Below are 57,671 nucleotides of genomic sequence, written 5' to 3'. Positions count from 1 at the left end.
TCCAACACTAATAGATTTATCGGATTTGCTAAAAGAAGCCTGCTCTCCAGGAACCAACGTAGTTAACTGTGTACGAAATAGACCTGCCGAATCTGAAGCAGTCACTTGCACCTTGCCAGTAAGGACCGTAACAGCTATATCATCTTCATTATCAAATGAATTTATATTAAAGGAAGTACCCAAAACCTGGGTAGTCACCTTGCCTGTATGGACTAGAAATGGTCGCTTTTCATCACGGGCAACCTCAAAAAACGCCTCTCCTTCTAACCAAATCTCCCGCTGATCTTCGGAAAATGGAGCCTGATAACTTAGCTTACTATCTGAATTGAGCCATACCGTTGATCCATCAGGGAGGTGAACTATGCTTTTCTTTCCAGCAGGGTTACTTTTCCTGTTCATTGAAAGGACCCTCTCATAAGTCTGCACTTCCTCTGTTCCATAATCCCCAATAATTGAAAAAAGCATTATAGATGCAGAAAGAAACAACACCAATACAGCTGCCCGTTTGAACCAAACACTGATTCTTTGGGTTTTATAAACCTTCTTTGATAGTTTGTCCCTTTCTATACTCTCCTTTAACCGACCAAATACTAACTCTTTAGTCTCCTCTTCTTGCGCACTTAAATACCTTTCTTCCTGTTTTGGGTTTGAATTGTTAACTAAGGCCTGATAAGCCTCTAGCCCTTTCTTGGTTTGCAAAAGTTCATATACTTTTTCTAATTCTTCTGGGCCACATTTATTGTTGAGAAAATTTTGGAGTAAACGCTCTTCTTTATTCATGCATTTATTTATTGCTTATAAATAGTATTACAGAAAAAAAACACCGAACATATACTCTATGAAGATTATTTTTTTGTTTTATTTATCAACTACCTAATAATGAACTTTTAAAAATATATACAAGGCTTATTTTGAATGAATCGAAAACATTCGATTTGAAGATCCCTAACAAAAAAAAACAAACTAAGTGATTCAACCAAAAAAATAAAACCTTCTAAGGCTTAAAGATAATTTTGAACAAAATATATACTGAGGATCAAAACCCCAACTCCGAGTTTAATGACCTTTTCAAGCCTTCTATTAGCTTTGATAATATGACTGTTTACAGTACCTTTTGAAATACCCAACATATCAGCAACCTCTTCGTAAGACTTGCCCTCAACCCTACAAAGATTAAACACTCGTTGCCGAACTGGAGGTAGCGACTTGATCGCATCTTTTACTGTTTTTTCAAACTCAGCCCCTATAAGTAAATCTTCCGGTCCATGCTCTTTACTACAAAGCCCTGAGCTGGTGACTTCTTTCAAAAGTACAGGGTCTTTAGCTGCTTTTTCTATAGTATTTATTAGATGATTTTTACAAGCCTTAAATAAATAAGGACTTATCGGAAGTTCATCATTTAGTCTCTCTCGGTGGATCCAAACCTTCAAAAAAACATCATGCACCACTTCTTCTGCTAGCTCCCTAGATTTTAAAAACTTCAGCGCATACCTATAAAGTGAAGGAAAGAAATGATCATAGATGGACCTAAATGCCATTTCATTTCCTTTCTTCAAGGATCTAACTAAAGTCTTTTCTTCAAAGGGTGCGTGGTTTAGCGGCATGAAAGTAAATTCTGAAGTCTATTAGAGCTGTAGTTCAACACCTTTGGCATCCTCAAGGCACTATTTTTGGCTTATATTCTCCCAAATACCTAAACTTACAGCTTACCTTTTTGCCTTATCAATTAATTAAATCGACAATTGGTGTCTGGAATATACAAGATTACTTATTAAAAAAGAAACCTTAAGCAAATAAATGATAAGCATTTAAAAATTTTATTTTAATTATTAATAAGATTTATAAAAAACACCAGATGCACCTTACGGCAATAAATCATAAAAGTACATCTAAATAAAAAAACAATATCCCCATAATGATGCTAGGTTTATGACCAAGTGTTAATCGCACCTACACGCTAAAGATATACCCTAAAAATGAAGAAAGACGTTAGATTTAAAATTTCATCTAACGCCTTATACTGTTTATAAATTTCAATTTAAGAAGCCTTACACTCCGAGCTTATAATGCTCTTTAGGCTGGCTCTTAAGAATTTTTACTGCCGATTCAGCTGTAATATCCCTTTGCGGATTGGCCAGCATTTCATAGCCTACCATAAATTTCTTTACGGTTGCTGATCTCAATAGTGGCGGATAGAACACCATATGAAGGTCCCATTCCGGATGCTCCTCACCATCAGTAGGTGCTTGATGGATTCCTGCTGAATAAGGAAAAGAAACCTTAAAAACATTATCATACATAATAGTCAATTGCCTGTAGGCATCTGCCAAGGCTTCTCTTTGGGCAGCGCTCATCTCTGCCAATGAAGCAATATGCGACTTTGGAGCTATCATGGCTTCGAAAGGCCATACCGCCCAGAACGGCACCAACCCCACAAAATATTCATTCTCAAAAAGAATACGTTCATCCTTTTTCAGTTCTTCCTGAATATAGTCCACCACCATACTCTTTTCGTACTTCTTAAAATAATCAGAAAACTTCTGCTGCTTTTTGGAAGGCTCCACCGGAACAGATTCCTGGGCCCAAATCTGCCCATGAGGATGTGGGTTTGAACAGCCCATCACAGATCCCTTGTTTTCAAAGATCTGAACATAATTAATGAAATCCTTTTTACCCAACTCCTCATACTCCTTTGTCCATAACTCCACTACCTTGGTAATGCCATCCACATCCAATTCAGGAATGGTCAAGTCATGACGAGGGGAAAAACAGATTACTTTACAAATTCCTTTTTCACTCTTTGCTTTAAAGAACTCTCCTTCGGACATTTCCCCCTCGGGGATATCAGCCGTCAGTGCTCCAAAGTCATTCTGAAAGACAAAGCTACCTTTGTAGTCAGGATTTTGTTCTCCATTCACCCGGGTATTGGTAGGACAAAGGTAACAGCTCTCATCATAGCTTAGCTTTTGATCTTCTGCTGTTTTCTCCTCCTGTCCCTGCCAAGGCCGCTTTCCACGGTGCGGAGACACCTGCAGCCAATCTCCAGTAAAAGGATTATATCTTCTATGGCTGTGGTCTTCAAAATTAAAATCAGACATAATTTACTTTAGGTATTAATAGGTTTGATAGTTTCACTTTAGATATTAGGTACAAGACAATAATATCGTAATACTTGGTACTCAAGACTAGTTACTGAATACTCATTTCACCTTCGACTACTCGGGTTCCATCTGTGACATCTACTTCGTAGATTTTCAAATCTCTACCAAAAGCCTCTTTATAAGCAGCTGAAATAGCTTTTTCAAAAGTTTCTTTTTGAGATTTCTCCACCAGATTGATGGTACATCCTCCAAAACCGCCGCCCATCATTCGGGCTCCTGCAACGCTTTCGCTCGATCTTGCAAAATCAGCTAGGAAATCAAGTTCTTTACAGCTCACCTCATACATATTGGAAAGCCCATCATGAGACCCATACATTTGCTGACCAAAGCCTTTGATATCTCCTTTTTCCAAAAGCTCGCAGCCCTTAAGCAAACGCTCATTTTCCTCAATTACAAATTTGCTTCTGGTGTAGACCACCTCGGACATATTGGCCTTAGCCTCCTCAAGCATTTCCAAAGTAACATCTCTCAGGCTCTTCACTTCTGAATGATACTTTTGAACTGCTTCCACACCTTCTTGGCATTCTCTTCTTCGGTCATTATAAGCCGTGTCAGCTAATGAATGCTTTACCTGCGTATCGCAAAGAATGATTTGATAATTACCTAAATCGATCGGAAAATAACTGTACTCCAGAGATCTACAATCCAATCTGATGGCATGGTTATCCTTGCCCATCATAGAGGCAAACTGATCCATGATCCCACACTGAACACCTGCAAACTCATGTTCTGCCTTTTGGGCATACTTCAACATATCCAATCTCTCCAAATCCAAATCAAAAAGCTCTGAAAGGGCCAGACAGACACCATTCTCCACTGCCGCAGAAGAGGACAAGCCAGCACCAACTGGCACATCACCACCAAAAACCAAGTCAAATCCATCCAGCTCATATCCTGCCTGCTGCAGTTGGGCGGCAACGCCCATTACATAATTACCCCATCCACTTTCCATTCGCTCAAAATCATCTAAATCGAAACTCAGTGATTCTTGGAAATCGTAAGAAAACAAATGACATTCTCTGGAATCGTTCTTTGCTACTGCAATGACAATCTCTTTATCAATAGCCGCTGGCAAAACAAATCCTTCATTATAATCGGTATGTTCTCCAATAAGGTTGATTCTTCCTGGAGATTTTACGACAATAGCTTCCTTGTCAAAAAGTTCAGTGAACTTTGACGCAATGATTTTAGGGTCCATAAATTAATATCCTTAATTGATTATTTTAATACAGAAAACTTTAGGGAGGTATGACTGGAGAATTTTTCTCCAGGCTGCAGTTTTACACTTGGAAAGTGCGCCTGATTAGGAGAATCAGGGAAATGTTGGGTTTCCAAAGCAATTCCACCATGTTTTGGATAAACAGCACCTTTTCCTTTCACTGTGCCATCAAAGTAATTGGCGGTATAAAGCTGAATGCCTGGCTCTGAGCTTTCCAGCTCCAATTGAATTCCAGTACCCGACTCAGAAAGCACCAAATTCGGTTGTGTTTTATCAAAAACCACCGTCTGATCTAAGCCATTTCCAATAAGCGTTTGCGGATGATCTGAGAATATCCCCTCCTTTACCTTTTTTGATTCGGTAAAATCAAATGGCGTATCCTTTACTGATAAAATTTCCCCAGTTGGGATGCTGCCTTCCTTAACCGATACATAAAAGGGTGCATTTACTTTTAGATCATGCTCCAAGACGGTCTTTGAAAAGTCCCCTGACAAATTGAAATAACTATGGTTTGTGAGGTTAATTACAGTGGTTTTATCTGTCTCAGCAGCATAGCTGATGAAGAGTTCATTATCATCACTCAAAGTAAAAGTCACCTCTACTTTTAAATTGCCCGGATAATTCTCCTCCCCATCGGGGCTTAGGCATGAAAACTTCACTCCTGAAGGAATTTCTTCAACCTCCCAAATCTTCTTATCAAATCCTACTTTTCCACCATGAAGGTGGTGACCTCCTTTTGAATTATCTAATTCGTAGGTTTTTCCTTCCAACTCAAACTTCCCTGCATCAATCCTATTACAAACTCTTCCAACAGTTGAGCCCATATACGAATAAGCCTTCATGTAGGCCTCTCCTTGATATTCCTCCATACTATCAAAACCCAAAACTACATCTGTTCCTTTTCCATCACGGTCTGGAACAATTAGATGCGTAAGCGTCACACCGTAATTGGCAATACTCACTTTCATACCATTACTATTGCTTAGGGTAAATAGCGAGACTTCCTCGCCATTGGAGGTATGACCGAAAAGGGTCTTTTCTATTTTAACTGAATTCATAGGATGAAGGATAGATAGTTATCCTAGGTTGGTTTGACATTAATTCGAATTTTCACACCAAATTAATGGATAAAAAAATGTTATTCAGGCTTTGGAAAGGATATTTTGTAAGAAAACGTTCCCGAAAACGTTCTCAGAACTTTTTACTTTTTGGATGAATTACGAATAACCAATTCAGTGTCCAAAACTAGATTTTGTGGTTCGAATGATTCTGGGTCCAAAAGTTGGTCCAATAAATTATTCGCTGCCAATCTTCCCATTTCATAGGCTGGTTGGTCCACTGTACTAAGAGAGGGCTCCAATGCATCGGAAACTGGCATATTGGTGAATCCCACCAATGCGATGTCTTGAGGAATTTTCATCCCTTTGGATTTCAAAAACTTCATTACATCAATCGCTACAGGATCATTAATAGCAAAAATAGCATCTGGCTTTTCCTCCAAACCCAACAATTGATTGGTCAGCTTTTTATTGGATTCCTCAGTCAGGTCACTATAAACGATCAAATTCTCATCTAAGCTGACACCGTTTTCTTTTAAGGCCTGCACATAACCAGCTATCCGCTTTTTACATATATACATCCCTTCAGGCCCAGAAATAAAGGCGATTCGTTTACAACCCTGATCGAGTAAATGTTTGGTAACTTTATAAGCCCCTAAAGTATCATCCACGGTAACCGTTGATACAGGAAAACCTTCTGTAATCCTATCAAAAAGCACAAAGGGAATTTCCCTGTCGATTAGATTTTGTAGATGCTCGTAACTTTCAGTTTCCCTGGAAAGAGAGATCAACAGACCGTCCACTCTGGTAGAAATCAAGGTCCTTATATCAGACTTCTCCTGTTCAAAGTTTTCATTAGACTGACATATCATCACATTGTACCCCCTTTTATAGGCGGTATCTTGAATGCCGCTGATATTGGAGGCAAAAAAATGGGAAGCCAATTGTGGCACCACAATCCCTAGGGTTTTTGTCCGATTTACTCTAAGGCTTTGCGCTACTACATTAGGAGTATAATTTAGCTTTTCGGCCATTGCCATGACCTTTTGCCTGGTTTCCAATTTTATTTCTGGGGAATTACGAAGTGCCCTAGAAACTGTAGAAATGCTAATTTTAAGCTTTAAGGCAATATCCCTAATGGTAACTTGTCCCTTTTTCATGATTTAATTTCTTAGTCAAAAAATGAATATACATTTTTTGCTAGACAAGACCTATCCTTTTGAATCTTACAGGAATTTTCTATTCCTGATATATGGTAAATAGCACTGTTTCGCCCACTGCTTTCAAAGTTCGCTTATCAATCACATCCATATTGTCAGAATGCTTATGGTGATATCTGCCAAAACCAAAATCAGGTGAATAATCGATAATATCAATCATTGGAATCCTAGCTACCTCATTTACAGGGATATGATCATCAGTAATCGCATGGGATTCGCGCATTTGAAAAAAGTCACTGTGACCTATTTGATGAGCATATGACCAGACTTTATTTAGTATTCCTTTGGCATATTGTAAAGAAACACCCTCTTTATAAAACCTAGCTCCTTTAGCTCCCACCATGTCTACCAATATTCCAAAATAGGCAGAATAACCTCTTTCATGCGGGTTTTTAGCCCAATATTGTGAACCTAGACACCACCACTTGGCATCATTTGTACCACCCTTGGCAGACTCTGGTTTTCCGTCATCCTCTCCATCAAAAAAGATAAAATCGATTCCGACCTCAGGCTTAAGGCTATCTGAAGAAACGATTCTTGCTATCTCCAATAAAACCCCTACTCCACTTGCACCATCATTTGCACCATCTATAGGTTCATTGATTCTCTCTGTGTCCTTATCAGCTATTCTTCTAGTATCCCAATGAGCAGCTAGCAAGATCCTTTTTTTGGCTTCAGGCCTGTAGGAAGCAATAATATTACTAAGCTCCAATTTTTTGCCATCATAGGCCTCGGCAGTGAATTCCTGGGTGCTTACTTCCAATCCAAAAGAAGCCATCTTCTGTTGCAGCCAAGCACCAGCTTTTTTATGCTCCTCAGTATTGGGTACCCTAGGTCCAAAATCCACTTGCCTTTGAATATATTGATATGCCGAATCAGCCATAAATTCAGGGACGGCCTTGGCCTCAACACTAACTGCAGGAGATTCATTGACTTTCTCAACTTTTCCATCTCCACAAGCTGAAAGGGCCAATAATAAAATGAAACCCCAAATCCAATTATTCTTCATATGCCCAGTCTACTTTATCCTTCATATCCTTGACTACTACTCCAATTGCCTTTAAGGAAGACCTGATTTCATCTACCTTTTCATAGTTTTTGGCCAGCTTGGCCTCTTGATAAACTTTCAACAATATTTCCAACAACTCCTGCTGCCTATCCGATTTTTCTTCCACCAAGCCTAGAATATCCTCCACAAAAATTGTGAAAGTTTTGATCAATTCTTCAAAAACCTCCTGACCAAGGTTTCCGGCTTTCAGCTGGCCTGTGTAAAGACTATTTATTTTTTTCAACAAATTAAACAGATGGCCTATGGCTTGGGCGGTATTGAAATCATCATTCATCGCCCTGTAGGCACTTTCTATACTTTTCTTGACCTGATCAACCTGCTTTTCATCCAATTCTACTCCCTCTTCAGCTTGATACTCCAGGCTTCTTGCTATCCTCAATCCATTAATGATCTTTTTATAACCTTTTTGGGCGGCCTGCAATGCATCGTTGGAGAAATCCAAAGTAGACCTATAATGTGCCGTCAAGATAAAATACCTGATGGTCATAGGGCTATATGCCTGTTCTAACAGTTCGTGCTTACCTGAAAAAAGCTCTTGGAGGGTAATAAAATTCCCCAGTGACTTACCCATTTTTTGACCATTGATGGTGATCATATTATTATGCATCCAATACCTAGCTGGATCAGATCCATGACCGGCATTGCCCTGTGCTATCTCACATTCATGATGGGGGAACATCAAATCCATTCCACCTCCGTGAATATCGAATTGATTCCCCAGGTATTTGGAGCTCATAGCTGTACACTCCAAGTGCCAGCCTGGAAAACCCATTCCCCACGGAGACTCCCATTTCATCAAATGTTCAGGGGAGGCATTTTTCCAAAGCGCAAAATCTATTGGGTTTCGTTTTTCATCTTGGCCATCTAACTCTCTGCTTCCGCTCATCAACTCTTCCACCACTCTGCCAGAAAGCTTCCCATACGGCTTTTCAGAATTGTATTTAATCACGTCAAAATAAACGCTACCATTCACCTCATAAGCCAAACCTGCATCCAAAATACCCTGAACCAATTTAATCTGCTCGGGAATATGTCCTGTAGCCCTCGGCTCTATATTCGGTTTGTTGGTATTCAACAGGTCCATATCTCTATGATAGGTATCTGTATAATGTTGGGCTACTTCCATTGGTTCCAACTGTTCCAATTTTGCTTTTTTTGCAATTTTATCTTCCCCGTCATCCGCATCACCTTGCAAATGCCCCACATCAGTGATGTTACGAACATAGCGCACTTTATATCCTAAATGATTCAAGTACCTATATACAGTATCGAAAGTCACTGCTGGTCTGGAGTGTCCAAGGTGAGCATCTCCATATACCGTGGGACCACATACATACATCCCAACAAATGGGGGCTTTAAGGGTTCAAAAAGTTCTTTTTTACGAGAAAGTGTATTGTATATCTTTAATTCTTTAGAAATCATAAAACAAATTTAGTTAAACCGCCAGCAAATTCTACAGTTATCCTGATCACAAAACTATCTTTTAAAATCCAAAATACCCTGTTTAAACGGGAATAAAACAATTTGTGGGACAAAAAATTCATATTTAATTAATCATCGATCAAAATGCCATGGCCATCTTTTTCTCAAAGTATCCCAATAAGCCTAATTTTTCTAAATTACCCACTCTAAGAAGTTCACAAATCTTCGTTAAAACCTTTAGTAAACAGGTTAATAAAATTTTACATGCAAAATCTTCCTTTTTTTCTGAAAAAATTTTTATTACATTTGTAGCGTATTTAGTCGTTATAGAGGGGACACACAGTCCCCTCTTTCATTATAGGTGTTTGAAGTATGAGTATAAAGCAGACCATCGAGGAAATTGTTAGTAAGCATTTGCCCGATGAATCTCACTTTGTGGTGGATGTGTCCATAAGTGAAAACGGCCCCAAAAAGAAGGTCAGCATCTTAATCGATGCCGATCAGGGTTTAAATATAGACACATGTGCCTTGCTCAGCAGAGCTGTAGGAGAAGAATTAGAAGCCAAAGAACTTTTGGAAAGCGCTTATGTATTGGAGGTATCCTCTCCAGGTCTTGACTACCCACTTTCAGGAAAAAGGCAATACCAAAAAAATATTGGCAGAAAATTGCAAGTATCCTTAGAAGGGGGCAGTAAAGTGGAAGGCAAGCTTTTGGCAGTAGATGCATCATCAATTACATTATTGGTGAAACAAAAGGAAAAAGGCAAAAAGGCTACTGAAGTCGAGGAAAACATCGCTTTAGAGCAAATTAGGAAATCAATTGTATTAGTCTCTTTTAAATAAAAAAAATGGATGCTAAAGTTCTTATAGAATCGTTTGCAGAATTTGCAAGATCAAAAAATGTGGATCGCCCGACTATGATCCGCATCTTAGAGGATGTGTTTAGAGCAATGATTCGTAAAAAGTACGAAACAGATGAGAATTTTGATGTGATCATCAATGCAGACAAAGGTGACTTGGAGATCTGGAGGATTCGTGAGATTGTCGACGACAATTCAGAAGACATTTGGGATCATGATAAAATCAGCTTTACCGAGGCACGTAAAATTGAACCTGATTTTGAGATCGGGGAAGAGACATATGAGAGAATTGAGCTAGAAGACTTTGGTAGAAGGGCTGTAATGATGGCCAGACAGACTTTGATCCAAAAGATCAAGGATTTGGAAAAAGACTTACTTTTCCAACAATATGAAGAGTTAGTAGGTGAAATTATTACCGCAGAAGTATACCAGATTTTGGGAAGAGAGATGCTTTTGATGGACAGCGAAGGCAACGAGCTGATCCTTCCAAAAGGTGAACAAATCCCTAAGGACCGCTTCCGAAAAGGAGATGCTGTAAGATCTATCGTCCACAAAGTGGAAATGGTTAACGGTAATCCTAGAATCATCCTTTCAAGAACCTCCCCAATCTTCTTGGAGAGATTGTTCGAAAATGAAGTGCCAGAAGTTTATGATGGTCTGATTACCATCAAAAAAATAGTAAGAGAACCAGGTGAAAGAGCAAAAGTAGCTGTGGAATCTTACGATGACCGAATCGATCCGGTAGGTGCTTGTGTGGGCATGAAAGGTAGCAGGATCCATGCAGTAGTTCGTGAACTACAGAATGAGAATATCGATGTAATCAATTATACCGATAATTTGGAACTTTATGTATCCCGTGCACTTAGCCCGGCCAAAGTAAGTTCCATTCAAGCAAACGAAGAAGAAAAGCGACTTTCTGTATTTTTAAAGCCTGATCAAGTATCTTTGGCAATTGGTAAAGGAGGATACAATATCCGTCTTGCCAGCCGTTTGGTGGGCTATGAAATTGACGTCTTCCGTGAACTTTCTGACTATGAGGAAGAAGAAGATGTCGATCTAACCGAATTTTCTGACGAAATTGAAGGTTGGATTATAGAGGAGTTGAAAAAAACAGGTCTAGATACTGCCAAGAGTGTGTTGGCATTAACTAAAGAAGACCTAACCAGAAGAACTGAACTCGAGGAAGAAACCATTGAGGAGATCTTCAGAATTTTAAAACAGGAATTTGAACAGTAAATAAATGGTGCTGATCAGAAATGTTCAGCCCAAGCATATTTACATCAGTAAAGAAAATTAGCAACAGGTTTTAGCGTATGTCAGAAGAAAAAATGATGCGATTAGGCCAGGTAGCCAGAAAGCTCAACGTGGGAATTTCCACGATAGTTGAGTCTATGGCTAAGAAAGGCTTTGATGTAGAGAGCAACCCTAACTCCAAGATCAGTCAGGATCAATTCAATATGCTGGCTAAGGAGTTTAAGTCCTCTGCACAGGAAAAGGAGGAAGCGTCCCACCTTTCCATAGGTAAACGTCATAATGAGACCTTTACCATCAAAGCTGAATCAGAAACCGTGCCTGAGGAAGTAAAGAAAGAGGAAGCGACCAAAACCACTCCTACTCCACCAAAAGAGGAGAAAAAGGAGCCAGAGGTCAAACCAGAAGCAAAAAAAGAAGAGGACGACAAAGTGTCTCCAGAAGCTCCTAAGCTTCAGGGCATAAAAGTATTGGGTAAAATCGACCTTGGTGCCCAAGGTCAGCCTAAGAAAAACAAGCCTAAAAAAGAAGACAAACCAGTGGCTCAAAAAGAGGAACCTAAAAAGGTAGAAAATAAACCTCAAGAAAGGCCAAAAGAGGAAAAGCCAGAAGCTAAGGCTCCTGAAACTCCTCAAAAACAAGAAGAACCAAAAGTTCAAAAACCACAAGAAACCACTAAGGCTGAGAAGCCTCAGGAGAAAGAAGACGCAAAACCAAAAACTACTTCTGAACCTGGGAAGGAACAGAAATCTGACAAAAACATAGCATCAAAGCCGCAAGCTGAGAAGCCCGCTGCTCCTACTTCTGAAAAACCAGCAGAGCAAACCAAGAAGCCTGAAGAAGCTCAACCAGAGAAAGAAAAAGGTGATTCTGTAATCTCTGCAAAAGCTGACGCACTAAAAGGACTAACTGTACTTGGAAAAATTGAACTTCCAAAAGATAAGCCTAAGAAGAAAGCTAAACCTGTGGCATCCTCAGATGAAAGAGGAAAAGATAAAAAGAAAAGACCGCGTAAGCGTATCGATAAGCCGGGAACTCCTGGTCAAGGAGGAGGTCCTGGAGGACAGGGCGGAAACCGTCCAGGAGGCGGTCCAGGTGGCAACAGAAACCAACAAGGCGGAAACCGTAACCAAGGCAATCGCAAAAGACCTGGAGGAGGCAACCAACAGAAAGGAAACAGATTCCAGAAAGTTGAGCCTACCCAAAAGGAAATCCAAGATCAAATCAAGCAGACGCTTGCCCGTCTACAAGGCGGAGGTAAGTCAGGTGGAAGTAAAAGCAAGAGCCGTAGGGACAAACGCTCTGAGAGAACCAAGGACCATAATGTCGAAGGACAGGAGGAAACTAAGATCCTAAGAGTAACAGAATTTATTTCTGCAAATGACCTTGCATCTCTATTGGATGTTTCGGTAAACGAAATCATCTCTGTATGTATGTCCTTGGGCATGTTTGTTTCGATCAACCAAAGACTAGATGCAGAAGCCATTACCATCATTGCTGATGAGTTTGGATATGAGGTAGAATTTACCAAGACTGACGAGGAAGAAGATGAGGTGGAAGAAGTGGATAAGCCTGAAGATTTGAAGCCTAGAGCTCCAATCGTCACGATCATGGGACACGTTGACCACGGTAAAACATCCTTACTGGATTATATAAGAAGTGCAAAAGTAACCAGCGGTGAAGCAGGTGGAATCACCCAGCACATAGGTGCTTATGACGTGAAGACTGACAATGGTGAAAAAATAGCCTTTTTGGATACTCCAGGTCACGAAGCCTTTACAGCGATGAGGGCCCGTGGTGCTAAGATCACTGATGTGGCTATTATTGTAATCGCTGCTGACGATAGCATCATGCCTCAGACCAAGGAAGCCATCAACCACGCTCAAGTAGCTGGTGTTCCAATGATCTTTGCCATCAACAAGGTGGATAAGCCAAATGCCAATCCACATAAAATCAAAGAGGAACTGGCCAATATGAATTTGCTAGTGGAAGAATGGGGCGGTAAATACCAGTCTCAAGAAATCTCTGCAAAAACAGGTCAGGGCGTAGATGAATTACTGGAAAAAGTATTGCTTGAGGCTGAAATTCTTGAATTGACAGCCAATCCAGATAGAAATGCTACTGGTACAGTGGTGGAAGCTTCACTTGATAAAGGAAGAGGTTATGTTTCGACTGTAATGATCCAGTCAGGTACATTGAGAATTGGTGACATCATGCTTGCCGGCCAGCACTATGGCAGGGTAAAAGCCATGTTTGACCATACTGGTAAAAAAGTAAAAGAAGCTGAGCCTTCTACTCCTGTTCAGGTCTTGGGGCTTAGTGGCGCTCCTCAAGCAGGTGATATCCTTAAGGTTTACGACACAGAGCGTGAGGCTAGAGAAATCGCCAACTCTCGTGAGCAAATCAATAGAGAGCAGAGCATGCGTACCAAGAAGCACATTACCTTGGATGAAATTGGTAGACGTTTGGCTATCGGTAGCTTTAAGGAACTTAATATCATCATCAAGGGTGACGTGGACGGTTCTGTGGAAGCCCTATCCGATTCCTTACTGAAACTTTCTAAAGATGAGGTAAGTGTTAATATCATCCATAAAGGAGTAGGACAAATTTCTGAATCCGATGTACTATTGGCATCAGCTTCTGACGCTATCATCCTAGGATTCCAGGTAAGACCTTCCTCAAGTGCGAAGCGATTGGCCGAACAGGAAGAAATTGAAATCAGACATTACTCTATCATCTACGATGCCATCAACCAAATTAAGGATGCTATAGAAGGCATGCTTGAGCCTGAATTTGAAGAGGTGATCACTGGTAATATCCAAGTAAGAGAAGTCTTCAAGATCTCTAAAGTGGGTACAGTAGCAGGATGTTATGTAACTGATGGATTTGTAACCAGAAAGAACAAGATCAGAATCATCAGGGATGGTATTGTAATCCACGATGGAGAAATCGATCAGTTGAAGCGTTTCAAAGACGATGTATCTGAAGTGAAAGCTGGATATGAATGTGGTATTTCTATCAAAGGCTATAATGACATCAAAATTGATGACACCATTGAAGGATACGAAATGCGAGAAGTTAAGAGGAAGAAATAATTCAACTAAATACACACGCTTAAAGTCGAAAGGACAGTTTTTTAACTGTCCTTTTTCTTTTATTTACCAATAAATACACCATATGTTGATTGCCATAATATTATTTATAAAGACATTGGGATATGCTTCTTTATTAAGCATTGTGGCGGGTTTTATTCGCCCTGTTTATGTTTTATGGTTTATGGACAGGTGCAATAGACTCTTGGTTCTAAAAATATATGGAACTCTGGCTCTGCTGTTTTTTGTCTTATATTATGTGATGAGCTCCTTTCTTTTATAGTCTAGATAAAAAACTACTGCTCAAGCCGGGACAGAACCTCTTCATGAACCTTAAAATCTTCCTCGCCAAACAGAACAAAACATATCTTTTTAACTGTCTTCAAGCTATCTGAAATTTCCATAATTGCTTGAAAAGCCACGCTGGCAGCTTCTTTCACGGGATAACCAAAAACCCCAGTAGAAATTGCTGGAAAAGCGATTGATTCCAACTGGTACTTATCCGCCAATTTTAGCGCATTTTTATAGCAATTAGCCAAATACATTTCCTCTGGCTTATCACGGCCATAGACAGGACCTAAACAATGAATTACAAATTGATTGGGTAAATTATAAGCATTGGTAATGACCGCTTCCCCCGGAGAAATGGGGCCAAGCGGCACTGCCTCTCGCTCCAATTCAGGTCCTGCTGCCCTGTGAATAGCTCCAGCCACTCCTCCGCCCACACGTAACTGGGCATTGGCTGCATTTACTATTACATCTATATCAGGCTGTTTGGTTATATCGCCGCGCCTGTTAATCAGTTCTATATCTTTGAAAGCTCTTGACATCCTCATTCGGCTTACGTCAAGATCAATTTAAGATAATTTATCTTGTTTGTCAATGTGCTTAATCAGACAACCCTTCTACAAGAAAAAGCTTTGGGCTGCCCATCTGAAGTTGTACAGGCCAATAAAAACTCTTGGCCACCATCTTTCAATTTAAATTTCCTTTTGATGGCCTCTGCTTTTAAAGGATGGTTTCTGGATAATACATTTACTTTTCCTGAAGGGAACAATTGCTTGATTTTCTTTTTACCCAACTTTATCTCTTCAAGAACCTCAAAAGCCCTGCCCTGGATATTTTCAGGCAATTGATCAGCAGTGTACAGGTGGGTATTGGGATGGAGCTTTTTCAGCTCATATTGGTGGGCAAAGGACTTGAATCCCCCAGCCTTCAAAATGGCAGCTGAAGGCATGATCAAATACTTTTCTACAGGGCTAAAAAAAACAGGAACTTGTTCCTCTTCAGCGTAAGTAAATTCAAAAGCCGATTCCTCGGAGTCAGATAAGTTCCACGCCTTAATTAGAGGTTCATCATCCTTAAGCTCCTTTCTCCAGATCAATAGAATTTCCTTGACCTCATTTTTGACAGCAATCACATGAACCACCTGGACTGCAAGTAATTCCTTTAAGGCCTCCTTGATATCAAGCATAGGGGAAGCCTTTACCATTATATTATCGGCCTTCTCAATCATCATGGCCCAATTGCTCACTATATCAGGCTCACAATCAGCCAGCTTATACAATTTTTGATTATGGTCTCCCCTTCTTGCCGGATCCACATATATCCAATCAAAAAATCGATCAGTATTGCTGAGAAATTCAATGGAATCTTTAGAAAGCACTTGGAATTTCTCAGGCCTGTCACTCAATCGCGAAAAATTAAGAGCAGCGATTTCTGCCAGCTTTTCCTGTCTTTCCAAGTATACTACCTTTTCAAACTGCTGACCAAGAAAATAAGTATCTACCCCAAATCCGCCCGTCAAATCAACCAAGCTTTGGCCTTTTACCAAGCGCGCCTTGAAATTGGCTGTCTGCTCTGAAGAACACTGCTCCAAGGAAATGGATGCTGGAAAAATAACATGGAGGTTGGCTACCCAAGAAGGTAGTTTATGTTGGGCTTTTTTTCTAGCAGAAATCTGCTGAACGGCCTCTTTTATATCCAGATCTTGAATCTGGTGGTGCTTTAAAAGCAATTGTGCAGGATCTTCATCAAGATGATCCTGCACAAATTGAAATAATTTCTCAGTGTATATTTTGGAAGCTTCCAAACTTACACTAAGCTATGTTCTACTAAGTACTCTGCTATCTGAACAGCATTGGTTGCAGCACCTTTTCTAAGGTTATCAGCTACGATCCACATATTCAACGTATTTGGCTGAGACTCATCTCTTCTCAATCTACCCACAAAAACCTCATCACGCTTATGCGCATTCATTGGCATTGGGTATACATTATTGGCTACATCATCCTCCACAATTACGCCTGGTGTTGCCGCCAATAGTTGCTTTACTTCTTCCAAATCAAAATCTTCTTTGAACTCAACATTCACAGATTCTGAGTGACCACCCATTACAGGGATTCTTACAGTAGTTGCCGTCACCTGAATATCTTGATCATCAAAAATTTTCTTTGTTTCGTTGATCATTTTCATTTCCTCTTTGGTGTATCCATTATCCTGGAATACATCAATGTGAGGCAATACGTTTAAATCAATTTTATGAGGATATGCCTTTTCTCCGTCTTTTCCATCACGCTCATCCATCAACTGATTCACAGCTTTGATTCCAGAACCAGTTACTGACTGGTAAGTAGAAACAACCACCCTCTTGATACCAAATCGCTCACGCAATGGTGCCAATGCCAATACCATTTGAATGGTAGAGCAATTAGGATTGGCAATGATTCTGTCATCAATCTTCAATGACTTAGCGTTAATTTCAGGAACAACCAATTTTTTGGTAGGGTCCATTCTCCAAGCAGAAGAATTATCCACCACGATAGTGCCTGCTTCAGCAAATTTTGGAGCCCATTCTTTGGAAGTATCCCCTCCAGCCGAAAAGATAGCTATATCTGGCTTTTCAGCCACTGCCTGCGTAAGACCTATCACTGTGTATTCCTTATCCTTGAAAGTCATCTTCTTTCCCGCAGACCTTTCACTGGCCACTAAGAGCAATTCATCAAAAGGGAAATTGTGCTCAGCAAGCACTTCAAGAATTTCTGAGCCTACCAATCCGGTAGCTCCTACAACAGCTAATTTCATTGTTGAAAACTTTCTATTAATTGATTTTTATACTATTTTTCTTAAACCTTAATCAAGTATAGTACCTGATTTCCATTGTCTCTCTGGTATTTTTCTGGCTACTGATGGGAATCGACAGCATCTATTTTTAACTGATTGTATAAGTTAGGACTATTCTTTTTCTTTCATCCTTATACAGTCTCGAAATATTTTTACCATGAAATACTTTTTGAAAACATGGGGTATGTCAACTTGGATACTTTTTATCCTTTTCTCGATAATTTACCCCTTCACAGACGTAGCGAAGCAGCAATTAGTTGCACATCCCTACACTTCAATTTTTCGAGGCGCAAGTTACGGAAAATCATTAACTAACAACATAGAAAATCCCAAAATATCCCTTAAACACCAAACAAATCTTCTAAGTTTTCCTCCAGCGCATCAAAAGCTACTTACCGTAAGCCAGTATATTCAGAATCTTAAAAATAAACCCAATCCAAAAAAAGTTGAATTTCAGATAATCAATAGACCTAAAACGGCATGTGAGATCAAGCCCAATATTGCTAGAGGAACAAATAAAGACACCATCCCACCCAAAGTCCTTCACGTCTCCCAAAAGTCTGAATATGAATTGCTGATTCATTTTTCCAAACCAATGGATTCTACCTTTGCTATTATTCCCCATTATTATCGATTAAACGGAAAACATCCCAAAGCACTAAGTTGGGGCAAAAAGGCCAATCAAATACTCCTAGTCATGCAGGCGACTCCTTTAAAAACCGATGCGGATAATTTACTCAAAATTTCGAATGTAATGGATCATTCGGGGAATAAGATCATCCCTATCGAATACTACTTTTCTTTAAGAAAAAATTCCCAACCCATTTTCAAGGATATAATCATCAACGAAATCATGGCTGCCCCTAAAAAGGATAATCCTCTTCCCAATACAGAGTATATTGAGCTGTTTAACACCTCTGATAGCTCTTGGGAGCTGGGAGGATTTATCCTGGCCAATAAAAGCAGAGAAGCCATTTTGCCCAGCTACAGCATTGGCCCCAGTGAATATGTATTACTGGTTCATGAAGATGATCAAGAATTATTTGATCATCTAGACAATGTCCTCGGCTTATCTTCCTGGCCAAGGTTTGTAAACGGAGAAGATAAAGTATTACTAATGGACATAGAAGAAAACCCTTTGGATAGTCTCTCTTATTCCTCTTCAAGTTATGGAAGCTCCTCCAAGGCCAATGGAGGCTATAGCCTAGAAGTCGTAAACCCTTTCTATTCCTGTGACCAAACAACTTTACTAAGAGCATCTGAAAGTCCACTTCTGGGAACTCCTGGAAAAGAGAATTCGGTTTTCGATCCCACACCTGATCAAATTAAGCCGAAACTTCTCAAGGCTATAGTCATCAATCCAAATACCATCATTTTGGAATTTGATGAAGCGCTCAAACCAAATTTAGATAACGCGGTTTGGCAATTCACCCCAAACATGGAAATTAAAAATGTGGACTTTCATCCAAGTAGTTTGAACAAAATTTCCATCAGCTTTGAAGAAAGCTTAAAAGAAAAGAAGGCCTATCAAATCATGGTAGAAGGCTTAAGAGACTGCTCAGGAAATCTTATAGCCCCATTAAAAAATCAAGCCAGTTTTCAGATTCCTTCCATTGCAGAAAAAGGAGAAATAATACTAAATGAGGTACTCTTTAATCCTCGATCTGGAACACCAAAGTTTATAGAGATCTATAATTACTCCAGCAAATTTATAGATATCTCCAACTGGAAACTTGCTAATTACAATGACGAAACCATTAGTAACAGAAAAACTATCATAGAGGAAACAGAAATAATAGCTCCTTTTGACTTTAGGGTCATCACTACAGCGATTGACATCCTCCATCAGGAATATCCAAAAGGCAAAAAAGAAAATTGGATTGAGATAAGTACTTTACCTAGCTTCCCTATTGCAGAGGGAACTGTGATCCTGCTAAACCCAGATGAAACCCTGGTAGAGCGATTTGACTACTCGGATAAATTTCATCACGAAATGATCCAAAACACTAAAGGAGTATCTTTGGAGCGATTCTCTTCTGAACATGAGACTAACGAACCGGAAAATTGGCATTCGGCATCTGCCAGTCATGGCTATGCTACCCCTGGCTATAAAAATTCACAGAACTATGAAAAAAGTCTCTCAGGCATTGGCTTGGAAGTAAACCCGAAAACCTTCCTTCCTGAAGCAACTGGAGAGCAGCCTTTCACTACTATTTCTTATCAATTGGCCAAACCAGGTTATGTAGGAACGATCAGAATTTTTGGAACCAATGGACTGCTGATCAAAAGTCTGTGCGAAAATGATATTTGGGGAATTTCTGGTTTTTACACTTGGAATGGTACCGACCAAAACGGAAACAAAGTAAGACCTGGTTATTATATTGTTCTGGCCGAAATGCTCAACTTAGATGGTAGCATCATGCAAATAAAAAAGACAGTAGTGGTAGGAAGCAAATTCTAATGCAGCATAATAAATCCTTGGACTATGAATAAACCTGAATTTTGATTACTTTAATTCTTGAAGCAAATGCCCTAAAAATGAATGATGATTTGATTAATGACACCCTAAAAGCTTATTTTATTCGAACAGGCAAGAATTTAAAATTAATTCAAAGATTCCTTAGGATAAAATACCGCTTAAATATTGAGGAAAAAATACTTCAAAAAAGAGTGGCCCAACTTAAAATAAGCTGAGCCAAAACAAAATCTATAATCCTTCATCCTCATCATTATAGATAAAGGTCTTGCCCTGTCCTTTTTCCTTGATATAGCCCCGATACATTCCTTCAGAATTAAATGGCATACTTATGTTCGCTTGGGCATCTATTGAAATAACCCCTCCGCTTCCTTCCATTTTTACCAATTGATCCATTACCACTTCTTTTGCTGACTCATCCAAAGTCTTTTTTCCATACCTCATAATGGAGGCAATTTCATGACCTACTACATTACGGATAAAATACTCTCCATGACCTGTTGCAGAAACTGCGCAGGTGGCATTATCAGCATAAGTCCCTGCACCAATAACGGGCACGTCCCCTACTCTCCCATATCGCTTATTGGTCATTCCACCAGTTGAAGTAGCAGCAGCTACATTACCATCTTTATCTACTGCCACCGCACCAACGGTTCCAAATTTTCTGTCCTTGAAAAAAGGATCTACCAGTTCCATCTCTCTGATAGAAGAATGATCCAATTGCTGTCGCTCCGAATCAATTATTTTCATCAGCTGTTCATATCTCCTCTCCGTTCTGAAATAACTGGCATCTACCAATTCCAGATTTTGTTCTTCAGAAAAATGTTCAGCTCCTTTTCCAACCATAAAAACATGTGGTGAATTTACCATTACTTCATAAGCCGCTGTCACTGGATTCTTAACCGTGGTAATCCCTGCAACCGCTCCAGCATTTCGGGTTTTGCCGTCCATAATGGCAGCATCCATTTCGTTTCTACCGTCATGTGTAAAAACAGCTCCTTTACCAGCATTAAAAAGGGGTGAATCTTCCATTACCTTAATGGCTGCGATCACTGCATCCAAAGATTTTCCTCCTGCTTCCAAAACTGCATAACCAGCATTTAGCGATTCTTCTAGTTTTTCACGATAGGCTTTTTCACGCTCGGCACTCATATTTTCCCGTTTAATCGTTCCAGCACCACCATGAATTACCAATGCAATTGGCTGTTTTTTATTCCCTCCGGAAAATTCTTCATTTGATTCAGATTTTTCATATTTTCGTTCGGAACAGGCCAAAATAACCAAAAAAGATACTGCAAATAGATAGTTAGATTTTAACCGCATTGTAAATAATTTTAAACCAATTGTTCAACATTTAACGTATTAACTTAATAAAGGTAATTATATAGAAATGGTGAACAAATGCGGATTAGATATTGCCTATCATATTTTTGATTCTCAAAACTCTAACTTATTTTAGAGAAATTTTTTGACGATCAAAAATCAACATCACCTAAACACTAAACGCCAAAACTATGAGTCAAGAAGAGAAAACATCATATTCCAGAGAAGAACTAAAGGAGTTTGAGGAATTGATCAACAAAAAGTTAGCTGTAGCTAAAACAGAACTTCATTCATTGAAGGAAACGCTTAGTAAGAAGAATGATAGTGGAACGGATTTCACTGCTTCTACTTCTAAGTTGTTAGAAGATGGTGCAGACACTTTGGAAAGAGAAAGTTTAAGCCAGCTTGCAGCTAGACAGCAAAAATTCATCATCAATCTTGAAAAGGCTTTGATAAGAATTAAGAATGGAACTTATGGTATTTGCGTAGATACCGGTAAGTTGATCGCTAAAGAAAGACTGAAAGCAGTACCTCACACGATGCACTCTATTGAAGCAAAACTTGCTAAAAAGTAAAAATTGGAATTTTTACATAGACATATTGAAGCTTTAATTTTCTGCTCTCCGTCTCCGTTAGGCTTGGGAGAAATCCAAAAATGCCTAACGGAGATGTTTGAAACAGAGGTTCCCAAAGAGCATATTGAGGAAGCCATAAGTGACTTGCAGGCAAAATACCAGCAGGAAGACTTCGCTTTTGCCCTTGAAAAAATGGGGGACGGCTATCAATTCCTGACCAAACCAGCTTACCAAACCAGTATCTCTATACTCTTAAAACAACAGTCCACCAAAAGACTCTCCACTGCACAGATGGAGACACTTTCCATTATTGCCTATAAACAACCAGTCACCAAATCAGAGGTAGAACAGATCAGGGGAGTGAATTGTGATTATTCTGTTCAAAAACTTTTAGAAAAGGAATTGGTAACCATCAAAGGAAAATCGGATAGTATAGGCCGTCCATTATTATATGGAACCAGTGAAAAGTTCATGGAGTATTTTGGAATAAACAGCCTTAAAGATCTGCCCCAACCTAAGGACTTCAACCAAGAAGAAAACCAAATAGGCAACGAGCAAGAATAGCCTGACTCTCCTTATAGAAATTTCGTGATCCAAGAATATTTCTCTTGTGATGATATTAATCTATTATTTAGTACGTATCTTTGCAGCCTGATTCTTAAAAATGCAATACACTCATTTTTAAGTATTTAGATTAGCATTTTAATATTTAAGATACAGCAGAGATGCTGCAACACTATGAAAAAGCATAATAGGAATAACAAAGAGGGGCTAAGAGGGGAAAGAACAGGTTTTTCAGGTTCTAATAAAAAAACTGGAAGAAAGCCCTACGGAAGTAAAAACAGGAATGAATCTAGATCAGACCGTTTTAAACCAGGACAAAAACCCTATGGAAAAAGTGCTGAAAATGAAGGAAACAGCAGCTTTTCCCCATTAAAAAAATACAAAAAAGACCCTAGCGAGTTTAATAAAGAAGCCCCTAGAAAAGAGCAAGAAGGCAAATTCAAAACTATCTATAAAGGTAGAGGCAAGGATCAAAGACCTGTATTCGGCACTGAAAAAATTGAAGACAAAGGTCGAAATAAATCTTCTAAGTTTAAGAACAACCGCTTTTTCAAAACCGCCCAAACCAACCAGGAGGAAAAACCTGATTACGACCTGAAGAAGGTGGAGAAAAAAATGGGCAAATCTCCAAGCAAAGAACTTCGATTAAACAAATATATCGCCAATGCAGGGATCTGCTCTAGAAGAGATGCAGACAAATTAATAGAAGCAGGCGAAATCAAGGTAAATGGTGAGGTAATAACTGAACTTGGTCACAGAGTTCAGATCACTGATAAGGTAATCTACAAAGGCAAGTTGATCAATCCTGAGAAACCTGTATATGTATTGCTGAACAAGCCTAAAGATTTCATCACCACTACCGACGACCCAATGAACCGTAAAACGGTTATGCATTTGGTGAGTTCAGCTTGTGATGAAAGGATATTCCCTGTAGGTAGATTAGACAGAAATACTACCGGACTTTTGCTTTTCACCAATGATGGCGACTTAGCATCTAAACTTTCCCATCCGTCTGAAAAAATCAAAAAGATTTATCAGGTGACATTGGATAAGCCTATTTCTAAAACGCATGTCGATGAGATCCTAGAAGATCTGACCCTAGAAGATGGTTCTGTCCATGTAGATGATTTACAGGTCCTATCTAAGGATAGAACCATATTGGGTATTGAAATTCACGTAGGTAAAAATAGAATTGTAAGAAGAATATTTGCTCACCTTGGTTATGAAGTCATTGCCCTAGACAGGGTAATGTACGCTGGACTTACCAAAAAAGACCTTTCTAGAGGCTCTTGGAGATTCTTAACGGAAAAAGAGGTCATCAACCTGAAATACTTCAAAAAATAAGAACACTTATTTTCTCTCAACAAAGGAGCCTGAAAAATTGATTTCACGCTCCTTTTTTTTTATATCTAAAGCATGATCAAGAAAGCAATGAATACTTAGAAATCACTCCGCTAAAGCCAGTTTAAAAATCTTTTTGCAAACTTTGTGAAAAATTTCCATTTTTTTTCAAATAGAAACATGAAGGTATAAAAGCCAACACCATGTTTTTTGGATTACATTTTTAACCATAAAGATTACATCCATTCTTTGCATTCCTTAACACTATTCTACTTCAAAAACTTTTAAAACCAACCTAGCAATTTCAAAATACAAATACATGTTTACAAAACAGTCAGTTTGTACTTTACAACTATTTTACAATACTTTTCTTATAAAAAAATTTAAGAGGTAAGGCTATTATATTAGTATCATAAATAACTCACCGGTGAAATACTATTTAATTGGGGATGTCGAAAACCATTTTTTTAGAGTAGACAAAATTAGTTTTAAACAACAAAAATCATGGACCTTATTTCAAACTTACTTGGCACTATTATAGAACTATTATCTGGCCTTTTGGGCGGTTTATAATTTAAGTGTTAATCCTTAAAATCATTAGATTACTGTATTTTCAATTGTAACCTAATGAATGAAAAAAAGCTACTTCCTCAAGGAAGTAGCTTTTTAATTATAGGGCACTATTTTTATTACATGACCTCCAGTCTTCTCATGGAAAGGCCTTAGCCAATTTTTTACTTTCAAATGCCCCTTCCAATTCAATTACAATATGACTATCATCACCATTTCCACCAATCATCAACACTAAATCACTAATGGTATCCCCGCCTTTAGAATAAAAAACAATCTCACTGTCCTTTTCTGACATTTCCATCAGCACATCATATTTCTCTTTTTTCAAGCTCTTTTGAAGTACTTTGAAATCAGCCTTTGCAGCATCCCCAGAAACAGGCAACTTAAATAACTTCATCCTTTCCACTGATTTTGCAATGGCTTCCATTCCTTCATCATCCAAATCAATATTAAATCCATCGGCGAAATCAAAAAAGCTCCCAGCCAAGTCCAAATGGAAAAACTCATCATCACCTTTGTATTTTTCATATAAAGCGGCTACACTTTTACTCTGAGCTTGTGCTAAAACCCCCATGCTCATCATTGCCAGGATTAAGAATAACTTTTTCATTTTCTCTTATTTTAATGTTAGGTTCCTTTATTATTTATTCTTTTTACCCGAGCTGTATTCATTCATCCCCGGTAAATCTGTTTTCTCCGCCAGTATATTCAGGTCAGCATAGGTAAATCTACCCAGCATGCTCAATAATGTAAATTCAGCCTTTGAACCAGAAATCATTAATAATTCTGCAACTTTCCCGTCCTCTTCCCTGACCATAAATTTTAAGCTGCTGCTTTTGTCCTGCACATCCATAAGGTCCTCGTATTTGTTCTTATTCAGGGTACTCATGGCTTCTTCATAAAGCTTCATTCCATCAACCTCCTCAGCACTGAGGATTCTAATACCTTTTACTTTGGAAATCAACTCCCCCATTTCTTGTGCATCCTGATCTTCACCATCATTGGCTGCAGACTTTAAAAAACCTCCCGCCATCTGCATCATTTTAGGACTGATATACACCCTGGAAAAGGCATCGTCTTCCATATACTTGGAAAAGAACTTCACTATGGCATCATCCTGTGCTTGCACAGCACTGAACATCAACATCATTATCAATATGCTTATCAATTTCTTCATTGCTTCTCCTCTTCTATTTTTTCAATCCTAAACAATTCATTGGTCTTATTTAAATGCTTCATATCATCCATTACCTTCAATGAGGAAGTACCTTTTTGCATATTATCCTGAATCATGGACAATGCTTCCACTACCTGCAGATATGCTCTTTCTTCTTTTTGTTCCTGATACTCCTTATAAAAAAGCCAGCTAATAGAAAGTATGGCCACCATCACCGCAGCATAACGTTGCCAATTGACCAAATTCCTACCTTCTTTTGGTGTAGGCCTTTTACTTGGCTCTTCCGACCTGAGCTCTTTCAGCCCGAAGAAAAACATTTTTTCCTCTTCAAAACCTTCTGAGCTCTTTAGTAAATCCTTTAACTGGACTTCTTCCTCCAAGGAAGTTTCCCCTTGGTAGTATTTATCCAGTAAACGCTCTAATTGCTTTTTCATCATTTCTTTTGGTTTAACATAAATGAGCGCAACTTCTTTCTTGCCCTGAAAAGACTCACCTTTACTTGCTCTACAGATATCTCCATATATTCAGCAATCTCTTCATAGGTCAAGCCCTCCACTTCTCTTAACTGAAACACTTCCTTTTGTTTTTCGGGAAGCTCCTTAAGAAACCTAAACACCATTTTAACAGCTGGAGACAACTCCTCTGGACTTTCTAGCAAAACATCGACTATGTCTTCCTGATTATCTACTACCACCCATTTTTGGCGTTCCCTAAGCCGCTGTAAGCTTTGGTTTTTAACAACTCTGACCATCCAGCCGACCGAATTATCCATTTTTTGTAGCGCAGCCCTGTTCGCCCAGGCTTTCTCCAAAGCCTCCTGCACCACATCCTCAGCCTCAGCCCTGTCCTTTAACCAGAGATAGGCCATGCGGTAAAGCTTGCCACGCAGGGTCCATATATACGCCTCAAAAAATGTCTTCATTCATGTAGATAATGATCCTATATTCCAAATGTTACAGTTTTCTGAAAAATAATTTACAAACCTCCTTAAAATGATCGCTAATTAAAAGTCAATTCTTAAATCCTTACTTATATGGGAAAAATGCCCTCGAACCACCTAAAGCAAATTCATCATTGCAACATAACCACCATTCCATCAAAATAGATTAATTTTATAGTCGTAAACCAAAGAGTATGCTGACATATCAGCGTTGCCACAATAAAAAGTCAGTAAAAGAACATGAATTTCTACCTAACTATATCAAAAACAAGACATTGGAAAAAGGGCATAAAAAAAGCCTTGAATCGCTTCAAGGCTTGTGGTGATGAGTGGGCTCGAACCACCGACTCACGGATTTTCAGTCCGATGCTCTACCAACTGAGCTACATCACCGTTGTAAAGTGATGCAAAGGTAATCAAACATATTTTCCATGCAAACCCTAGAGACAAAAAAAATTAAAGAATTTTAAACAAAAATCATTAACCAATTCAATATGAACATCTTACCTCAGGTAATTTTTATTTTGGTTTTTGCAGCTGCAGGATACGTTCTTTACAAAAGGATTTCCTTCTTGAAAAGGAACATTTTCCTGGGTAAAACAGAAACCAGAAATGATCAATCTTCAGAAAGATGGAAGACCATGGCACTAGTGGCATTTGGCCAACAGAAAATGTTCAAAAGAGTACTTCCTGCATTACTCCACCTATTAGTTTATGTTGGCTTTATTGTCATCAATTTGGAAGTGGCTGAATTTATCATTGATGGAATATTTGGCCAACACCGGATTTTCGCTCCTCTACTTGGGGGAGCCTATACCTTTGCCATGAACTTCTTCGAACTACTGGCAGTAGGCGTAATGGCTTCTTGCCTGGTATTTCTAATCAGAAGAAATATCACCAAAGTCCCTCGCCTGACCATGCCAGAACTTAAAGGCTGGCCAGCTTTAGATGCCAACTTGATATTGGTCATCGAGATCATCTTGATGGTAGCGATACTTTCTATGAATGCTACAGACCAGATACTGGCAGAAAAAGGGACCGAACATTATATAGCCTTAGGCCCTCTTTTCTTTAGCGGCTTGATCAAACCATTGTTTGTGAACATGGGTGAAGGCACCCTAATATTTGTAGAGCGCTTTGCCTGGTGGTTTCATATCATCGGGATATTAGGCTTTGCCATTTATGTCACCTACTCTAAGCACCTGCATATTTTCCTTGCTTTCCCTAATACTTGGTATTCAAACCTTAAGCCTAAAGGGGAAATCGCCAATATGCCAGAGGTCACCAATGAGGTCAACATGATGTTGGGCATCCCAACTGAAGGAGGCAACGAAACCCCTGCAGAGATCGCTCGCTTTGGCGCCAAAGACATCAATGACCTTAGCTGGATCAATGTTATGAACGCCTATTCCTGTACTGAATGCGGAAGATGTACATCAGAATGTCCCGCCAATATCACAGGCAAAAAACTTTCGCCGAGAAAAATCATGATGGATGTCAGAGACCGTGCTGAAGAAGTAGGTAAAAGTATTGATGCGGGCGGTAAAGGACTCGAAGATGGAAAATCACTCTTGGGTGACTATATTAGCAAAGAAGAGATCAATGCCTGCACTAGCTGTAATGCCTGTGTGGAAGCCTGTCCGGTCAACATAGATCCACTATCCATCATCCTACAGATGCGTCGCTATGTGGCTATGGAAGAGAGTGGCTCTCCAGCCCAATGGAATGCGATGTTCCAAAATATGGAGACCAGTTTTTCGCCATGGAAATTCCCTCCATCTGATCGATTTAATTGGGCTGAGAGTGTGAAGGACGAAGAAATGAAATAAGGGAACATCCATTTCCTACTATTAACAATTGAATTTAAAATACAGAAATATGTCAAATTATAAAGTCCCCACCATGGCCGAAATGGCTGCTTCAGGTGAATCGCCTGAAATCCTTTTTTGGGTAGGTTGTGCTGGGTCCTTTGATGATAGATACAAAGCCGTCACCCAAGCATTTGTAAAAATCCTAAATAAAGTAGGGGTGAGTTTTGCAGTCCTTGGACCTGAAGAAACCTGTACAGGAGATCCAGCAAGAAGGGCTGGAAATGAATTCCTATTCCAAATGCAGGCAGTAGCCAATATCCAAGTAATGAACGGATACAATGTAAAAAAGGTAGTAACTGCCTGTCCACATTGCTTTAACACCATCAAAAATGAATACCCTGCCTTGGGTGGGGCGTATGAAGTAATACACCATAGCCAGTTTCTACAAAGCCTGATCAATGATGGAAAAATAGTCCTGAAAGGCGGCGGTGATTTTAAAGGCAAGAAAATCACTTTCCATGATTCCTGCTACCTCGGCAGGGCCAATAATGTTTACGAGGCTCCCCGAGAAGTAATCAAGGCCCTGGACATTGAATTGGTGGAAATGAAGCGATGCCGCACCAAGGGTCTTTGCTGTGGTGCCGGAGGGGCACAAATGTTCAAAGAACCTGAAGAAGGCAAAAAAGACATTAATATCGAAAGAACAGAAGAAGCCCTAAAAACCGGTGCTTCAGCAATTGCAGTGGGATGTCCTTTCTGCTTAACCATGATGTCTGACGGTGTCAAAAACAAAGAAAAAGAAAATGAGGTCAAGGTATTTGACTTGGCCGAGTTAATCGCAAAAGATCAGGGACTTTCTTAAGTCCCTGAATTATATTAACTTTTTATCATTCTTTTCCTTTAAATTGGTATAACTTCATATTTGACCATAGAACGACGAGACAAAACCGTCAACTCATAAAAATTAAAATATGGACTCTTTCTTTTCTTTAGGAATTTTTGGTTTTTTATTCACCATCGTCCCACTCGTTTTGTTTATCTGGGCATTGGTAGATGTCATTCAAGCTCGATTTGCCTCCAGTGACACAAAAATAATTTGGATCATTGTCATCATTCTTGTCCCTTTTATCGGATCAATTTTATACCTGGTCATTGGTCGAAACAATAAAATCTAGCCTCTCTAATTCTATTTTATATGTTCAAACTAATATTTATTTTATTCAGTCTCCTTCCACTTGCCTTTATGGTTTGGGCTTTGGTGGACGTCCTAAAATCAAAGTTTCGGGAAGAAAACACCAAACTCCTTTGGGTCATTGTCATTATCCTTCTTCCCTTCATTGGCTCATTACTTTATTATTTAATTGGAAGAAAAGATAAAATAGGATCATATTGACCAAAAACTTAGTGATCAAAGAATCATTCTGCCCCTTTTTGTCGTTTTAGGTAAGAAGGGTTTTTTATACCCATTTGCTTAGATTTACATTTCAAAAAAGAAATTTAGTTAATTAGTTATATGTATTTGCCATTTGAAGAGATGCCCGACACCGCAAGGGTATGGGTTTACCAAGCCAACAGAAAATTCACCCCAGAGGAAATCCAACTTGTAGAATCCAGGTTAACAGCATTCTGCAATCAATGGAACACTCATGGTAATTTGATGCCAACCTCTTTTGACATTAAGTATGATCAGTTCATCATCCTATCTGTGGACGAATCAAAACTCGGTGCCAGCGGATGCTCCATTGACAGCTCGGTAAAAACCTTAAGGGAACTGGACGAAGTACTCAAGGTCAACCTACTGGACCAAGGCAAGATTTCTTTCGTATATCAAGATGACGTAACCATCAGCAGCCTGGGAGAAATCAAAAGCCATATCCAGTCTGGTGCATTGACCAGCAATACCAAAGTCTTCAACCCAATCATTCAGAAAAAAGAAGACTTACAGAACAAATGGTTGATTCCTGCCAGGAAAAGTTGGTTAAACAGGTATTTTAACAACTAATTTATTTTAAAAGTTATATATTAGGGGATATACACTTTATGAAAGCTTGACTTTATGATGAAAAATTGTTTTCTGTGTTGCTTTTTAATAAGCCTTGTTTTGGGCGCCTGTACCAGTCTACCCCAAAAAGGCAAAAGCCAGTTTGCTGCTGGGGAATATCAATTGGCAATTGGCACTTTTTCGAGAATTTTGGCGGACAATCCTGAAGATGCAGATGCCAACTACTATGTAGCAGAAAGCTTCAGGCTTTCCAACCGTATTGAGGATGCCCTACCCTATTATGACAAACTCTTGGAAGGAGAAGGCTCCTTTGAAAACTATATGAAAAAAGCCAAAAGTCTCCATGATCAAGGGGACTATGAAGCAGCCGCGGCCGCCTATAAAGAAGCCAAAGAGCATACCAGCAGTGATTCCCTGCTTGCTCTAGCTGACAGAGGATCCCAAAACATTGCCCAAATTGAAAATATCACAGATTATTGGCCATATCACGCGCTTCAAAACTACGAACTGCTGAATACATCAGGAATTGACTATGCTCCAGTTGTGAGTGAAAACTTCCTTTACTTCACCAGCTCTCGAGGAGCAAGTGGAGCCTACCCAGCAACTGGACAAGGTTACACCAAACTCTACAGGACCCGTGCAGATGGCATCAAGGTAGATGTTCAGAATGTACAGGCACTTCCCGAATTCAGAAATGAAGAAGGATTGAACCAAGGAGCCATTACAATCAGCCCTGATGGCAATACTATCATTTATGCCAGAGGAAATAGTACCAACAAAAACGATCTTCCTGATGTAAGCCTTTTTGTCTCCTACTTTAGAGGAGCTAGCTTTACTGATCCTATTTGGATGCCCGTAAACGAGGAAGAAACTTACTGGAACTCAACCCCAGCATTTAGCCCTGATGGAGAAGTTTTATACTTTGCTTCCAACAGACCTGGAGGCTATGGAGGAACAGATCTTTATAAAGCTACCAAATTGGCCAATGGTGACTTTGGTAATGCACAAAACCTGGGACCAGAAATCAACACCCCGGGAAATGAAATGTTCCCTAGACCAGTGGGTGATAAATTTTTCTTCGCCTCTGATGGCCATCCAGGATTTGGAAAACTTGACCTTTTTGTTGCTGAAACAGTAGACGGCACCAAAACCATAAAGAACCTGGGCAAGAATATTAACTCTGTGGGAGATGACTTTGGCATTTTCTTCACCAACTTTCCTAAAGAGGGATTTCTCACCTCCAACAGAGAAGGAGGGATTGGTGATGATGATATTTATTACTTTGAAGATAAAACCCCAAAACCCAAGGTGGTCAATGTATTCTTAAATGTAAAAACCTTGCAAAACATCCCTGATGGAGAACCGATCACACTTCCAAGAACAAGAGTAGCACTTTATGATGGTGCCAAAAAATCAGTAGGAGGAGACTTCTCCAATGATGATGGGAAGCTTCGCTTTCAGTTGGAGCCTAATGCTGATTTTACCATGATTGCCTCCAAAAACGGCTATTTTACCAAAAGCATCAGTTATTCCACTGTTGGAAAAACCCCAGCTCAAGAAGACCTGATTCAGGATGTCACCAATATTGTATTGGACACCACCATTGTCTTGGAAAAGCTAGAGCTTGAAAAAGCCATTGTCTTGGAAAACATCTATTATGACCTTGACAAAGCTGATATCCGACCTGATGCGGCTGTAGAATTGGATAAATTGGTTAAAATCCTACAGGACAATCCTGAAATCAAGATTGAGCTAAGTTCACACACTGATGCTAGAGCCAGTGACGAATACAATAGGGACCTTTCCCAAAGAAGGGCTGAATCAGCAGTCAACTATATTGTTTCCCAAGGTATTGCCAAAGACAGGTTGGTTGCCAAAGGTTATGGTGAGGACAGGTTGATCATCGAAAACGCACAAACTGAGGAAGAACACCAAATCAACCGAAGAACCGAATTCAAGGTCACGGAAATTGAAGAAAACTAATACGGAATCCCAGGCCAAACACCTGGGATTTTTTATTTCCCAATTTTATTTTGTTTAAATGGCCACAGCTTTGCAACATTCAAACATATATTTTCTCAATCCTTCTTAAAATCCTTAACTTTACGGCAATATTAACCAAGTCATTATTCTGATGGACGAAAGATATATGCAAAGAGGCGTATCAGCCTCAAAGGAGGATGTGCACCAGGCCATTTCCAAACTTGACAAAGGACTTTACCCAAAGGCATTTTGCAAAATTGTGGAGGACACTTTAGGCAATGATCCTAATTACTGTAATGTCATGCATGCGGATGGCGCGGGAACCAAATCCTCACTTGCTTATTTATACTGGAAAGAGACAGGGGACTTGAGCGTGTGGAAAGGTATCGCCCAGGACGCCATCATTATGAATATTGACGATCTACTTTGTGTGGGCGCCATCAACAATATATTGGTCTCCTCCACCATTGGAAGAAACAAAAACCTTATCCCTGGTGAAGTAATTTCCGCCATCATCAATGGTACCGAAGAAGTCCTACAAATGCTTCGAGATAATGGTGTTAATGCTGTACTTACTGGAGGTGAAACAGCTGATGTTGGGGATCTTGTAAGAACTGTAATTGTTGACAGTACTGTTACTGCCAGAATGCGCAGAGATGAGGTAATCTCCAATGACAATATCAAAGCTGGTGATGTGGTAGTAGGTATTGCCTCTCATGGCCAAGCCAAATATGAAACTGCTTATAACGGAGGCATGGGTAGTAATGGCCTTACTTCTGCTAGACATGATGTTTTCAACAAAGTATTGAAAACAAAATACCCAGAGAGCTTCGATCCATCTGTTCCAGAAGACTTACTATACACTGGCAAATATAACCTTACTGACCCTGCGCCTGGCACTTCTGTAAATGTTGGTCAGTTGGTACTTTCTCCAACAAGAACCTATGCCCCTATCATGGTAGAGGCTTTGAAATATTTACGTCCACAAATCCATGGTTTGGTTCACTGCAGTGGTGGTGCACAAACCAAGGTGCTTCACTTCGTGGACAATGTTCATGTAATCAAGGATAACCTTTTTGAAACTCCTCCTTTGTTTAAAATCATCCAGGAAGAGAGTGGCACAGATTGGAAAGAAATGTATAAGGTTTTCAATATGGGCCACCGAATGGAGGTTTATCTGGAAGAAAAATATGCAGAAGAAATCATTGATATTGCTGAATTCCATGGGGTAGATGCACAAATCATCGGACGCGTTGAACCTCATGAAGGCAAAAAAGTCACCATCAAAAGTGAACACGGTACCTTTGAGTATTGATCATAGTCAAGACTTATATGCTGCAAAAAACCTTAAAAATACTGGCCTGGATAACAGGCCTTTTACTTTTTCTAGCTGGCTTACTCCTCACAGGAGTAGATAGAAGTTCTCCTAAGGAACAGGACTATTATCAAGAAACCTTAAATGCTATTGAAAATCTTGATTTTCAAAGTTCCACTGGACAATCTTGGTTAGCCGGCTGGGCAAAGGTAAATGCTACCCCTAAAGAACCGGCTAGTCTTGTAGGCTATAAACCTCGTGGCAAGTATAAGTTTGTTCAGGACAGCAGCTATGTTAAGGCTTTGGTTTTGGGCAATGGACATCAAAACATTGCTTACCTCAATTATGAATTACTGATTGTTCACCCCTTCTTGGCAAAAAGTATCAATGAGGGGATTAAGGCAGCAAACCTTCCTATAGATCAAGTTTATTTTACTGCCACCCATACCCACAGCGGAATGGGAGGTTATATCCCGGGCTTAATGGGTAAAATTGCATTTGGAGGATATGATCAGAAAATCGTCAACATGCTGACGCAAAAATCCATTGAGGGCATCAAACAATCCCTTGATAGTCAGGAAAACGTCAACATCACTTATCAAAAACACAGTGCCCCAGATTTTGTTATCAATAGATTTATCAAAGAAGACCCTACAGACCCTTTTATCCGACAGCTAGTATTTACAAAATCCAACGGAGAGAAGGGTACCTTCTTTACCTATACCGCCCATGCTACTTGTTTGAGTAGTAAATTCATGGGGCTCTCAGGCGATTATCCTTATTATCTCACCGAGGAAATGAAAGATGACTATGACTTTGCGCTTTTTGCAGCAGGAACAGTAGGAAGCCACAGTCCATTGCCACCAGGAAATACACCAAAGGACATCAAAACCTATGCCCATCAGCTAGATAGCTTGATGGAAACAACTTCCTTGAATGTTGATACCATTGTATCCAAAAACATTAAATTAACCACACTTATTCCTTCATTGCCTGAAGCTACGTATCGGATTTCGGATAATATCAGGCTTAGACCATGGGTGTTCAACAACTTGTTTGGAGACACCAATAGTCATTTTGACATTCTCCAAATAGGAAACACTATCATGATCTCAAGTAGTGGTGAAATATCAGGAGTATTTTATGAGAAATGGGAAAAGATGGCGGCAGCAAAAGGCCTAAACCTAATTATCACCTCCTTTAATGGAGGATATATGGGCTATATCATTCCTGACAAATATTACGAAAGACATTATCACGAAGCCCGTGACATGAACTGGTTTGGCCCTTACAGTGGTTCATTTTTCGATGATATCATCACCAACATTATTTCTTTGGCAACAAAATAGCGTCATCTACATTACTTTCTCTGAGCTTGATTATTGGCATTCTCGAGTGATAATCTTCTGGAACTTCAAGTACCCGGATGCTTCCCTTAAATGATTTAGAAAGATTCAGAATGCGCATATTGGGATCAATGAATTCCACCTTATTATTTGAAGAGATATTTTTAGACATGATAGGAATACTAAGATCAAAAGATTCCTTAGAAAAGTTCAAGCTATCTATTCCTTCTATTGGTTCAAAATCAAAAATTGCAGGCAGGTCACTTTTCAGGTCTAGTTTGCCAGTATCTTGGGCTAACAAATCTGAAGAAAACAATAACGCTGCAGTAAAAACAAGTAATGAAATCTTTTTCATAGCATAAAACTTAGTCAACCTTAATTATATTCTATAAGTTAATTTTTAATCCAACTAACTAAAAATCTTCAACGTTAAAACTAGTTAATTTGTTCTTTCACAAAACCACGCCTGAATCCAATCTTTCTTAAAGGACATTTTACTTTTTATTCCCCAGCCATAATTTTCAAAATACTTGGAATAATTGGGCAGGTCCTTTCTTGGGTTTTTAGTTACCAACCTGAAAAACCAGATCATAATATATTGTAAAATCTTTCTATTGGGATGATCTAAGAAATCAGTAAAAATCCATTTGGTTTCCCTTTTACATCTTTTATCGACTTCATCAAACAAGACTTCGAGATCACTTTCTGTTAACAAGTCCAATAAAAACTGAGTGATAATTATTTCAAACTGATGATTTGGCATTTTCATAAAATCATCTTCCTTTAAAAATAACACCCGTCCTCTTAGGCTGTCTGGAACTCCCTTTTTTGCCTTATCGATCATTTTCTGGGAAGCCTCCACAAAAAAGACTTTTCCTTCCTCTCCTACCTGCTCTAATATTTCTGGTAAATTAGTGCCTGTTCCACCTCCAATATAAAGCACATTATTTCCCTTTGTAATACGATCTAAAAATGCCCGCTTACTTTCTAAATGACCTTTTCCCAGCACCAAGGACGCTAGGTCATCATAGAAAAACACCACCCTATCATACAGGTTCTTTTCCATTCAACAAATATACAAGACCAGCACTATTCCTATATGATTTACCTCTTTATTACCAATAAGCTTAAAAAAAGAAATCATTAAAAAGAATTTGGATGGAATGGATAAGTACAATCAACCAATTAACAACAAAATCAGTGGAAGCATATAAGCTGCATCAATTTGCCTTCTCACGTATTCCTTTCCTTTATGAGATTGTAAAAAAGCCAATGCATGAATCAGGAACATCGTCAAAAGAATGACGATGTATATGTAATAATGGGAACTCAAAAAGAAAAACAAACTCAAATTATAAATCAGTCCAATCCAAACAATTACGTTCAAAAGCTTATATGTCGCCTTCACCCCAAATGTATTGACTATCGAACCCATTTGATCCCTTTGATCACTGTGTTTATCCATATAGGCCAATAATATGAGATTAAACCATGCCAATAAAAAATAGCCAAAGGCAAAAAACCAAAAAGAGTTGGGTAAACCGCCATTCACAAATCTGATCAGAGGAGCCAAAGTAATCCCAGCGGTATAGAAGGCTGCAGTGGACAGCTCTTTGAGAAAAGCCATTTTCTTTCCAAAGAACTTAATCACCAAAATATTACCAATGATCATACTCCCTAAAAGAAGCCCAAAGGATATCAATCTGGAGAATTTGATATAGTTAAACGCCAGATAAAGCCCCATAACAACCACTAAAATCAACCAAATGATCAACTTATTGTAATGTACCTGATGGAACAGATGCCTTGCTGAGCTGGCTTTACCTTCAATATTTTTGGCATCCATTAAATGATCGAAGGTATAAATACCCCAAACCGCCAAGCCCATCAAAACATAAACCACAGGTGTAAAACTTAAATCAAGCATATGCTGAAAAAAGAAAAGACCAGCACATGCCCCGATTACCACATCCAAGGATAACCACTGAAAGTAACTGTAATATTTCTTTATTCTAAGTGCAGACACAAGAGTAAATATACAACCCCGAGCGTTTAATTGGAATGATATGCTATATTTAACACTTTCAAATTTATTGTAACCGTTAATAACCCTTAATAATGAAGAAATTTCTTTTTACAATCCTATGTCTTTTAAGCTTTAGCCTTCTCTCATTGGCACAAGATCAGGTAAAAGTAGCCTGTGTAGGAAACAGTATCACACAAGGCCCGGGAAGAGAACACCCTGATAGTTGGCCATTAATAATGCAAAACATATTAGGTGATGATTATTTGGTAAAAAACTTTGGCGTAAGTGGCAGAACCTTATTAAAAAAAGGGGACTACCCATATTGGAATGAAACACAATTTCAAGAAGTTCAGGACTTCAACGCAGATATCATTGTCATCAAACTAGGCACTAATGATTCCAAACCACAAAACTGGAAGTACAAGAATGATTTTGTAGCAGACTATATTGATATGATCAATACTTTCAAGTCCAGTATGGACGAAGATGGTGAGATTTATGTTTGTATGCCAGTTCCTGTGTTCAAAGACAATTTTGGCATAAATGCCATCGGAATGGAAGAGATGGAGCCCATGCTTAAGGAAATCATCAAAAGCACCGGAGTAAAAAAGATCAACTTATACAAGCCCCTCAAAAAACATGGAGATCTATTCCCTGATGGGATTCACCCCAATAAAGAAGGCAATCAGATCATGGCAGAAGCTGTGGCCAAAAAGATCAAGTAATAAAAAAGCTCCGGAATAAATCCGGAGCTTTTCTAATATATTTCTAAGGGCTTAAGAAACGGCCTCTTCTTGCTCATATTCTTCTGTTGGAATACAGCTACAAACCAAGTTTCTGTCCCCATAAGCTGAATCAATTCTTCTTACGGTTGGCCAGAACTTACTGTTTCTCACATACTCCAATGGATATACAGCCTGTTCCCTAGTGTAAGGAAAATCCCAATTTTCGCTCATCACCATATTGGCGGTATGAGGGGCGTTTTTCAAAGGGTTGTTTCCCTTATCCATCTTCCCTTCTTCAATCTGTCTGATTTCTTCACGGATACTGATCAAAGCATCACAGAACCTGTCCAACTCAGCTTTAGTTTCAGATTCAGTTGGTTCAATCATCAAGGTTCCAGCCACAGGGAAAGATACTGTTGGGGAATGGAAACCGTAATCGATCAAACGCTTGGCAATATCTTCCACCTCAACATCTACTGCTTTGAACTCCCTGAAATCAACGATCATTTCGTGCGCTGCACGTCCTTGAGAACCAGTATATAAAATCGGGAAGTATTCGCTCAATCTTTCCTTAATATAGTTGGCATTTAGAATGGCAGTTTGAGTAGCATGCTTCAATCCGTTTCTACCCATCATCGCAATATAAGCATAAGAAATAGGCAGAATACTTGCACTACCAAAAGGAGCTGCAGAAATCGCGGTGATTGCTTGCTGCCCACCAGTCTTAACGATTGGGTTACTAGGCAAGAATGGCTCCAAATGCTTGGCTACACAGATTGGTCCCATACCTGGTCCACCCCCACCATGAGGAATACAAAAGGTTTTGTGTAGGTTAAGGTGACAAACATCAGCACCAATATTTCCTGGACTGGTCAAACCTACCTGTGCATTCATATTGGCACCATCCATATATACTTGGCCACCATTATCATGAATAATCTGGCACATCTCACGAATAGCTTCTTCGAATACTCCGTGGGTAGAAGGATAGGTCACCAAGAAAGAAGATAAATTATCCTTATGCTTTTCAGCTTTCTCCTTAAGGTCTTCAATATCAATATTACCTAGCTCATCACACTTCACGATAACCACTTTCATGCCGGCCATAACCGCAGAAGCAGGATTGGTACCGTGTGCAGAAGAAGGAATCAAAGCAATATTTCTATGGCTTTCTCCCCTGCTTTCATGGTAAGCCCTGATTACCATCAATCCGGCAAATTCACCTTGCGCGCCTGAATTAGGCTGAAGGGAGGTTTCTGCAAAACCGGTAATTTCAGACAACCAGTTTCTTAAATCCTGGAACAACTCATAATAACCTGCCGCCTGATCTTGAGGAGCATAAGGATGCAATTGACCAAATTCTGGCCAAGTAACAGGAATCATCTCAGCTGTTGCATTCAGCTTCATAGTACATGATCCAAGAGAGATCATAGAATGAACCAACGAAAGATCTCTGTTTTCCAATCGCTTAATATATCTCAGCATCTCATGCTCAGAATGGAAAGCATTGAAAATCATATGATCCATATAATCAGAAGTCCTAGCTAAACCTTCAGCCACTTCAAAGGCCAAATCATCAGCTAATGGAGCCAAATCAACCTCACTTGCGCTCATGTGCGTAGTTCTTGCGAACACTTCAATGATGCTTTGTACATCTTCAAAGGTTTTGGCCTCATCAAATGCCAAGAAAACATATCCTGGCTCATAACGGAAATTCATTTCATGTGACAATGCAAAAGCAGTAATCTTTGACTGTTGAACATCATCCACTTTAATTTTAAGGGTGTCGAAATAATCCTTGTTTTCTTGTACAAATCCAAGTTTCTCCAACCCCTTAGCAGTAAGCTTGGCCAAGCCATGAATCTTAGCTGCAATATCTTTCAAGCCTTTAGGCCCATGATAAACCCCATACATACCTGCCATTACTGCCAATAATACTTGGGCAGTACAGATATTAGAAGTGGCTTTTTCTCTCTTAATATGCTGTTCTCTTGTCTGAAGGGCCATTCTATAAGCCTTATTGCCATCTCTATCCAAAGAGACACCGATAATTCTTCCCGGCACCTGTCTTTTATAAGCTTCCTTGGTCGCAAAATAAGCAGCATGTGGCCCACCAAATCCCATCGGTACACCTAAACGCTGAGTAGTGCCCACCACCACGTCTGCTCCAAATTCACCCGGAGGGGTCAACAATGTCAATGAAAGTAAATCTGCAGCAAACGCTGTAGAAACTTTATTCTCAATGGCAGCATTTACCAAAGACTTATAATTGATTACTTCACCATCCGCATTGGGGTATTGAAGCATTACTCCATAAAGTTCCGGATCAGTAAGGTCAAGCTCACTTAATGGACCCTGCACCAACTCCACCCCAACGGGGAGTGCTCGGGTTTTTAAGATCTCCCTAGTTTGTAAGAATACTTTTTCATCGACAAAAAACTTGGCCGCTTTCTTCTTTTCCCTAGGCCTCGTAGCATAAAGCATGTTCATTGCCTCGGCGGCTGCAGTTCCTTCATCCAAAAGAGAAGCATTGGCCAGCTCCATACCTGTAAGGTCCATCACCATAGTCTGGAAGTTCACCAAAGCCTCTAAACGGCCCTGGGCGATTTCTGCCTGATATGGAGTATAAGCAGTATACCAACCTGGATTTTCCAGTACATTTCTCAGGATCACTCCAGGAACGATGGTATCATAATATCCCAAACCAATAAATGACTTGTAGATCTTATTCTTAGAAGCCAACTTCCTGAAATCCTTTAAAAAGGCTGCCTCAGATTTGGCTGTTGGTAAATTCAAAGGCTTATCCAGCTGAATCGCTTTTGGGATAGTTTGGTCAATCAGTTCCTCGATGGAAGAAACACCAATTTTCTCTAGCATTTCCGTAACCTCCTGATACGAAGGACCATTGTGGCGATTTTCAAACTTTACAGAGGGGTTCAAATCAATTTTCATAATCCAGATTCGCGTATTATACTCGGGTAATATTCCTTAATTTATACTGATTTGCAAAGGTATAAATTATTGATTGATAATGATTTTCTTTTTCAAGTTTTCTCCTCAATATCAGCTTATATTGATAAGTGGGCTTACACTTTTACAAAATATTGCCTAGTTTAGTGGGCAAATTTCAGTGATAACTCAAATATAGAGAATGAAGAGGAACTATTTCGTGGCCAGCGCCTTGGGACTTTTGTTATCCCTGCAGGTTAGTGCACAACAAACATCAATAGTGGAAAAATACGCCTCCACTATCAAAGACTCCGATTTAAAGGAGTATTTGACTTATTTGGCATCTGATGAATTAGAAGGACGTGAGACCGGCAAAAAAGGTCAAAAACTTGCTGCGGAGTTTCTTTCAAAGTTTTACCAGGAAAATGGACTTGAAGGCCCAGTAGATGGAAGCTATTATCAAAAATTCAACTTGGTAACCGTCAAGTGGAAAAACATTGAATTAAGAGTTGGCAAACAAAACCTGGTAAATAACGAGGACTTTGTATTTATCGGTGATGGGGACATGAAAAAGAGAACCAAAACCGACTTGGTATACCTAGGCCTTGCCAGCGATGAAAACTTGGCCAAAGTAGACGTTAAAGACAAACTGGTTGGCCTTTGGTCCATCGGACAGCGTGCCGGAGATCAAATCAATAAAATCATGGATGCTGGTGCCGCTGGAGTAGTTGTGGTTACCATGGAAGGACAAGCCAATTTTGACCGAATTGCCAATAGGTACAAGAGCCTTAGCAACAGTGGAAGAATGGGATTTGACAAACCCACTGATCAGAAACCAGTATTTATGGTCAGTTCTGAAAAAATGGCCAGCCTATTTGGCAAAACCATTGAAGAGTTGAAGGAAGCTGCCAAAAGCAACCCTGAATCCATTGCAAGCCAAAAAGCAAGATACAAGGTAGAGAAAACCAAGGAAATCGTAGACACCGAAAACGTAATGGGTTTCTTGGAAGGGACTGACAAAAAAGATGAAATCTTAGTAGTTTCTTCTCACTATGATCACGTAGGCATCAACAGCAAAGGAGAAATCAATAATGGCGCTGATGATGACGGGTCTGGAACTGTTTCTGTAATGGAAATTGCCCAAGCTTTTGCTACTGCTGCAAAAGATGGCCATAAGCCAAGAAGATCTGTGCTTTTCTTGAACGTAACCGGTGAAGAAAAAGGATTATTGGGTTCTGAATATTACACAGATAATCCTGTATTCCCATTGGAAAACACGGTCAATAACCTGAACATCGATATGGTGGGCAGAATTGGCTATGAATACCAGGATGCAGAAAACCAAGATTACGTCTATGTAATCGGATCGGACATGCTTTCTTCACACCTGAAAACCATCTTGGAATACAATAATATCACGCATACCAACCTGATCCTGGATTACAAATACGATGCTCCGGACGATCCGAACAGGTTCTATTACCGTTCTGACCATTATAACTTTGCTAAGCACAACATTCCAGTGGCCTTCTTCTTCAACGGTGTACACGATGACTATCATCAGCCGTCTGATACTGTTGACAAGATCGAATTCAAACTGATGGAAAAAAGAGCAAAATTGATTTTCTATACTGCTTGGGATTTGGCCAACAGGGAAAATAGAACTCCTGTGGATGGCAGCAATGACCGAGGAGAGAGATAAATAAAAGCTGAAGGCTAAAGCCTAAAGGCAAAAAACAAAAAAACCGCAGAGTTCTAATTCTGCGGTTTTTTTATTGTATAGTAATCCTTAGTCTAAGAGCTATTCAGGATTTGCAATCCTGAATCAATAAAAAAGAGGATTTTAAATCCTCTTAAATATTTCCTCGGAATTAAAAATTCCAAGGAGCATGGTACAACTTTCTATATACAATAACCTCAATACTCACACCTAACTACTTGATAATCTTTTTTTTTTTATTTCTTGCCCTTGCTTTTCTTTTTCATCTGATTCCTATTCTTCTTGGCCTTGCTGTTTTTATTGCCCCGGACTTTTTTCTTCTCTGGATTATAGTGCGGATTTTTGTTTCCTCTTGGCTTTTTCTCATGGAAGGCCCCTTTGAAGTCCGGGTTCTCCTTTTTCATTTGGCTGTCAATCTCCCTAGCATAGGCCTGCTTTTCCGCAAAAGGGGTTTCCGTAATTTTTACCTCTGATGGAATTTCAGACACTGGCACTTCCATTCTGATGATTTCTTCAATCTTATCAAAATGATATTCTTCTGCAGGATTGACAAAAGTAAAGGCCTCTCCTTCCTGCTCAGCCCTTCCTGTACGACCAACCCTATGCACATAGTCCTCATAAATCAATGGCACATCAAAATTAACCACGTGGCTCACCATACTGATATCCAAACCTCTGGAAGCAACATCCGTTGCCACCAAAATCCTCACATCACCAGATTTAAAATCCTCCACAGAATTGATTCTAGTATTCTGACCCTTATTGGCATGGATCACCCTGATTTCACCATGTTTCCTTCTTTCCAAGTACTGGTAAACAGCCTCAGCATTTTTCCTAGACTTGGTAAACACGATCACCCTTTTGATTTCCTCATTTTGCAACAAATGATCAAGCAGGTTGATCTTTGTCTTTAGATTGGGCACCAAATACTTGGTCTGGGCCACAGTATCTGCAGTAGTAGCTTGCAGGGCTATTTCAACCCGCTCAGGAAACTCAAGGAACTCCTCGGAAATTCTCTCTACCCGATCAGAAAAAGTAGCCGAAAAAAGCAAATTCTGTCGCTTCACTGGAATCACCTCCAAAATCGCCCGAATCTGAGGCATAAAGCCCATATCCATCATTTTATCTGCTTCATCCAGCACCATGGTCTTGATCTCCCTCACAAAGATTTTCCCTTTGCTATAAATATCCATGAACCTTCCCGGGGTAGCCACCACAATATCCACCCCTTCCTCTATTTTCTCAATCTGAGCAGTAGGACCAATACCGCCATACAAACAGACATACCTTAAATCGGTGTATTTACCCAATTCAATAATGGCCTGTTCTATCTGCATGACCAGCTCTCTGGTTGGTGCCAAAATCAATGCACGGGGATGCATACCCTGGGCATACTTTACCTTCATCAAAATAGGCAAAACATAGGCAGCCGTTTTCCCAGTACCGGTTTGAGCAATCCCCAATATATCCTGTCCTGCCAAAGCCAAGGGAATGGCCTTTTCCTGAATGGGTGTTGGCTTGGCATAACCCGCCTCCTTAACAGCCTCTAAAAGCTGCTTGTTTATTTTAAAATTCTCAAAAGACTGCGGGCTATCAGACATGATTTATTAATTTTAGCTTCGAATTATATTTTGGGGAATTAAATACCCTGTTTCACTCCAATCAAAACAGTAATGACGAAGAGTATTTTAATTACAGATGCAAATATAGTAAATGAAGGTAAGATTACCCGTGGGGATGTGTTCATCAAGGATGGATTGATTTATTCCGTAGGTGGAAATCTAAAGGAATTTGAAGCGGACATCACTATAGATGGCGAAGGAAAATACTTATTACCTGGACTGATTGATGACCAGGTGCATTTTAGAGAACCTGGACTTACCCATAAAGCGGAAATCTACACTGAGGCAAAAGCTGCCGTGGCAGGCGGTATCACTTCCTTTATGGAAATGCCCAATACAGTCCCTCAATCCACTACCCTCGAGCTTCTTGAGGAAAAATATAAAATCGCTTCTGAAAAATCATTGGCCAATTACTCCTTTTACCTAGGGGCCACCAATGACAATTTGGATGAAATTTTAAAAGCTGACCCTGAAAACATCTGTGGAATTAAAGTTTTCCAAGGATCGTCCACCGGAAACATGTTGGTAGACAATCAGGAAACCCTTGAAAATATTTTCGAAAAATGTAAAATGCTCATCGCTACCCACAGCGAGAACGATGATATGATCAAGGCCAACATGGACAAGTACCTTGAAGAATATGGTGAAGACATCCCTGTCAAATACCATCCAAAGATCCGCTCGGCAGAGGCCTGCTACGATGCTTCCAAGCGTGTAGTAGACTTGGCCAGGAAGCACGGTACCAAACTTCACATCCTCCATATCAGCACGGCAAAAGAGGTTTCCTTATTTGACAATACCATTCCTTTGAAGGAAAAAAGGATTACTGCTGAGGCATGTGTGCACCATCTTTGGTTCTCTGATGAAGATTATGACGAAAAAGGGACCTTGATCAAGTGGAATCCTGCAGTAAAAACCGCTGAGGACCGCGATGAGATCTTAAAGGGAGTATTGGACGACCACATTGACGTCATTGCCACTGACCATGCCCCACATACTTTAGAAGAAAAAAGCAATGTTTACACCAAGGCTCCTTCAGGTGGTCCATTGGTACAGCATAACCTTGTTGCCCTATTGGAAATGTACCACCAAGGAAAAATCACCTTGGAGCAGATCGTACAGAAGACAAGCCATAACGTGGCCATCCTTTTTGAAATAGAGAAAAGAGGCTATATCAGACCGGGTTATTATGCCGATTTGGTATTGGTGGACTTGGACAATCCATGGGAAGTAAAAAAAGAAAATATTCTTTCCAAATGTGGTTGGGCACCATTTGAAGGGCAAACTTTCAAATCAAAAGTCTCGCACACAATTGTTTCCGGACACTTAGCGTACGAAAACGAGACATTCCATGAGGAGAAAAAAGGTGAAAGGTTGAAATTTTCCAGAAAATAATTTTCTCTGCCTATTGTTTTGCAAAAAACCGTGTATTACCTTTGCAATCCAATCAGGGAAAAGACCTGGTTAAAAGATATAAAACGGTGGTTGTAGCTCAGCTGGTTAGAGCGCTGGTTTGTGGCACCAGAGGTCGTCGGTTCGAACCCGATCTTCCACCCAAAACCCCTCAGAAATGAGGGGTTTTTATTTTACACTAAAATGAAGAAACTAATATGGCATATTATTTGTCTTTAATTTTAGTATAATCAAAAATTGACCCCAATGTTTACATTATTCAAACCATCGCCTACCTTTCCAAAGGTAAAACCGGTAGATCTGAAAAATATTCAGATGTATATGGCAAAATTTGAAGAATCTCTGAAAAACTTTGAAGAGGTACAAAAGGAGCATATTAACTCAATAATAAGATAGCACTAATAAGGTCATTATTTAATGACCTTTATTTTTTGTCCAAACTTTTTACTTTTAACAGTATTGGAGTATTTTAGAGGGTCCACTAAAACCACTAAACAATACTTCATGAGCTACATCCATTTCGACAAAACGGAATTAATTAACCTCAATTATTCCTTAGAAAAAGAGACCATTAGATCCAATCGTTCAGGATGCTATACCAGCACAACAATCATCGGATGTAACACAAGGAAGTACCACGGATTATTGGTTGCCCCGCAACCGCAGATCGACAGTCAGCTCCATGTATTATTATCCACCATCCATGAAACGGTCATCCAGCATGGCGCAAGCTTTAACTTGGGCATCAGTAAATATCCAGGCATTTATTCTCCCAGAGGACATAAGTACTTGGAAGATTACAGTTCAGAACCTATCCCCAACCTCATATACCGTGTAGGTGGTGTAGTTTTACAAAAAGAAATCATCTTGGACACCACTGCGGACAGGATGATGATCAAATACACACTGTTGGACGCACATTCACCCACCACTTTAAGACTTAGCCCATTTTTGGCATTTAGAGGCTACCATGCACTCTCCAAAGCCAACACCTATGTAAACAAGAAATACCTGAAGGTAGATAATGGAGTTCAATTCAAACTCTATGAAGCTTATTCCCCTCTTTCCTTGCAGATTTCCAAGGAAAATGAATTTGTCCCAGCTCCCGATTGGTATTATGATATAGAATACATCAGGGAAAAGGAACGTGGCTATGAATACAAAGAAGACCTTTATGTTCCTGGCTTTTTCGAATTCAACATCAAAAAGGGAGAATCTGTAATTTTTTCTGCAGGACTGGAAGAAGCCAAGCCCGAATTACTGCAAGAAGCTTTCGAAAGGGAACTTAAAAGAAGAACTCCGAGGGATAATTTTGAAAACTGTCTTAAAAACTCAGCTGGACAATTCATTTCCCGCAGAGGTGGCGAAACGAGAGTTATAGCTGGCTACCCATGGTTTGGCTGGTGGGGCCGAGATACTTTTATCGCACTACCCGGACTCACCCTAACACAAGGAGATTCTGAAACCTTCCTAGAGGTCATGAAGACCATGTCCAAAGATATAAAAGGGGCACTTTTCCCTAACGTCGGCAGTGGAGTCACCACCAATATGAACACCTTGGATGCCCCCCTTTGGTATTTCTGGGCATGGCAGCAGTATGAGCAATATACCGGCGATCGGGAAACCATAACAAAAAACTACCTTACTATACTGAAAGGTATTATAGACGGCCTAATCAAAGGCACCGAATTCAATATTAAGGTTCAAGATAATGGACTGCTATATGGCGGTCAAAAGGGAATAGCCTTAACCTGGATGGACGCAGTCACCTCAGATGGACCTGTCACCCCAAGAATAGGCTGTCCTGTAGAGATCAACAGCCTTTGGTATAATGCCCTATGCTATTATCATGAACTAACCGGTGACAAGGAAATTGAAAACTTGGCCCAAAAAGTCAAGCAATCATTTTTAGATGAATTCTGGTTGGAGGATAAAGGTTACCTCGCTGACGTAATTAATAACGGCACAAAAGACTGGTCAATAAGACCAAACATGGTTTTTGCTACTTCACTACCTTTCAGCCCTTTAGAGGACACCCAAAAAGCTGAAGTTTTAGAAGTCATCAAACTCAACCTTTTGACCACACGTGGACTACGAACATTGGCCCCTAATGATCCTTCCTATAAGGGATATTATCAGGGAAACCAGTACCAAAGAGACAATGCTTATCACCAAGGTACCGTTTGGCCATGGCTATTGGGACACTTTGTGGAAGGATACCTAAAAATCCACCGCAAAGCTGGTAAAAACATGATCGAAAAACTGATCAAAGGTTTCGATGACACCATGTCCCAGTACGGAGTAGGCACCATTGCCGAAATTTATGATGGTGACCCGCCACACAGACCAAAGGGAGCCATTTCACAAGCCTGGAGTGTAGGAGAACTGCTGCGTATTATGTATTTAATTAAACAATACTAAAATTATTTTTTATGAAAGTATTAATGTTTGGATGGGAATTTCCACCACATATCTCCGGTGGACTCGGCACGGCCTGCTATGGATTACTGAAAGGGATGTCCAAATTTAATCATGAGATTATTTTTGTTGTTCCTAAATTATGGGGAGACGAAGATCCTTTGGCTGATTTTGTCAGCGCCAGTGATGTAGAAATTGATTATCGTGAAAAACGATTTAAACAGATATGGAAAAACCTGACCTATCTTGAGGTTAGTTCTTTTTTGATACCATATTTAGGTCCTGAAGAATATGCCAGGTTCACCGACAAATCCTTGCATGACAGGACAGATGTAGACGAAAGTATTTTCTCCAATAAGTTCACCTTTAGTGGAAAATACGGCAAAGACTTAATCATGGAAGTCTCGCGCTATGCACTTACTGCGGCACAAATTGCCAAAAATAAGCCCCATGATATCATTCACGCCCATGACTGGCTCTCTTTCCCCGCTGGAATTGCCGCTAAAGAAATCAGTGGCAAACCTCTAGTAGTGCATGTCCATGCTACTGAATTTGACCGTTCAGGAGAAAATGTCAACGATAGGGTATATGAAATAGAAAAATCAGGAATGGAAGCTGCTGATAAAATCATCGCAGTGAGCCATTTAACCAAAAGAACAATCGTCACCAAATATGGCATACCTGAAAGCAAGGTAGAAGTCATTCATAATGCCGTTTTGGATGTAAGCATTATCAAAAGCGATGCACGTAAAAAAGTCCCTGAAAAAATTGTCACCTTTTTAGGAAGAATCACTTTCCAAAAAGGACCAGAATACTTCATTGAGGCAGCCAACAAAGTACTCAAGAAAGATGACAATGTGCGTTTTGTCATGGCTGGCTCTGGTGATTTGCTCAATCGCATGATAGACAGGGTTGCCGAGCTTAGGATCGGGACTAAATTCCATTTTACTGGATTCTTAAAAGGCAAAGATGTGGACCAGATGTTTGCCATCAGCGATGTTTATGTCATGCCTTCAGTATCCGAACCTTTCGGAATCTCTCCTCTTGAGGCAGTGAGACATAATACGCCCGTTATCATTTCGAAGCAATCTGGAGTGGCTGAAGTGCTGACCAATGCCATCAAAATAGATTTCTGGGATATTGATGCTATGGCAGATTCGATATTCGCATTATTACATTACCAGGGGATTTCCAATATGTTCCGAAGCTGTGGCACAGAAGAACTCAAAAAAATGAAATGGGAACACGTTGCAGAAAAAATATTCCTCCTTTATGATCAAACCTTAACCGTTACCAATCCATGAGAACCATTTGCTTTTACTTTCAAGTACACCAACCGTACAGATTAAAACCTTATCGCTTTTTTGACATAGGGGAAGACCATTATTACTGGGATGATTTCGCTAACAGAAGCATTATGCGCAAGGTGGCAGAAAAATGCTACCTTCCAATGAACCAACTTCTATTGGAGCTCATCGAAAAATATGATGGAAAATTCAAAGTGAGCTTCTCACTTTCCGGAGTATTTATGGACCAAATGGAAGAATATGCTCCAGACGTACTTGAAAGCTTTCAGAAACTAGTAGCGACAGGTCATGCTGAGCTCCTCAATGAAACCTATGCCCATGCATTGGCTGCACTGAAAAGTAAGGAGGAATTTCATGACATGGTTCTCAAACAACAGGACAAAATCAAAAAACTCTTTAACGGATACACACCAAAAGTCTTTAGAAATACTGAATTGATCTACTCAGACACCATTGGTGAAATGGTTGCTGAACTAGGCTATGATGCCATCCTTACTGAGGGCGCCAAGCATATCCTGGGTTGGAAAAGCCCTAACTATGTTTATTGCAATGCCATCGAACCAAAACTGAAAGTATTGCTTAAAAACTTCCGTTTAAGTGATGATATCGCCTTCCGCTTTGGAGAAAAAGCCTGGGCAGACTGGCCTTTGACTACTGACAAGTTTGTCAATTGGATAAATCAAATCCCTCAAGAAGAAGAAGTTATCAACCTCTTTATGGATTATGAGACATTTGGTGAGCACCAGTGGGCAGAAAGCGGCATCTTTGAATTCATGCGTCATTTGCCAGAAGCCGTACTTTCCCAATCCAATTTTACTTTCTCAACACCTTCAGAGGTAGTCAGCGAAGCTCCTCCCGTTGGTAAAATTCATGTTCCTGTACCTATCTCATGGGCAGATGAAGAACGCGATCTAACAGCTTGGCTGGGAAACGACTTGCAGGATGAGGCATTTGATAGACTTTATGAGCTGGAACATTTGGTGAAAAAATCCAAGGATCCTTCCATTCAAAAGGACTGGAAATACCTTCAGACCAGTGACCATTTCTATTATATGTGTACAAAATTCTTCTCTGATGGTGATATCCATGCTTATTTCAGTCCATATGAAAGCCCATATGAAGCATTTATCAACTACATGAATGTATTGAGCGATTTTATGCTAAGACTGAAAAAGGAGCAGGAAGCACCTATTGCAGAGGAATAACAAATCCCACCATAAACTATTCATGACCCTAATAAGGCCATTTCACAAAACTCCTCAGGCAAATTACTTGGGGAGTTTTTTTTATTTTCTTTAGTTCATCCCCAAGATCCCTCCGTTAATCAAAAACATCAACTTATTGGGCCAATAATCCTTTATGTTTGTAATCGAAACATCCTCTACTTACCCCAAAGTATCAAGTACTTAGAAAATTAATCTTTCAATTTATCTGGTTATTGATTTTAAAGGAAAGAGGATAATTTCCTTTAATAGAAAACAGCCCTTTTAAATAGATAAAGACCATCCAAAATCATATGCGTGGTATATTCACCTTACTTGTCCTCTTACTTGGATTGTCTCCATCCATAATCCATGCCCAAAAGATAAATGCCCATTACCAGCTTCATATCAATAAGGCCAATTCATCCATCAAAATCGATGGCATAATGAATGAAAAAGACTGGGAAGATGCTGAAGTAGCTACCGATTTTTTTATGATCACCCCAATGGACACCAGCTTTGCCAAAGTTAGGACTGACGTGAGGATGACTTATGACCAAGAAAACCTCTATCTCCTTGTTATCAATTTTCATGCAGTAGAAGGCCCCTATATTGTAGAATCATTGCGAAGGGACTTTAGCTTTGGCAAGAATGATAATTTCCTGCTTTTCATGGATCCATTTGATGACCTGACCAATGGCTTTTCTTTTGGGGCCAATGCAGCTGGAGCCCAGTGGGATGGACAGATGTACAATGGCGGAAGTGTGGATTTAAGCTGGGACAACAAATGGGTTTCAAAAGTCAAAAACTATGAGGACAAATGGATCTTTGAAGCGGCAATTCCCTTCAAATCCATTCGCTACAAAAAGGGTATCACAGAATGGGGAATCAACTTTTCAAGGATGGACCTGAAAACTACCGAAAAATCAGGATGGGCACCAGTACCTAGGCAATTCCCCTCAGCCTCCTTAGCATACACTGGCAGTTTGGTATGGGACCAAGCTCCTCCAGACCCGGGCGTAAACATTTCAGTGATCCCCTACGCAATGGGAAGAATGAGTCAAGACAGGGAAAATGATCAATCCCCAAAATACCAAAAGGAATTTGGGATGGATGCAAAAATAGGCCTTACCTCCTCCCTGAACCTTGATTTGACAGTAAACCCTGATTTCTCACAGGTGGAAGTAGATAGGCAAGTTACCAATCTGGATCGTTTTGAATTGTTCTTTCCTGAAAGGAGGCAGTTCTTCCTTGAAAACGGAGACCTTTTTGCAAATTTTGGCTATTCGACTATTCGTCCATTTTTCTCCAGAAGAATTGGATTAAATGCTCCAATTCAGTTTGGGGCAAGGTTAAGTGGGAAAATCAATCAAGACTGGAGAGTCGGTGCCATGAACATGCAAACAGCAGCAATCGAAGACACAGGGCTTCCTTCCCAAAATTTCACCGTCTTGTCCCTCCAAAGACAAGTAGGTGCCCGATCTAATATAGGAGCGATCTTTGTCAACAAACAATCCCTTAATTATACTCCAAAAGATCCAGAAAATCCTGAACATACAGAATTCAACAGAAATCTTGGGCTCGAATATAATTTGGCATCTTCCAATAACCTTTGGACAGGAAAGGCTACCTTATTACAATCTTATGGACCAAATTCCCAAAACAACGGATTTGCCCATGCTGCCAACCTGAAATATTCCAGCGGAAATCTCAGCTGGAATTGGCAACATGAGTATGTCTCTGAAAACTTTACTGCAGAAACCGGTTATGTCCCAAGGACTGGATTTTTCAGACTCAACCCTAGCATTGGATACAATTGGTTTCCCAAAAGCAAAAAAATACTTAGCCATGGCCCTGAAATCGGAACCTCGTTATTCTATAACCAAAATGGCGAGCACACGGACAATACCACCTATCTGAGTTACTCTGTTAGATTTAGAAGTCAAAGCAATTTGTCACTTTGGACAGCCTATGACTTTGTCCAACTACAAAGGCCATTTGACCCCACCAATTATAGCGGAGAAACCTTAGAGACAGGAAGCATCCATCAATGGAATGCCATGGGACTGGAATATACTTCTAAGCCTCAAAGCATCTTCACCTATGCTTTCTCTACGCGTTTGGGAGGTTATTATGCGGATGGACAACGTTATCAATTCACCACTGATTTGGGCTATCGTTTTCAGCCCTATGTAAGCATGGCTTTAAGCAGTAATTATAACCAAATCAATTTGCCTGAACCATGGGGAAACACCAATTTTTGGCTGGTCGGACCCCGTCTTGACGTCACTATGACCAACACCTTGTTTTTCACCGCATTTGTCCAATACAATGAGCAGATTGAAAACATCAACCTGAACACCCGTTTTCAATGGAGATTTAAGCCCGCATCGGATTTGTTTATCGTTTACACAGACAATTACCTGCCTGCACCTTTTTATACTAAAAACCGATCATTAGTAATCAAGTTTACCTATTGGTGGAACCTATAAAAATTTCATATTACGCACAAAAAAGGCCCAGACGAAAACAATTCATCTGGGCCTTACAAAAGGTTCAATCACCTTATTCTATTCCTACGTTTTCTACATTCTTGAAATACACTTGCTTGTCGGCATCCAGGTCAACCAAAACGGCAGAATCATTTTTGATATAACCACTAAGAATTTCCTTAGATAGCTCATTAAGCACCAATCGCTGCATCGTCCTCTTGAGTGGCCTTGCTCCAAACTGCGGATCAAAACCAACTTCACCCAAGTAATCTAACACTTCTTTGGTCGCTTCTATATCAATCCCTGCATCTGCCAACCTATGTTGGATTTCCTTCCACTGGATATCCACAATCTTTCGAGTAATTTCCTTATTCAAAGGCTCAAACATAATCGTTTCATCAATCCTGTTCAAGAATTCAGGCCTTACGGATTTCTTCAACAACTCAAATACTTCTACTTTGGTATCCTCAATTATCTGATCCTTATTCCATTCCTCTATTTCAGCAAAACGTTCTTGGATAAGTGTGGAACCAATATTAGTGGTCATGATAATGATGGTATTTTTGAAATTGGCCACCCTTCCTTTATTGTCAGTCAACCTTCCATCATCCAATACCTGAAGCAATATATTGAACACATCAGGATGGGCCTTTTCTATTTCATCCAACAGAATTACAGAATAAGGCTTTCTCCTCACTGCCTCAGTTAACTGGCCACCTTCATCATAGCCCACATAACCTGGAGGCGCTCCCACTAACCTGCTTACCGCATGCCTTTCTTGGTACTCGGACATATCGATCCTTACCATGGCATTTTCGTCATTAAAGAGGTATTCCGCAAGGGCCTTTGCAAGCTCTGTTTTACCCACACCAGTAGTTCCCATAAAGATAAAGGAGCCAATGGGACGCTTAGGATCCTGAAGTCCTGCACGGCTTCTTCTTACAGCATCTGACAAGGCCGCAATCGCCTCTTTTTGCCCAGCTACACGCCTGCTCAACTCATCCTCTAAATGAAGTAGCTTCTCTCTTTCGCTTTCCAACATTCTGGATAATGGGATTCCTGTCCATTTGGCCACCACAGCCGCAACATCCTCTGCATCCACTTCCTCCTTCAGCAATGGAGAACCTTTTTGCATATCATGCAATTGCTGATTAAAGGATTCTAGCTTTTTCTCGCTATCTGTGATTTTTCCGTAACGTATTTCAGCTACTTTGCCAAAATCCCCGGCGCGCTCTGCTTGATCAGCCTCCAGCTTATATTTATCAATATTCTCCTTTTCCCTTCGGATTCCCATGATCACCGCCTTCTCACTTTCCCATTTGGCTTTTACGGACTGTCTTTTTTCAGAAAGCTCTGCAATCTCCTTGCTCAGGACGGTTTCCTTATCCTTGTTCTTTTCCCTTCTAATGGCCTCACGTTCAATCTCCAATTGCATGATCCTACGGTTCAGTTCATCCAATTCTTGAGGAAGAGAATCAATTTCCATTCTCAACTTGGCTGCTGCCTCATCCATCAAGTCAATCGCCTTATCCGGCAAGAAACGATCAGAAATATAACGCTGTGACAGCTCAACGGCTGAAATCACAGCGTCATCCTTAATGCGCACACCATGGTGCAACTCATATTTATCCTTAATACCTCTTAGGATGGAAATGGCATCAGCAGTGTCCGGCTCATCCACCATTACTGCTTGGAACCTTCTTTCCAAGGCCTTATCCTTCTCTACATATTTCTGATACTCCTTTAAGGTGGTAGCACCGATTGCATGCAGCTCTCCCCTTGCCAAGGCGGGCTTCAATAGATTGGCAGCATCCATAGCCCCTTCGCCACCGCCACCGGCACCTATTAAGGTATGAATCTCATCAATGAAAAGAATAATCTGCCCATCAGAATCTGTTACTTCTTTGATAACAGCTTTCAACCTTTCTTCAAACTCACCTTTATATTTCGCACCTGCCACCAATAACCCCATATCAAGAGAGATTAGGGTCTTTGATTTTAGGTTTTCAGGAACGTCGCCACTCACAATCCTCTGAGCCAGACCTTCCACAATGGCAGTTTTACCTACCCCTGGCTCTCCCAAAAGGATAGGGTTGTTTTTAGTTCTTCTGGCCAAAATTTGAAGTACACGCCTGATCTCCTCATCCCTACCTATTACCGGGTCTATTTTGCCCTTTTTGGCTAGTTCATTCAGGTTTTTGGAATACTTCTCCAAGGATCTGTATTTGGCCTCTGCATTTTGATCGGTCACTTTATTTCCTTGTCTCAACTCTTTGATTGCTTCGATAAGTGCTTTTTCTGTCACTCCTTGATCTTTGAGCAACTGGCTGGTCTTATCCCCAGCTGATAATATCCCCAAAAGCAAATGTTCAATTGCGACAAACTCATCTTCAAAAGTTTTCAAATATCCCTTGGCTTTGGCCAAAACTTGGTTGCCTGCATTGGAAAGGTAGGGCTGTTGACCACTGACCTTTGGATAGGAACTGATGATCTCTTCCAATTTTTGGGACACCATTTTTTGGTTTACACCCAATTTTTTGAAAACGAAATCCACCACACTCTCATCCTCGGATAAGATACCTTTTAACAAATGAGCTGGCTCAATGGCTTGCTGCTGCTCAGCCATGCACAGTTCTGCTGCCTTTTGAACAGCTTCTTGTGATTTGATGGTAAATTGCTTGAAATCCATTATACATCTATTCTTTTTATTACTAATTCATCCATGGAGCAATGCCCCGTTATCTACTTTTATCAAAACGAACACCAAATAAATATTTTGAAGAAAATCGGAAACATTGACTGAAAACAAAGCAAAACCTGATGATTTTAGGACTTTTTGACAGATAAATTGTAAAGTAAGGAGATAATTACGACAGATTTAACTCAATTATTTCAAAAGATCCTACTGTTTAATAGACCTAAAGACCAGTCTTTCCTAACAAAAGGCAAGACTTTCCACAGCATACTGGATAATGCTTACATTTTCCTACCTTTGCATTATGAACAAGGGTGATAAAAAGGATATCAGGCAATTAAGCCTGGAGGAACTTCAGGAATTCTTCCTATCTGTTGGGGACAAAAAATTCAGGGCCAATCAAGTTTATGAATGGCTTTGGAACAAATCATTGAAAAATTTCGATGATATGACCAATATCTCCCTTCCAACCCGTGAAATGCTGAAAGCCAACTTTACGATCAACCATGTAAAGGTTGACCTAATGCAGCACTCCAATGATGGTACCATCAAAAATGCCGTCAAATTATATGATGATAAAATCGTTGAGTCTGTACTCATTCCTACTAGCAAAAGAATTACTGCCTGCGTTTCTTCACAAGTAGGCTGTAGCCTTGACTGCAACTTCTGTGCAACAGCAAGGTTAAAACGCATGAGAAACCTGAATCCTGATGAAATTTATGATCAGGTTGTTGCGATCAAAGAAGAGGCAGACACCTATTTCCAGCGTCCACTTACCAATATTGTTTTTATGGGCATGGGAGAACCATTGCTCAACTATGCCAATGTGATTGAAGCCATAGACAAAATCACCTCTCCTGAAGGTCTAGGAATGGCGCCAAGAAGAATTACACTATCCACTGTGGGCATCCCAAAGATGATCAAAAAAATGGCTGATGATGGAGTAAAGTTTAATCTGGCCATTTCCTTACACTCTGCCATCAATGAAACCCGAAGCAGGCTGATGCCTATCAATGATAAAAGCCCCTTGGAGGATCTGGCGGAGGCCTTAAAATATTGGTATTATAAAACCAAGAGCAAGGTCACTTATGAATATGTGATATGGGATGGAGTCAACGATGATGAAGAACATGCAAGGGCCTTGGCCAAGTTTTGTAAGCATATCCCTTCCAAGGTAAATATCATTCAGTACAATCCTATTGATGAGGGAGAATTCCGCCAAGCCTCTCAAGAGGCAGTGGACATGTATGTCCGCATCTTAGAATCCCAGGGAATTGTTGCTAAGGTAAGAAAATCTAGAGGTCAGGATATCGATGCAGCATGTGGGCAACTGGCCAATAAAAATGAAGTAGCCAGCATTTAAGCATATTTTAGTGGCACAAAAGGTTACTAAGCTCCTAATTGGAAAATCATATTAAAAGTTATGATTTTATTGAATCCTTGGTTCAATTTTTGCGTATGATAACACCTAAACTTTTATTATATAACTATGAAAAAACTATTATTACTAGGCCTTTTTGCAATGACCATATCCTTTGCACAGGCCCAATCCGCAGGAGATGTTAGGCTACAATTGGGGACTGATTATGATTTTGATGTAGAAGCTTTCGGCTTAAATTTTGGGGGTGAATATTTGATTACTGATCAGATTTCTGCCGCTCCTAACTTTAGCATTTATTTTCCTGAATGGGGGAATGCCAGCAACTTAAACATCGATGCTCGTTATTATTTTACAAAGGACATTTTGCAATGGTATGGTTTACTGGGGTTCACCAATAATTGGATATCATTTTCTGATGACACTTTTGGTGACATTAAATCCAGCACTGCGGGAGCTAATATTGGAGCAGGTGGCATCTTAAAATTTGCAGACAGCTTCGCTTTCAATCCAGAGTTAAAATACCAAGCACAGAAAAATGGACAGTTTGTTTTTAGGTTGGCCTTGGTATATTTCTTACCATAAGTAAAAAAGAGGCTGTCTCATTTCTCGGTTAATTGTGCCATTCTTACAACAGGAAGAATCTCAAGCGACTTATTTTCAGTTGTAAGTTAATTTAGAGATTTCTCCTAAGGTACCAATGACGTAAAGAACTAGGCATGAATTTGTTCGAGTTCATAACCTAGTTCTTTAGCTGTTTTTTGTAGCCACCTTTCTCTGTGAAGCTGCATTTTTTCTTCATAGGCCTTGATACCTTTTTCA

Annotated in this window: 46 protein-coding genes and 2 tRNA genes (1 of these 48 running past the window's edge); 25 read left to right on the top strand and 23 right to left on the bottom strand. The window is 39.8% G+C overall.

All coding sequences use genetic code 11. The features are described from left to right. The 8 genes from KMW37_RS08740 to cysS all read right to left on the bottom strand — a co-directional run. Positions 1–780, bottom strand: partial view of a FecR family protein gene (locus tag KMW37_RS08740; RefSeq protein ID WP_215224249.1) — the 5' portion only. 279 nt of this gene lie to the left of the window's left edge; only the first 780 of its 1,059 coding nucleotides appear in the window; it begins with the start codon at positions 778–780; its stop codon lies beyond the left edge, outside the window. A 221-nt stretch (positions 781–1,001) separates the two neighbouring features. Continuing rightward, a complete protein-coding gene (locus KMW37_RS08735; RefSeq protein WP_215224248.1) occupies positions 1,002–1,604 on the bottom strand; it encodes an RNA polymerase sigma factor in 603 nt (200 codons plus the stop codon). Positions 1,605–2,048: 444 nt separating this feature from the next. Then, the gene (locus KMW37_RS08730) at positions 2,049–3,098 is read right to left on the bottom strand and encodes a UDP-glucose--hexose-1-phosphate uridylyltransferase (RefSeq protein ID WP_215224247.1); all 1,050 of its coding nucleotides are present in this window, start codon (positions 3,096–3,098) and stop codon (positions 2,049–2,051) included. 91 nt (positions 3,099–3,189) lie between these two features. Further along, positions 3,190–4,359, bottom strand: a complete 1,170-nt coding sequence (locus tag KMW37_RS08725) for a galactokinase (protein WP_215224246.1) — start codon at positions 4,357–4,359, stop codon at positions 3,190–3,192. A gap of 20 nt (positions 4,360–4,379) precedes the next feature. Beyond that, positions 4,380–5,438 carry an aldose epimerase family protein gene (locus KMW37_RS08720; RefSeq protein ID WP_215224245.1) on the bottom strand — a complete coding sequence of 353 codons (1,059 nt, stop codon included), beginning with the start codon at positions 5,436–5,438 and terminating at the stop codon, positions 4,380–4,382. A 143-nt stretch (positions 5,439–5,581) separates the two neighbouring features. Then, positions 5,582–6,598: a LacI family DNA-binding transcriptional regulator gene (locus tag KMW37_RS08715; RefSeq protein ID WP_215224244.1), complete on the bottom strand. Its 1,017-nt coding sequence runs from the start codon at positions 6,596–6,598 to the stop codon at positions 5,582–5,584. A 79-nt stretch (positions 6,599–6,677) separates the two neighbouring features. Then, entirely contained in the window at positions 6,678–7,667 is a 990-nt protein-coding gene (locus tag KMW37_RS08710; protein WP_215224243.1) for a M28 family peptidase, read from the bottom strand. Further along, complete coding sequence (gene cysS / locus KMW37_RS08705; RefSeq protein WP_215224242.1) at positions 7,657–9,150, bottom strand: cysteine--tRNA ligase; 1,494 nt, start codon at positions 9,148–9,150, stop codon at positions 7,657–7,659. The genes KMW37_RS08710 and cysS overlap by 11 nt, the downstream gene beginning before the upstream one ends. 372 nt (positions 9,151–9,522) lie before the next feature. Between cysS and KMW37_RS08700 the strand changes: the two genes are divergently transcribed. From KMW37_RS08700 to infB, 3 genes are all read left to right on the top strand, one after another. Then, positions 9,523–9,993: a ribosome maturation factor RimP gene (locus KMW37_RS08700; RefSeq protein ID WP_215224241.1), complete on the top strand. Its 471-nt coding sequence runs from the start codon at positions 9,523–9,525 to the stop codon at positions 9,991–9,993. Between the two features lie 5 nt (positions 9,994–9,998). Then, positions 9,999–11,246 carry a transcription termination factor NusA gene (gene nusA, locus KMW37_RS08695; protein ID WP_186753737.1) on the top strand — a complete coding sequence of 416 codons (1,248 nt, stop codon included), beginning with the start codon at positions 9,999–10,001 and terminating at the stop codon, positions 11,244–11,246. A 77-nt stretch (positions 11,247–11,323) separates the two neighbouring features. Beyond that, positions 11,324–14,356, top strand: a complete 3,033-nt coding sequence (gene infB / locus KMW37_RS08690) for a translation initiation factor IF-2 (protein WP_215224240.1) — start codon at positions 11,324–11,326, stop codon at positions 14,354–14,356. 293 nt (positions 14,357–14,649) lie between these two features. Here the strand turns inward: infB and KMW37_RS08685 are convergent, their stop codons facing one another. The 3 genes from KMW37_RS08685 to KMW37_RS08675 all read right to left on the bottom strand — a co-directional run bounded on the left by KMW37_RS08685 (position 14,650) and on the right by KMW37_RS08675 (position 17,437). Beyond that, the gene (locus KMW37_RS08685; protein WP_215224239.1) at positions 14,650–15,183 is read right to left on the bottom strand and encodes a macro domain-containing protein; all 534 of its coding nucleotides are present in this window, start codon (positions 15,181–15,183) and stop codon (positions 14,650–14,652) included. A 62-nt stretch (positions 15,184–15,245) separates the two neighbouring features. Then, on the bottom strand, positions 15,246–16,403 hold the full coding sequence (locus KMW37_RS08680) for a THUMP-like domain-containing protein (protein WP_317195559.1): 1,158 nt from the start codon (positions 16,401–16,403) through the stop codon (positions 15,246–15,248). A 44-nt stretch (positions 16,404–16,447) separates the two neighbouring features. Beyond that, the gene (locus KMW37_RS08675; RefSeq protein ID WP_215224237.1) at positions 16,448–17,437 is read right to left on the bottom strand and encodes an aspartate-semialdehyde dehydrogenase; all 990 of its coding nucleotides are present in this window, start codon (positions 17,435–17,437) and stop codon (positions 16,448–16,450) included. Positions 17,438–17,633: 196 nt separating this feature from the next. On the opposite strand from KMW37_RS08675, the gene KMW37_RS08670 reads away from it, so the two are divergent. After that, complete coding sequence (locus KMW37_RS08670) at positions 17,634–19,937, top strand: lamin tail domain-containing protein (RefSeq protein ID WP_215224236.1); 2,304 nt, start codon at positions 17,634–17,636, stop codon at positions 19,935–19,937. A gap of 246 nt (positions 19,938–20,183) precedes the next feature. Here the strand turns inward: KMW37_RS08670 and KMW37_RS08665 are convergent, their stop codons facing one another. Beyond that, a complete protein-coding gene (locus KMW37_RS08665) occupies positions 20,184–21,275 on the bottom strand; it encodes an isoaspartyl peptidase/L-asparaginase family protein (RefSeq protein WP_215224235.1) in 1,092 nt (363 codons plus the stop codon). A 191-nt stretch (positions 21,276–21,466) separates the two neighbouring features. Here KMW37_RS08665 and KMW37_RS08660 point away from each other — a divergent pair, with 191 nt between their 5' ends. The 3 genes from KMW37_RS08660 to KMW37_RS08650 all read left to right on the top strand — a co-directional run bounded on the left by KMW37_RS08660 (position 21,467) and on the right by KMW37_RS08650 (position 23,758). Then, entirely contained in the window at positions 21,467–21,850 is a 384-nt protein-coding gene (locus tag KMW37_RS08660) for a TraR/DksA family transcriptional regulator (protein WP_215224234.1), read from the top strand. Positions 21,851–21,853: 3 nt separating this feature from the next. After that, on the top strand, positions 21,854–22,414 hold the full coding sequence (gene scpB / locus KMW37_RS08655) for an SMC-Scp complex subunit ScpB (protein WP_215224233.1): 561 nt from the start codon (positions 21,854–21,856) through the stop codon (positions 22,412–22,414). Positions 22,415–22,588: 174 nt separating this feature from the next. Beyond that, positions 22,589–23,758 (top strand): pseudouridine synthase, encoded by a 1,170-nt coding sequence (locus tag KMW37_RS08650; RefSeq protein WP_215224232.1) that lies wholly within the window; start codon positions 22,589–22,591, stop codon positions 23,756–23,758. 706 nt (positions 23,759–24,464) lie between these two features. Here the strand turns inward: KMW37_RS08650 and KMW37_RS08645 are convergent. From KMW37_RS08645 to KMW37_RS08625, 5 genes are all read right to left on the bottom strand, one after another. After that, the gene (locus KMW37_RS08645; protein WP_215224231.1) at positions 24,465–24,938 is read right to left on the bottom strand and encodes a DUF4252 domain-containing protein; all 474 of its coding nucleotides are present in this window, start codon (positions 24,936–24,938) and stop codon (positions 24,465–24,467) included. 30 nt (positions 24,939–24,968) lie between these two features. Next, positions 24,969–25,505, bottom strand: coding sequence for a DUF4252 domain-containing protein (locus KMW37_RS08640; protein ID WP_215224230.1), 537 nt, complete (start codon positions 25,503–25,505; stop codon positions 24,969–24,971). Beyond that, the gene (locus KMW37_RS08635; protein WP_215224229.1) at positions 25,502–25,942 is read right to left on the bottom strand and encodes a hypothetical protein; all 441 of its coding nucleotides are present in this window, start codon (positions 25,940–25,942) and stop codon (positions 25,502–25,504) included. The genes KMW37_RS08640 and KMW37_RS08635 overlap by 4 nt, the downstream gene beginning before the upstream one ends. Next, positions 25,939–26,427 (bottom strand): RNA polymerase sigma factor, encoded by a 489-nt coding sequence (locus KMW37_RS08630; protein WP_215224228.1) that lies wholly within the window; start codon positions 26,425–26,427, stop codon positions 25,939–25,941. The genes KMW37_RS08635 and KMW37_RS08630 overlap by 4 nt, the downstream gene beginning before the upstream one ends. A gap of 338 nt (positions 26,428–26,765) precedes the next feature. Then, positions 26,766–26,838, bottom strand: a tRNA-Phe gene (locus tag KMW37_RS08625). 101 nt (positions 26,839–26,939) lie between these two features. Between KMW37_RS08625 and KMW37_RS08620 the strand changes: the two genes are divergently transcribed. The 8 genes from KMW37_RS08620 (at position 26,940) to KMW37_RS08585 (ending at position 34,905) form a co-directional block, all read left to right on the top strand. Continuing rightward, complete coding sequence (locus KMW37_RS08620; protein ID WP_215224227.1) at positions 26,940–28,274, top strand: 4Fe-4S dicluster domain-containing protein; 1,335 nt, start codon at positions 26,940–26,942, stop codon at positions 28,272–28,274. Between the two features lie 49 nt (positions 28,275–28,323). Beyond that, positions 28,324–29,118 carry a (Fe-S)-binding protein gene (locus KMW37_RS08615; RefSeq protein ID WP_215224226.1) on the top strand — a complete coding sequence of 265 codons (795 nt, stop codon included), beginning with the start codon at positions 28,324–28,326 and terminating at the stop codon, positions 29,116–29,118. A 109-nt stretch (positions 29,119–29,227) separates the two neighbouring features. Beyond that, positions 29,228–29,431, top strand: coding sequence for a PLDc N-terminal domain-containing protein (locus tag KMW37_RS22650; RefSeq protein WP_215224225.1), 204 nt, complete (start codon positions 29,228–29,230; stop codon positions 29,429–29,431). 20 nt (positions 29,432–29,451) lie between these two features. After that, positions 29,452–29,649 (top strand): PLDc N-terminal domain-containing protein, encoded by a 198-nt coding sequence (locus KMW37_RS08605; RefSeq protein WP_215224224.1) that lies wholly within the window; start codon positions 29,452–29,454, stop codon positions 29,647–29,649. 120 nt (positions 29,650–29,769) lie between these two features. After that, a complete protein-coding gene (locus KMW37_RS08600) occupies positions 29,770–30,258 on the top strand; it encodes a hypothetical protein (protein ID WP_215224223.1) in 489 nt (162 codons plus the stop codon). A gap of 54 nt (positions 30,259–30,312) precedes the next feature. Further along, entirely contained in the window at positions 30,313–32,241 is a 1,929-nt protein-coding gene (locus KMW37_RS08595; protein ID WP_215224222.1) for an OmpA family protein, read from the top strand. Between the two features lie 151 nt (positions 32,242–32,392). Next, complete coding sequence (locus KMW37_RS08590; RefSeq protein ID WP_215224221.1) at positions 32,393–33,556, top strand: AIR synthase related protein; 1,164 nt, start codon at positions 32,393–32,395, stop codon at positions 33,554–33,556. Positions 33,557–33,573: 17 nt separating this feature from the next. Beyond that, positions 33,574–34,905, top strand: a complete 1,332-nt coding sequence (locus tag KMW37_RS08585) for a neutral/alkaline non-lysosomal ceramidase N-terminal domain-containing protein (protein ID WP_215224220.1) — start codon at positions 33,574–33,576, stop codon at positions 34,903–34,905. Here KMW37_RS08585 and KMW37_RS08580 read toward each other — a convergent pair. The 3 genes from KMW37_RS08580 to KMW37_RS08570 form a co-directional block, all read right to left on the bottom strand. Next, positions 34,883–35,257: a hypothetical protein gene (locus KMW37_RS08580; protein ID WP_215224219.1), complete on the bottom strand. Its 375-nt coding sequence runs from the start codon at positions 35,255–35,257 to the stop codon at positions 34,883–34,885. The genes KMW37_RS08585 and KMW37_RS08580 overlap by 23 nt on opposite strands. 84 nt (positions 35,258–35,341) lie before the next feature. Next, a complete protein-coding gene (locus tag KMW37_RS08575) occupies positions 35,342–35,968 on the bottom strand; it encodes a class I SAM-dependent methyltransferase (RefSeq protein ID WP_215224218.1) in 627 nt (208 codons plus the stop codon). 111 nt (positions 35,969–36,079) lie between these two features. Continuing rightward, positions 36,080–36,928 carry a hypothetical protein gene (locus KMW37_RS08570; protein ID WP_317195558.1) on the bottom strand — a complete coding sequence of 283 codons (849 nt, stop codon included), beginning with the start codon at positions 36,926–36,928 and terminating at the stop codon, positions 36,080–36,082. Positions 36,929–37,020: 92 nt separating this feature from the next. Here KMW37_RS08570 and KMW37_RS08565 point away from each other — a divergent pair, with 92 nt between their 5' ends. After that, on the top strand, positions 37,021–37,653 hold the full coding sequence (locus tag KMW37_RS08565; RefSeq protein WP_215224217.1) for a GDSL-type esterase/lipase family protein: 633 nt from the start codon (positions 37,021–37,023) through the stop codon (positions 37,651–37,653). 51 nt (positions 37,654–37,704) lie between these two features. On the opposite strand, the gene gcvP is transcribed toward KMW37_RS08565, so the two are convergent. After that, complete coding sequence (gene gcvP / locus KMW37_RS08560; protein ID WP_215224216.1) at positions 37,705–40,605, bottom strand: aminomethyl-transferring glycine dehydrogenase; 2,901 nt, start codon at positions 40,603–40,605, stop codon at positions 37,705–37,707. Between the two features lie 199 nt (positions 40,606–40,804). Here gcvP and KMW37_RS08555 point away from each other — a divergent pair, with 199 nt between their 5' ends. After that, positions 40,805–42,304: a M28 family peptidase gene (locus tag KMW37_RS08555; protein WP_215224215.1), complete on the top strand. Its 1,500-nt coding sequence runs from the start codon at positions 40,805–40,807 to the stop codon at positions 42,302–42,304. A gap of 254 nt (positions 42,305–42,558) precedes the next feature. Here KMW37_RS08555 and KMW37_RS08550 read toward each other — a convergent pair whose 3' ends face one another. Continuing rightward, entirely contained in the window at positions 42,559–43,923 is a 1,365-nt protein-coding gene (locus tag KMW37_RS08550; RefSeq protein ID WP_215224214.1) for a DEAD/DEAH box helicase, read from the bottom strand. Positions 43,924–43,995: 72 nt separating this feature from the next. On the opposite strand from KMW37_RS08550, the gene KMW37_RS08545 reads away from it, so the two are divergent. From KMW37_RS08545 to KMW37_RS08520, 6 genes are all read left to right on the top strand, one after another. After that, positions 43,996–45,339, top strand: coding sequence for a dihydroorotase (locus tag KMW37_RS08545; protein WP_215224213.1), 1,344 nt, complete (start codon positions 43,996–43,998; stop codon positions 45,337–45,339). An 85-nt stretch (positions 45,340–45,424) separates the two neighbouring features. Continuing rightward, a tRNA-His gene (locus KMW37_RS08540) sits at positions 45,425–45,500 on the top strand. 361 nt (positions 45,501–45,861) lie between these two features. Further along, positions 45,862–47,778 (top strand): amylo-alpha-1,6-glucosidase, encoded by a 1,917-nt coding sequence (locus KMW37_RS08535; RefSeq protein ID WP_215224212.1) that lies wholly within the window; start codon positions 45,862–45,864, stop codon positions 47,776–47,778. Between the two features lie 11 nt (positions 47,779–47,789). Beyond that, complete coding sequence (locus KMW37_RS08530) at positions 47,790–49,079, top strand: glycosyltransferase family 4 protein (protein ID WP_215224211.1); 1,290 nt, start codon at positions 47,790–47,792, stop codon at positions 49,077–49,079. Further along, entirely contained in the window at positions 49,076–50,287 is a 1,212-nt protein-coding gene (locus KMW37_RS08525; protein ID WP_215224210.1) for a glycoside hydrolase family 57 protein, read from the top strand. Before KMW37_RS08530 ends, KMW37_RS08525 begins: the two co-directional genes overlap by 4 nt. A 311-nt stretch (positions 50,288–50,598) precedes the next feature. Beyond that, entirely contained in the window at positions 50,599–52,776 is a 2,178-nt protein-coding gene (locus KMW37_RS08520; protein WP_215224209.1) for a DUF5916 domain-containing protein, read from the top strand. A 73-nt stretch (positions 52,777–52,849) separates the two neighbouring features. Here the strand turns inward: KMW37_RS08520 and clpB are convergent, their stop codons facing one another. Further along, complete coding sequence (gene clpB / locus KMW37_RS08515; protein ID WP_215224208.1) at positions 52,850–55,465, bottom strand: ATP-dependent chaperone ClpB; 2,616 nt, start codon at positions 55,463–55,465, stop codon at positions 52,850–52,852. 310 nt (positions 55,466–55,775) lie between these two features. Between clpB and rlmN the strand changes: the two genes are divergently transcribed. Next, on the top strand, positions 55,776–56,834 hold the full coding sequence (gene rlmN / locus KMW37_RS08510) for a 23S rRNA (adenine(2503)-C(2))-methyltransferase RlmN (RefSeq protein WP_215224207.1): 1,059 nt from the start codon (positions 55,776–55,778) through the stop codon (positions 56,832–56,834). A 126-nt stretch (positions 56,835–56,960) separates the two neighbouring features. Further along, positions 56,961–57,434 (top strand): hypothetical protein, encoded by a 474-nt coding sequence (locus KMW37_RS08505; RefSeq protein WP_215224206.1) that lies wholly within the window; start codon positions 56,961–56,963, stop codon positions 57,432–57,434. Positions 57,435–57,671 lie beyond the last annotated feature (237 nt).

Origin of the sequence: Echinicola shivajiensis (assembly GCF_018642165.1) — a bacterium.
Lineage (GTDB): Bacteria > Bacteroidota > Bacteroidia > Cytophagales > Cyclobacteriaceae > Echinicola > Echinicola shivajiensis.
Note: the sequence above shows the minus strand (reverse complement) of the source record. Positions and strands in the feature narration are given on the sequence as shown.

Coding starts and splice junctions, on each gene's coding strand:
- KMW37_RS08730 (WP_215224247.1), bottom strand. CDS start 3,098: ATGTCTGATTTTAATTTTGAAGACCACAGCCATAGAAGATATAATCCT.
- KMW37_RS08535 (WP_215224212.1), top strand. CDS start 45,862: ATGAGCTACATCCATTTCGACAAAACGGAATTAATTAACCTCAATTAT.
- KMW37_RS08715 (WP_215224244.1), bottom strand. CDS start 6,598: ATGAAAAAGGGACAAGTTACCATTAGGGATATTGCCTTAAAGCTTAAA.
- KMW37_RS08505 (WP_215224206.1), top strand. CDS start 56,961: ATGAAAAAACTATTATTACTAGGCCTTTTTGCAATGACCATATCCTTT.
- KMW37_RS08635 (WP_215224229.1), bottom strand. CDS start 25,942: ATGATGAAAAAGCAATTAGAGCGTTTACTGGATAAATACTACCAAGGG.
- KMW37_RS08525 (WP_215224210.1), top strand. CDS start 49,076: ATGAGAACCATTTGCTTTTACTTTCAAGTACACCAACCGTACAGATTA.
- clpB (WP_215224208.1), bottom strand. CDS start 55,465: ATGGATTTCAAGCAATTTACCATCAAATCACAAGAAGCTGTTCAAAAG.
- KMW37_RS22650 (WP_215224225.1), top strand. CDS start 29,228: ATGGACTCTTTCTTTTCTTTAGGAATTTTTGGTTTTTTATTCACCATC.
- KMW37_RS08605 (WP_215224224.1), top strand. CDS start 29,452: ATGTTCAAACTAATATTTATTTTATTCAGTCTCCTTCCACTTGCCTTT.
- KMW37_RS08675 (WP_215224237.1), bottom strand. CDS start 17,437: ATGAAATTAGCTGTTGTAGGAGCTACCGGATTGGTAGGCTCAGAAATT.
- KMW37_RS08720 (WP_215224245.1), bottom strand. CDS start 5,438: ATGAATTCAGTTAAAATAGAAAAGACCCTTTTCGGTCATACCTCCAAT.
- KMW37_RS08600 (WP_215224223.1), top strand. CDS start 29,770: ATGTATTTGCCATTTGAAGAGATGCCCGACACCGCAAGGGTATGGGTT.
- KMW37_RS08650 (WP_215224232.1), top strand. CDS start 22,589: ATGAAAAAGCATAATAGGAATAACAAAGAGGGGCTAAGAGGGGAAAGA.
- KMW37_RS08640 (WP_215224230.1), bottom strand. CDS start 25,505: ATGAAGAAATTGATAAGCATATTGATAATGATGTTGATGTTCAGTGCT.
- KMW37_RS08530 (WP_215224211.1), top strand. CDS start 47,790: ATGAAAGTATTAATGTTTGGATGGGAATTTCCACCACATATCTCCGGT.
- KMW37_RS08630 (WP_215224228.1), bottom strand. CDS start 26,427: ATGAAGACATTTTTTGAGGCGTATATATGGACCCTGCGTGGCAAGCTT.
- KMW37_RS08665 (WP_215224235.1), bottom strand. CDS start 21,275: ATGCGGTTAAAATCTAACTATCTATTTGCAGTATCTTTTTTGGTTATT.
- KMW37_RS08565 (WP_215224217.1), top strand. CDS start 37,021: ATGAAGAAATTTCTTTTTACAATCCTATGTCTTTTAAGCTTTAGCCTT.
- rlmN (WP_215224207.1), top strand. CDS start 55,776: ATGAACAAGGGTGATAAAAAGGATATCAGGCAATTAAGCCTGGAGGAA.
- KMW37_RS08550 (WP_215224214.1), bottom strand. CDS start 43,923: ATGTCTGATAGCCCGCAGTCTTTTGAGAATTTTAAAATAAACAAGCAG.
- KMW37_RS08735 (WP_215224248.1), bottom strand. CDS start 1,604: ATGCCGCTAAACCACGCACCCTTTGAAGAAAAGACTTTAGTTAGATCC.
- KMW37_RS08685 (WP_215224239.1), bottom strand. CDS start 15,183: ATGTCAAGAGCTTTCAAAGATATAGAACTGATTAACAGGCGCGGCGAT.
- KMW37_RS08590 (WP_215224221.1), top strand. CDS start 32,393: ATGGACGAAAGATATATGCAAAGAGGCGTATCAGCCTCAAAGGAGGAT.
- gcvP (WP_215224216.1), bottom strand. CDS start 40,605: ATGAAAATTGATTTGAACCCCTCTGTAAAGTTTGAAAATCGCCACAAT.
- KMW37_RS08670 (WP_215224236.1), top strand. CDS start 17,634: ATGAAATACTTTTTGAAAACATGGGGTATGTCAACTTGGATACTTTTT.
- KMW37_RS08585 (WP_215224220.1), top strand. CDS start 33,574: ATGCTGCAAAAAACCTTAAAAATACTGGCCTGGATAACAGGCCTTTTA.
- KMW37_RS08520 (WP_215224209.1), top strand. CDS start 50,599: ATGCGTGGTATATTCACCTTACTTGTCCTCTTACTTGGATTGTCTCCA.
- KMW37_RS08615 (WP_215224226.1), top strand. CDS start 28,324: ATGTCAAATTATAAAGTCCCCACCATGGCCGAAATGGCTGCTTCAGGT.
- KMW37_RS08660 (WP_215224234.1), top strand. CDS start 21,467: ATGAGTCAAGAAGAGAAAACATCATATTCCAGAGAAGAACTAAAGGAG.
- KMW37_RS08595 (WP_215224222.1), top strand. CDS start 30,313: ATGATGAAAAATTGTTTTCTGTGTTGCTTTTTAATAAGCCTTGTTTTG.
- KMW37_RS08545 (WP_215224213.1), top strand. CDS start 43,996: ATGACGAAGAGTATTTTAATTACAGATGCAAATATAGTAAATGAAGGT.
- KMW37_RS08575 (WP_215224218.1), bottom strand. CDS start 35,968: ATGGAAAAGAACCTGTATGATAGGGTGGTGTTTTTCTATGATGACCTA.
- infB (WP_215224240.1), top strand. CDS start 11,324: ATGTCAGAAGAAAAAATGATGCGATTAGGCCAGGTAGCCAGAAAGCTC.
- KMW37_RS08710 (WP_215224243.1), bottom strand. CDS start 7,667: ATGAAGAATAATTGGATTTGGGGTTTCATTTTATTATTGGCCCTTTCA.
- KMW37_RS08555 (WP_215224215.1), top strand. CDS start 40,805: ATGAAGAGGAACTATTTCGTGGCCAGCGCCTTGGGACTTTTGTTATCC.
- cysS (WP_215224242.1), bottom strand. CDS start 9,150: ATGATTTCTAAAGAATTAAAGATATACAATACACTTTCTCGTAAAAAA.
- KMW37_RS08725 (WP_215224246.1), bottom strand. CDS start 4,359: ATGGACCCTAAAATCATTGCGTCAAAGTTCACTGAACTTTTTGACAAG.
- KMW37_RS08620 (WP_215224227.1), top strand. CDS start 26,940: ATGAACATCTTACCTCAGGTAATTTTTATTTTGGTTTTTGCAGCTGCA.
- KMW37_RS08580 (WP_215224219.1), bottom strand. CDS start 35,257: ATGAAAAAGATTTCATTACTTGTTTTTACTGCAGCGTTATTGTTTTCT.
- KMW37_RS08700 (WP_215224241.1), top strand. CDS start 9,523: ATGAGTATAAAGCAGACCATCGAGGAAATTGTTAGTAAGCATTTGCCC.
- KMW37_RS08645 (WP_215224231.1), bottom strand. CDS start 24,938: ATGAAAAAGTTATTCTTAATCCTGGCAATGATGAGCATGGGGGTTTTA.
- nusA (WP_186753737.1), top strand. CDS start 9,999: ATGGATGCTAAAGTTCTTATAGAATCGTTTGCAGAATTTGCAAGATCA.